At 69.0% G+C, this 56,556-nt stretch carries 53 protein-coding genes and 5 pseudogenes; 34 read left to right on the forward strand and 24 right to left on the reverse strand.

Features of this window, described 5'->3' with window-relative positions; genetic code table 11:
* The first annotated feature begins 176 nt into the window (after positions 1-176).
* The 4 genes and pseudogenes from ACFU97_RS19950 to ACFU97_RS19965 form a co-directional block, all read left to right on the forward strand.
* Positions 177-1,010 (forward strand): NAD(P)H-binding protein, encoded by an 834-nt coding sequence (locus tag ACFU97_RS19950; protein ID WP_384258107.1) that lies wholly within the window; start codon positions 177-179, stop codon positions 1,008-1,010.
* Positions 1,011-2,065: 1,055 nt separating this feature from the next.
* Entirely contained in the window at positions 2,066-2,800 is a 735-nt protein-coding gene (locus ACFU97_RS19955; RefSeq protein WP_384258109.1) for a ScbR family autoregulator-binding transcription factor, read from the forward strand.
* Positions 2,801-2,908: 108 nt separating this feature from the next.
* On the forward strand, positions 2,909-3,172 hold the full coding sequence (locus tag ACFU97_RS19960; protein ID WP_384258111.1) for a hypothetical protein: 264 nt from the start codon (positions 2,909-2,911) through the stop codon (positions 3,170-3,172).
* A 106-nt stretch (positions 3,173-3,278) separates the two neighbouring features.
* Positions 3,279-4,569: pseudogene (locus ACFU97_RS19965) on the forward strand (IS256 family transposase); the annotation flags it as partial.
* A 305-nt stretch (positions 4,570-4,874) separates the two neighbouring features.
* On the opposite strand, the gene ACFU97_RS19970 reads toward ACFU97_RS19965, so the two are convergent.
* Positions 4,875-5,012 (reverse strand): hypothetical protein, encoded by a 138-nt coding sequence (locus ACFU97_RS19970; RefSeq protein WP_384258518.1) that lies wholly within the window; start codon positions 5,010-5,012, stop codon positions 4,875-4,877.
* A gap of 102 nt (positions 5,013-5,114) precedes the next feature.
* Between ACFU97_RS19970 and ACFU97_RS19975 the strand changes: the two genes are divergently transcribed.
* Together ACFU97_RS19975 and ACFU97_RS19980 are read left to right on the forward strand one after the other, a co-directional pair.
* Positions 5,115-6,002: a DUF3732 domain-containing protein gene (locus tag ACFU97_RS19975; RefSeq protein WP_384258490.1), complete on the forward strand. Its 888-nt coding sequence runs from the start codon at positions 5,115-5,117 to the stop codon at positions 6,000-6,002.
* Positions 6,003-6,193: 191 nt separating this feature from the next.
* Positions 6,194-6,922: a hypothetical protein gene (locus ACFU97_RS19980; RefSeq protein WP_384258114.1), complete on the forward strand. Its 729-nt coding sequence runs from the start codon at positions 6,194-6,196 to the stop codon at positions 6,920-6,922.
* Positions 6,923-7,995: 1,073 nt separating this feature from the next.
* Here the strand turns inward: ACFU97_RS19980 and ACFU97_RS19985 are convergent.
* The 4 genes from ACFU97_RS19985 to ACFU97_RS20000 all read right to left on the reverse strand — a co-directional run bounded on the left by ACFU97_RS19985 (position 7,996) and on the right by ACFU97_RS20000 (position 12,474).
* On the reverse strand, positions 7,996-9,612 hold the full coding sequence (locus ACFU97_RS19985; protein WP_384258116.1) for a flavin monoamine oxidase family protein: 1,617 nt from the start codon (positions 9,610-9,612) through the stop codon (positions 7,996-7,998).
* 386 nt (positions 9,613-9,998) lie between these two features.
* On the reverse strand, positions 9,999-10,448 hold the full coding sequence (locus ACFU97_RS19990; RefSeq protein WP_384258118.1) for a hypothetical protein: 450 nt from the start codon (positions 10,446-10,448) through the stop codon (positions 9,999-10,001).
* Between the two features lie 634 nt (positions 10,449-11,082).
* Entirely contained in the window at positions 11,083-11,706 is a 624-nt protein-coding gene (locus ACFU97_RS19995) for an NADPH-dependent F420 reductase (protein WP_384258120.1), read from the reverse strand.
* 33 nt (positions 11,707-11,739) lie between these two features.
* Positions 11,740-12,474 (reverse strand): SDR family NAD(P)-dependent oxidoreductase, encoded by a 735-nt coding sequence (locus ACFU97_RS20000; protein ID WP_037738440.1) that lies wholly within the window; start codon positions 12,472-12,474, stop codon positions 11,740-11,742.
* Positions 12,475-12,618: 144 nt separating this feature from the next.
* On the opposite strand from ACFU97_RS20000, the gene ACFU97_RS20005 reads away from it, so the two are divergent.
* Both ACFU97_RS20005 and ACFU97_RS20010 read left to right on the forward strand, forming a co-directional pair.
* Positions 12,619-13,212 carry a TetR/AcrR family transcriptional regulator gene (locus ACFU97_RS20005; protein ID WP_384258123.1) on the forward strand — a complete coding sequence of 198 codons (594 nt, stop codon included), beginning with the start codon at positions 12,619-12,621 and terminating at the stop codon, positions 13,210-13,212.
* Positions 13,213-13,396: 184 nt separating this feature from the next.
* Complete coding sequence (locus tag ACFU97_RS20010) at positions 13,397-13,807, forward strand: TOPRIM nucleotidyl transferase/hydrolase domain-containing protein (RefSeq protein ID WP_384258125.1); 411 nt, start codon at positions 13,397-13,399, stop codon at positions 13,805-13,807.
* Here the strand turns inward: ACFU97_RS20010 and ACFU97_RS20015 are convergent.
* Positions 13,794-14,183: a hypothetical protein gene (locus tag ACFU97_RS20015; protein ID WP_384258127.1), complete on the reverse strand. Its 390-nt coding sequence runs from the start codon at positions 14,181-14,183 to the stop codon at positions 13,794-13,796. The two genes, ACFU97_RS20010 and ACFU97_RS20015, sit on opposite strands and share 14 nt — an antisense overlap.
* A 193-nt stretch (positions 14,184-14,376) precedes the next feature.
* Positions 14,377-15,237 carry an NAD(P)H-binding protein gene (locus ACFU97_RS20020; RefSeq protein WP_384258129.1) on the reverse strand — a complete coding sequence of 287 codons (861 nt, stop codon included), beginning with the start codon at positions 15,235-15,237 and terminating at the stop codon, positions 14,377-14,379.
* A gap of 90 nt (positions 15,238-15,327) precedes the next feature.
* Here ACFU97_RS20020 and ACFU97_RS20025 point away from each other — a divergent pair, with 90 nt between their 5' ends.
* Both ACFU97_RS20025 and ACFU97_RS20030 read left to right on the forward strand, forming a co-directional pair.
* Positions 15,328-16,056: a TetR/AcrR family transcriptional regulator gene (locus ACFU97_RS20025; protein WP_384258131.1), complete on the forward strand. Its 729-nt coding sequence runs from the start codon at positions 15,328-15,330 to the stop codon at positions 16,054-16,056.
* 906 nt (positions 16,057-16,962) lie between these two features.
* A complete protein-coding gene (locus ACFU97_RS20030) occupies positions 16,963-17,469 on the forward strand; it encodes a ricin-type beta-trefoil lectin domain protein (protein ID WP_384258134.1) in 507 nt (168 codons plus the stop codon).
* 432 nt (positions 17,470-17,901) lie between these two features.
* On the opposite strand, the gene ACFU97_RS20035 is transcribed toward ACFU97_RS20030, so the two are convergent.
* Both ACFU97_RS20035 and ACFU97_RS20040 read right to left on the reverse strand, forming a co-directional pair.
* Positions 17,902-18,450: a hypothetical protein gene (locus tag ACFU97_RS20035; protein WP_384258136.1), complete on the reverse strand. Its 549-nt coding sequence runs from the start codon at positions 18,448-18,450 to the stop codon at positions 17,902-17,904.
* Between the two features lie 128 nt (positions 18,451-18,578).
* Positions 18,579-18,950, reverse strand: coding sequence for an STAS domain-containing protein (locus ACFU97_RS20040; RefSeq protein ID WP_384258138.1), 372 nt, complete (start codon positions 18,948-18,950; stop codon positions 18,579-18,581).
* Between the two features lie 1,104 nt (positions 18,951-20,054).
* On the opposite strand from ACFU97_RS20040, the gene ACFU97_RS20045 reads away from it, so the two are divergent.
* Together ACFU97_RS20045 and ACFU97_RS20050 are read left to right on the forward strand one after the other, a co-directional pair.
* On the forward strand, positions 20,055-20,399 hold the full coding sequence (locus ACFU97_RS20045; protein WP_384258141.1) for a MerR family transcriptional regulator: 345 nt from the start codon (positions 20,055-20,057) through the stop codon (positions 20,397-20,399).
* Positions 20,400-20,412: 13 nt separating this feature from the next.
* Positions 20,413-20,730, forward strand: coding sequence for a helix-turn-helix transcriptional regulator (locus tag ACFU97_RS20050; protein WP_384258143.1), 318 nt, complete (start codon positions 20,413-20,415; stop codon positions 20,728-20,730).
* A gap of 500 nt (positions 20,731-21,230) precedes the next feature.
* Here ACFU97_RS20050 and ACFU97_RS20055 read toward each other — a convergent pair whose 3' ends face one another.
* Together ACFU97_RS20055 and ACFU97_RS20060 are read right to left on the reverse strand one after the other, a co-directional pair.
* A complete protein-coding gene (locus ACFU97_RS20055; RefSeq protein WP_384258145.1) occupies positions 21,231-21,479 on the reverse strand; it encodes a DUF5133 domain-containing protein in 249 nt (82 codons plus the stop codon).
* A 176-nt stretch (positions 21,480-21,655) separates the two neighbouring features.
* A complete protein-coding gene (locus tag ACFU97_RS20060) occupies positions 21,656-21,997 on the reverse strand; it encodes a helix-turn-helix transcriptional regulator (protein WP_384258147.1) in 342 nt (113 codons plus the stop codon).
* 210 nt (positions 21,998-22,207) lie between these two features.
* On the opposite strand from ACFU97_RS20060, the gene ACFU97_RS20065 reads away from it, so the two are divergent.
* From ACFU97_RS20065 to ACFU97_RS20075, 3 genes and pseudogenes are all read left to right on the forward strand, one after another.
* Positions 22,208-22,921 carry an anti-sigma factor antagonist gene (locus tag ACFU97_RS20065; RefSeq protein ID WP_384258150.1) on the forward strand — a complete coding sequence of 238 codons (714 nt, stop codon included), beginning with the start codon at positions 22,208-22,210 and terminating at the stop codon, positions 22,919-22,921.
* A 113-nt stretch (positions 22,922-23,034) separates the two neighbouring features.
* Positions 23,035-23,142, forward strand: a pseudogene (locus ACFU97_RS20070) (AAA family ATPase); the annotation flags it as partial.
* A 341-nt stretch (positions 23,143-23,483) separates the two neighbouring features.
* A complete protein-coding gene (locus ACFU97_RS20075; protein ID WP_384258152.1) occupies positions 23,484-24,656 on the forward strand; it encodes a N(5)-(carboxyethyl)ornithine synthase in 1,173 nt (390 codons plus the stop codon).
* Positions 24,657-25,083: 427 nt separating this feature from the next.
* Here ACFU97_RS20075 and ACFU97_RS20080 read toward each other — a convergent pair whose 3' ends face one another.
* The 4 genes from ACFU97_RS20080 to ACFU97_RS20095 form a co-directional block, all read right to left on the reverse strand.
* Positions 25,084-25,401: a hypothetical protein gene (locus tag ACFU97_RS20080; RefSeq protein ID WP_384258155.1), complete on the reverse strand. Its 318-nt coding sequence runs from the start codon at positions 25,399-25,401 to the stop codon at positions 25,084-25,086.
* A 193-nt stretch (positions 25,402-25,594) separates the two neighbouring features.
* Entirely contained in the window at positions 25,595-27,181 is a 1,587-nt protein-coding gene (locus ACFU97_RS20085) for a bifunctional 3-(3-hydroxy-phenyl)propionate/3-hydroxycinnamic acid hydroxylase (RefSeq protein ID WP_384258157.1), read from the reverse strand.
* 7 nt (positions 27,182-27,188) lie between these two features.
* On the reverse strand, positions 27,189-28,139 hold the full coding sequence (locus ACFU97_RS20090) for a fumarylacetoacetate hydrolase family protein (protein WP_384258159.1): 951 nt from the start codon (positions 28,137-28,139) through the stop codon (positions 27,189-27,191).
* Between the two features lie 31 nt (positions 28,140-28,170).
* Positions 28,171-29,316, reverse strand: coding sequence for a VOC family protein (locus tag ACFU97_RS20095; protein ID WP_384258162.1), 1,146 nt, complete (start codon positions 29,314-29,316; stop codon positions 28,171-28,173).
* Positions 29,317-29,450: 134 nt separating this feature from the next.
* Between ACFU97_RS20095 and ACFU97_RS20100 the strand changes: the two genes are divergently transcribed.
* The 5 genes and pseudogenes from ACFU97_RS20100 (at position 29,451) to tal (ending at position 33,544) form a co-directional block, all read left to right on the forward strand.
* On the forward strand, positions 29,451-30,086 hold the full coding sequence (locus ACFU97_RS20100; RefSeq protein ID WP_384258164.1) for a TetR/AcrR family transcriptional regulator: 636 nt from the start codon (positions 29,451-29,453) through the stop codon (positions 30,084-30,086).
* Positions 30,087-30,151: 65 nt separating this feature from the next.
* Positions 30,152-30,250, forward strand: a pseudogene (locus ACFU97_RS20105) (hypothetical protein); the annotation flags it as partial.
* A gap of 310 nt (positions 30,251-30,560) precedes the next feature.
* Positions 30,561-30,794 (forward strand): hypothetical protein, encoded by a 234-nt coding sequence (locus tag ACFU97_RS20110; protein ID WP_384258520.1) that lies wholly within the window; start codon positions 30,561-30,563, stop codon positions 30,792-30,794.
* 204 nt (positions 30,795-30,998) lie between these two features.
* The gene (locus ACFU97_RS20115; RefSeq protein WP_384258167.1) at positions 30,999-31,817 is read left to right on the forward strand and encodes a fatty acid desaturase family protein; all 819 of its coding nucleotides are present in this window, start codon (positions 30,999-31,001) and stop codon (positions 31,815-31,817) included.
* A 35-nt stretch (positions 31,818-31,852) separates the two neighbouring features.
* Positions 31,853-33,544 (forward strand): transaldolase, encoded by a 1,692-nt coding sequence (gene tal / locus ACFU97_RS20120; protein ID WP_384258169.1) that lies wholly within the window; start codon positions 31,853-31,855, stop codon positions 33,542-33,544.
* Positions 33,545-33,729: 185 nt separating this feature from the next.
* Here tal and ACFU97_RS20125 read toward each other — a convergent pair whose 3' ends face one another.
* Positions 33,730-34,221, reverse strand: a complete 492-nt coding sequence (locus ACFU97_RS20125) for an ATP-binding protein (RefSeq protein WP_384258172.1) — start codon at positions 34,219-34,221, stop codon at positions 33,730-33,732.
* 192 nt (positions 34,222-34,413) lie between these two features.
* Between ACFU97_RS20125 and ACFU97_RS20130 the strand changes: the two genes are divergently transcribed.
* The 6 genes from ACFU97_RS20130 (at position 34,414) to ACFU97_RS20155 (ending at position 40,156) form a co-directional block, all read left to right on the forward strand.
* Complete coding sequence (locus tag ACFU97_RS20130; RefSeq protein ID WP_384258175.1) at positions 34,414-35,265, forward strand: STAS domain-containing protein; 852 nt, start codon at positions 34,414-34,416, stop codon at positions 35,263-35,265.
* The gene (locus ACFU97_RS20135) at positions 35,262-35,630 is read left to right on the forward strand and encodes an STAS domain-containing protein (protein WP_384258177.1); all 369 of its coding nucleotides are present in this window, start codon (positions 35,262-35,264) and stop codon (positions 35,628-35,630) included. The genes ACFU97_RS20130 and ACFU97_RS20135 overlap by 4 nt, the downstream gene beginning before the upstream one ends.
* A 62-nt stretch (positions 35,631-35,692) precedes the next feature.
* Positions 35,693-36,049: an ATP-binding protein gene (locus ACFU97_RS20140; protein WP_384258493.1), complete on the forward strand. Its 357-nt coding sequence runs from the start codon at positions 35,693-35,695 to the stop codon at positions 36,047-36,049.
* Positions 36,037-37,098: an ATP-binding protein gene (locus ACFU97_RS20145; RefSeq protein ID WP_384258179.1), complete on the forward strand. Its 1,062-nt coding sequence runs from the start codon at positions 36,037-36,039 to the stop codon at positions 37,096-37,098. The genes ACFU97_RS20140 and ACFU97_RS20145 overlap by 13 nt, the downstream gene beginning before the upstream one ends.
* A gap of 98 nt (positions 37,099-37,196) precedes the next feature.
* Positions 37,197-38,558, forward strand: coding sequence for a sensor histidine kinase (locus tag ACFU97_RS20150; protein WP_384258495.1), 1,362 nt, complete (start codon positions 37,197-37,199; stop codon positions 38,556-38,558).
* Positions 38,555-40,156: a SpoIIE family protein phosphatase gene (locus ACFU97_RS20155; protein WP_384258181.1), complete on the forward strand. Its 1,602-nt coding sequence runs from the start codon at positions 38,555-38,557 to the stop codon at positions 40,154-40,156. Before ACFU97_RS20150 ends, ACFU97_RS20155 begins: the two co-directional genes overlap by 4 nt.
* An 88-nt stretch (positions 40,157-40,244) precedes the next feature.
* Here ACFU97_RS20155 and ACFU97_RS20160 read toward each other — a convergent pair.
* From ACFU97_RS20160 to ACFU97_RS20185, 6 genes and pseudogenes are all read right to left on the reverse strand, one after another.
* Positions 40,245-40,495: pseudogene (locus tag ACFU97_RS20160) on the reverse strand (SDR family NAD(P)-dependent oxidoreductase); the annotation flags it as partial.
* 56 nt (positions 40,496-40,551) lie between these two features.
* A pseudogene (locus ACFU97_RS20165) lies at positions 40,552-40,677 on the reverse strand (NAD(P)-binding protein); the annotation flags it as partial.
* Complete coding sequence (locus ACFU97_RS20170) at positions 40,670-41,173, reverse strand: SRPBCC family protein (protein ID WP_384258183.1); 504 nt, start codon at positions 41,171-41,173, stop codon at positions 40,670-40,672. The gene ACFU97_RS20170 and the pseudogene ACFU97_RS20165, both read right to left, overlap by 8 nt.
* A gap of 329 nt (positions 41,174-41,502) precedes the next feature.
* Complete coding sequence (locus ACFU97_RS20175; protein WP_384258185.1) at positions 41,503-42,594, reverse strand: SRPBCC family protein; 1,092 nt, start codon at positions 42,592-42,594, stop codon at positions 41,503-41,505.
* Between the two features lie 401 nt (positions 42,595-42,995).
* Positions 42,996-43,340: a gas vesicle protein GvpJ gene (gvpJ, locus tag ACFU97_RS20180; protein ID WP_384258188.1), complete on the reverse strand. Its 345-nt coding sequence runs from the start codon at positions 43,338-43,340 to the stop codon at positions 42,996-42,998.
* A gap of 667 nt (positions 43,341-44,007) precedes the next feature.
* Positions 44,008-44,583: an RNA polymerase sigma factor gene (locus ACFU97_RS20185; RefSeq protein ID WP_384258190.1), complete on the reverse strand. Its 576-nt coding sequence runs from the start codon at positions 44,581-44,583 to the stop codon at positions 44,008-44,010.
* Between the two features lie 153 nt (positions 44,584-44,736).
* Here ACFU97_RS20185 and ACFU97_RS20190 point away from each other — a divergent pair, with 153 nt between their 5' ends.
* The 7 genes from ACFU97_RS20190 to ACFU97_RS20220 all read left to right on the forward strand — a co-directional run bounded on the left by ACFU97_RS20190 (position 44,737) and on the right by ACFU97_RS20220 (position 50,493).
* Positions 44,737-45,216 (forward strand): Asp23/Gls24 family envelope stress response protein, encoded by a 480-nt coding sequence (locus ACFU97_RS20190; RefSeq protein WP_384258497.1) that lies wholly within the window; start codon positions 44,737-44,739, stop codon positions 45,214-45,216.
* A 313-nt stretch (positions 45,217-45,529) separates the two neighbouring features.
* On the forward strand, positions 45,530-46,342 hold the full coding sequence (locus ACFU97_RS20195) for a SigB/SigF/SigG family RNA polymerase sigma factor (protein ID WP_384258193.1): 813 nt from the start codon (positions 45,530-45,532) through the stop codon (positions 46,340-46,342).
* Positions 46,343-46,659: 317 nt separating this feature from the next.
* Complete coding sequence (locus ACFU97_RS20200; protein ID WP_384258195.1) at positions 46,660-47,469, forward strand: alpha/beta fold hydrolase; 810 nt, start codon at positions 46,660-46,662, stop codon at positions 47,467-47,469.
* A complete protein-coding gene (locus ACFU97_RS20205; RefSeq protein WP_384258197.1) occupies positions 47,466-48,734 on the forward strand; it encodes a PP2C family protein-serine/threonine phosphatase in 1,269 nt (422 codons plus the stop codon). Before ACFU97_RS20200 ends, ACFU97_RS20205 begins: the two co-directional genes overlap by 4 nt.
* Complete coding sequence (locus ACFU97_RS20210; protein WP_384258200.1) at positions 48,731-49,093, forward strand: STAS domain-containing protein; 363 nt, start codon at positions 48,731-48,733, stop codon at positions 49,091-49,093. The genes ACFU97_RS20205 and ACFU97_RS20210 overlap by 4 nt, the downstream gene beginning before the upstream one ends.
* 210 nt (positions 49,094-49,303) lie before the next feature.
* Positions 49,304-49,639, forward strand: coding sequence for an STAS domain-containing protein (locus tag ACFU97_RS20215; RefSeq protein WP_384258202.1), 336 nt, complete (start codon positions 49,304-49,306; stop codon positions 49,637-49,639).
* Between the two features lie 155 nt (positions 49,640-49,794).
* Positions 49,795-50,493 (forward strand): GAF and ANTAR domain-containing protein, encoded by a 699-nt coding sequence (locus ACFU97_RS20220; protein ID WP_384258204.1) that lies wholly within the window; start codon positions 49,795-49,797, stop codon positions 50,491-50,493.
* 703 nt (positions 50,494-51,196) lie between these two features.
* On the opposite strand, the gene ACFU97_RS20225 is transcribed toward ACFU97_RS20220, so the two are convergent.
* Both ACFU97_RS20225 and ACFU97_RS20230 read right to left on the reverse strand, forming a co-directional pair.
* On the reverse strand, positions 51,197-51,748 hold the full coding sequence (locus ACFU97_RS20225; RefSeq protein ID WP_384258206.1) for a DUF5994 family protein: 552 nt from the start codon (positions 51,746-51,748) through the stop codon (positions 51,197-51,199).
* Between the two features lie 569 nt (positions 51,749-52,317).
* Positions 52,318-56,070 (reverse strand): family 78 glycoside hydrolase catalytic domain, encoded by a 3,753-nt coding sequence (locus ACFU97_RS20230; RefSeq protein ID WP_384258208.1) that lies wholly within the window; start codon positions 56,068-56,070, stop codon positions 52,318-52,320.
* 278 nt (positions 56,071-56,348) lie between these two features.
* Between ACFU97_RS20230 and ACFU97_RS20235 the strand changes: the two genes are divergently transcribed.
* Positions 56,349-56,516 (forward strand): hypothetical protein, encoded by a 168-nt coding sequence (locus ACFU97_RS20235; RefSeq protein WP_384258211.1) that lies wholly within the window; start codon positions 56,349-56,351, stop codon positions 56,514-56,516.
* The last annotated feature ends 40 nt before the right edge of the window (positions 56,517-56,556 follow it).

The raw sequence follows: 56,556 nt of genomic DNA on the forward strand, positions 1-56,556 counted from the left end.
ATGCCCCAGGGAAGCCCCGCCGCCCCCCCACCACCCCTCAGACTTCGTGTGGGTTCGCGCGTCCCCCCCCCGTCCCCCCCCCCCCCCCCGCCGGCGGGCCGGGGCGGCGGACGGGCAGGTCACCGACGAAAGCGCACGAGTCGAGCGGACGAGGGGGACGGGACAGAGTGATCCTGGTGACCGGGGCATCGGGGACGGTGGGACGCGAGGTGGTACGCCGCCTCCCGCCCGAACACGCGCTGCGGGTGATGACCCGACGGCCCGCCGCCTACGGCGAAACCCGCCCCGGCATGCAGGTGGTGGGCGGCGACTTCACCGACGAGGACTCACTGGCCCGGGCCGTGCGGGGAGTGACGACCGCCTTCCTGGTCACCAGCCCCCTCGCCGCCGGATGGGACGAACGCTTCCTGCGCGCCGCCCACCACGCCCACGTCGAACGGGTCGTGAAACTCTCCGCCGCGGCCGTCCTGGACCCCGGCGCCGACGACGCCATCACCCGCCGCCAACGCGCCTGCGAGGACATCGTGCGCACCGCCGGGCCGGCCTGGACCCTGCTACGCCCCCGCGCCTTCATGTCCAACACCCTGACCTGGGCCCACACCATACGAACCGAACGCACCGTCCGCGCCCTGCACCGCTCCTCCCCCGTCGCCTGCGTCGACCCCCGCGACGTCGCCGAGATCGCCGTCCACGCCCTCACCGAACCCGAACACGCCGGACACGCCTACGAAATCACCGGACCCGCCGCCCTGACCGCCATCCAGCAGACCGCCCACCTCGCCCACCTCCTCGGCCACCGGCTGCACTGCCAGGAATGGGGCGAAAACGCCGCCCGCACCGCCTGGCGCCGACACCACCCCGAACCCGTCGTCGACGCCCTCCTGCACAGCGCCCGCCGCCAACAAGCCGGAGCCAAAGCACACGTCCGCACCACCATCCCCGACACCACCGGCCACCCCGCCCGCCCCTACACCACCTGGGCCACCGACCACCTCACCGCCTTCACCTAACCCCCACAGGGGCACCCACCCGCCCCGCCCCCACCACACAGGCACCGGCCGACACCCCCGCCCCCCACCAGGCCCGCCAGACCGGACCGGCGTACAGACCGGACCGGCGTACAGGCCCGGAACCACACCGGCCCGCGGAACACGCCGAACCACACCGGCGCACGAAACGGGACGCGCCCCAACGCACCGATACACGAGACAGACCCGAACATGCCGACGCGCGGACCACCCCCGTCCGCGCCACAGGCCGGACCGCACCCACACGCCACACACCCGCCCCCGGCCCAAGAAAACAACGACCGCACGCCCCACCCCGACCGGCCGCCACCACACCACACCGGACGGACCAAAGACCCAACCGACACCCGGACCACACCAGACCACACCGGCACGCGACACACCCCCCACCCGCCGCACAGCACAACCACGGCAAACCCCCACCCGGCCACCACCCGACCACCCGGCCCAGCCGCCACCCGAGAACACCCCGGCCCAGTCCCGCCCGACACAGCACCCCACCCCCACACGACCGACCCACCCGCACCACCCCACACCCCCAACCCCGGACCCAGCCCCGACCCGGCCGCCACCACGGCATACCCGACCCACACGACAGACCACCCCGGCACCCGGACACCCATCACCCCGCACCGGCCCGCCGACAACACCCCGCACCCGGACCCCCGGACCACACCCGACCCGGGCCACCGACACCCTGACCCACCGAACCCACACCCGGACACCGCACCGCCCGCACCCGCACCCGCACGGCACCACCCGCACCCGCACGGCACCACCTGCACCCGCACGGCACCACCTGCACCCGCACCACGACCACCCCGCCCCCGGCCCCCGGCCCCCGGCCCCCGGCCCCCGGACACGGCAACCCGCCCCCCACCCCCACAAGGCCCGCACCCGCCGCCCGCTTCCCCTCCCCACCACCCCATGTAATATACAAACTGGACGGTTTTTTCTTACCCCGCCAGAACCGACCGCCCCCACCGGCCCGCACCGGCCGGCCCCGACACCCGCGGCGCACCGGACGGAGTCACCCCATGCCCATGCAGGACCGTGCGATCCGCACCCGCCGCAAAATCCTCACCGCCGCCGCCGAAGTCTTCGAAACCCGCGGCTACCAGTCCGCCACCATCAGCGAGGTCCTCAAGGCCGCCGGCGTCACCAAAGGCGCCCTCTACTTCCACTTCCAGTCCAAGGAAGACCTCGCCCAGGGCGTCCTGCACGCCCAGGACCAAGGCATCACCCTCCCCCCACGCACCAGCAAAACCCAAGAACTCGTCGACGTCGTCATGCTCCACGCCCACCGCCTGACCACCGACCCCATGGTCCGCGCCGGCGTCCGCCTCACCATGGACCAAACCTCCCACGGCCTCGACCGCACCGGCCCCTTCCACACCTGGTCCCACCTCGCCCAACAACTCCTCGACGCCGCCCGCACCCAAGGCGAACTCCTCCCCCACGTCGACACCCACGCCACCGCCGACGTCCTCACCGGCGCCTTCGCCGGCATCCAATCCATGTCCCACGCCCTCACCGACTACAACGACCTCATGCAACGCACCAGCACCCTCCTCCAACACATCCTCCCCAGCATCATCAACCCCTCCCTCATCACCCACCTCGACCTCACCCCCACCCGCGGCACCACCGTCTACACCGAAGTCCACACCCAATACACCCACACCCACCACGACGCCGACCACAACAACGGCGACAACGACAACGACAACGACAACGACAACGACGACACCAGCAACAACAACGCCGCCTAACGACACCGCCACGAATCCCCCGCCGCCCCGGCCCGGAAGCGGACCGGCAAGAAGACCGCCGCCACGACGCCGACCGCCTCGTCCGCGGCGCCAAAACTCGTCGGCCTCGTGCGCGAACACCTGGCGGGCCAGAGCGAATCCCGCTCGGCAGCGGAGAACACCACCGCCCTGGGACAGCAGCATCCCGAACGCACAATCAAGACCACCGTCGCACGCACCACACTCGAAGCACTCGTCGCCAAGAACCAGGCCCAGCGCACCAAGCAGGGCTCGTCCGTCTTCAACACCGCGGAAAACCGAACCCGCCATCCAGGACGAGCCAACCGCGCAAGACCCGGCCTGAGCCAACCCCTGGCAGACCAGGTCCCGTAGGGCCGCACCACCCACAGCGCCGCCAGGCAATGACGTCGGACCCGCCCGCGCCCCCTGGGGGACTGAAGAAAGAACGGTGCAACTCCCGATCATGGAAGATGCACCGATGACCAGTAACGACCATTCTGCGGAAGCGAGTTCAGAGCCAGCTCCGCAGTCGGCGAAAGCCGTGGATGACCAGCTGATCGAGGAGTTGGTGGGCCGTGCCCAGGCCGAAGGACTGCAGCTGACCGGCGAGGCAGGTCTGCTGCAGCAGCTCACCAAACGGCTCCTGGAGTCGGCACTGGAGAGCGAGGTCACCGATCACCATGGCCATGACCGGCATGATCCGGCAGGCAAGAACGACAGCAACTCCCGTAACGGAACACACTCCAAAACGATGCTGCCCGAGGTCAGCCCCGTCAAGAATGCCGTGCCTCGCGACCGCGACGGAACCTTCGAACCGAAGATCGTGAAGAAGCGACAGCGACGTCTGACCGACGTCGACGAGACGGTCATCTCACTCGCCGCGAAGGGCCTGACGACCGGCGAGGTGCAGGCCCACCTCGCCGAGGTCTATGGCACCGACGTCTCCCGCCAGACGATCTCGACCATCACCGACAAGGTCCTCGAGGGCATGGCCGAATGGCAAAACCGCCCCCTCGACCCGATCTACCCAGTCATCTTCATCAATGCCATCCACGTGAAGATCCGCGACGGTGCGGTCGCCAACCGACCGATCTATGTGGCCCCGGCCGTCACACCGGAGGGCCGCCGAGAGATCCTCGGCCTGTGAGCCGGTGACGGCAGCAAGGGCGCCAAGCACCGGCTGCACATCCTGACCGAGATCAAGAACCGCGGCGTCAGCGACGTGCTGATGCTCGTCAGCGACGGCCGCACGGCCCGCCCGACGCCGTCGAGACCCTCTGACCGGCCACGATCGTGAAGACCTGCGTGGTTCACCTCCTACGCAACTCCTTCCGCTATGCGGCCCGTCAGGACTGGGACAAGATCGCCAAAGCCCTCAAGCCCATCTATACGGCAGCCACCGAAGACGCCGCGCTGGAGCGGTTCGCCGCGTTCGCAGACACCTGGGGCAAGAAGTACCCGGCGATCGTCAGGCTCTGGGAGAACGCCTGGGAGGAGTTCACCCCGTTCCTTCGGTTCGACAGCGAGATCCGCAGGATCGTCTGCACGACCAACGCCATCGAGTCCGTCAACGCCCGCATCCGCCGGGCCATCAAAGCTCGCGGCCACTTCCCCAACGAGCAGGCCGCGCTGAAATGCGTCTACATGGCGATCATGTCGCTCGACCCCACGGGCAAGGGACAAGACAAGCCCGCGGGACCAGCCGCTGGAAAACCGCTCTCAACGCCTTCGCCATCACCTTCGACGGCCGACTCAGGGCAGCACGCAGCCGACCCTCAACAACCCCAGTTACACCGTTGATTGGACAGTCCCGGACCAGGCGCAACAGCAGCACGACCTGACGGCCGCTCGGCGGCTGCTGCGACGCCGACAGCTGGACCTGAAGCTGGCCGAGACCGCCGACGGCGACATAGATGCCCACCTGCACCTGCTGCTGGCCCAAGCACGCACCGCAGGACTGATACCAGCCGGCGACGAGTTCGACAGCCGCGAGGCGCTCCTCGACGCCCTGCGCGAAGCGGTCCGCTTCCCACGGCCTGCCGCCGGCGAGAAGCCCTCCCACAATGAGCGCACCTCAGCACTGCAGGAGCGCCGCACCCAACTGCGGGCCCAACTGAGCGAGATCATCGAACAGCGGCAGTTCCTCGTACGACAGGAAGCCGTGGAAGACAGTTACACTCAGGTGGTACAGCGCGGCATCTCCCGCCTGCACGCCGTTGACCTGATCCCCGACGGCACCAGCCCGCGGGCAGAAGACACAGCATGCCCGTTGTGCGGATCGGAACTGGCACAGCCCGATCACACGGTCGAAGACATGCAGCAGACCCTCAACGCTCTTCGCGGACAGCTGACCTCCGTGCGCACCGTTCGGCCTCGGCGCGAGCAGACCCTGCGGGATCTCGCCGACCAGGCCGACACCGCCCGCGAAGAACTCCGCGGCGTAGAAGGAGCTCTCAACTCACTGGCCGAACTGGAAACCGGCCGGAACCGCTTCCGCTCCCAGGCCGAGGAACAGGCCTTCCTGCGCGGCCGGATCGATGCCCACCTCAGCCAACTCCCAGACACCGGGGATAGCTACGAAGGCAGCCTCCTGCAGCTGCGAGCAGCCGCGGCGTTCGCGCAGGCTCAGGTCGACGACCTCGAGGTCGAACTCGACACGGAGGCGGTGCAGGACAGGTTCGATCACGCCCTGAGCTACATCAGCGCCGACATGACCGCCTACGCACAGGCACTCAAGCTCGAGCACAGCCAGCGCAGCATCCGCCTCGACGTACGGAAACTGACCGTCCTCGCCGACTCCGACGACGGCATTGTCCCCCTGCTGCGTATCGGCAGCGGCGAGAACTGGGTCGGCTACCACCTCGTCGCCCACCTGGCCCTGCACCGCTACTTCACCCTCCACCAGCGACCCGTGCCCCGCCTGCTCCTCCTGAACCAGGTCACCCAGCCCTTCTACCCCTCCGAAGTCGCCAAAGACAGCGGCAACCCCGACCTCATCCGCTCCGACGCCGACCGCAACACCGTCCGCGGCATGTTCGAGCTGATGTACCGCTTCACCAACGACCTCGCCCCCAACTTCCAGCTCATCGTCAGCGACCACGCCAACCTGCCCGACCAGTGGTACCAAGACTGCGTCCGACACAACTGGCGCAACGGCGAGGCCCTCGTCCCCCAAGCCTGGATCGACGAGCACGCCGGCTAGGCGTACTGGGCCGTTGATTCGAGGGCTGCGGACCCATCTCATCTTCGTCCAGTGCAACTCCGTTCGCTGGTTGGGGATTTACCGGCCCTATCTGCACGAGGCTGACGTCCAGGCGGCGCGAGCTCCTACGCTCGGCAGCAGACAACTGATCCTGGGTGCGGATCCCGGTGATCCGGGCAGAAGGGGCTGCCGTGGCCGACGAACAGATGTCGAAGACCCTCGCTTTCCACGTCGAGCACTACCTGATCGCGGTGGCTGAGCATCTGATGGCGAGGAACGTGGCCATCAGACGCGTGTACAGCTGCGGCCCGTACACCGAGGAGGGCCACGTCTTCCCGGACGTCGAAGGCACGTTGTACTACTCCAAGCATTTCGGGCAGCAACTGGACGACCAGGGCGGCGTCGATCTGCATTGGTCGGGAACGTCCGGCTGGCGGCTGGGCTCGGATGACCCGGAGACCCCTGATGAGGACGCTCACTGGATGGGCACCGGCCTGCTGCCGGAGCCGGAGCGGGTGGCGGCCTTCCTCGACACCTACCGCCTCAACCCAGAGAAGGCCGGCAGCAGGGAACGTCCGTACTACCGCGCCGAGGGCAGAGACTTCCCCGCCCTTCTACAAAGGCTTTCCGCCTACCTGCCTGCCCGCACATCGTTCGAGTACGCGACGGGAGTACGGTTCTCCACCGCTCGCGACAAAGCGTACGCGCGGCGTGTCCTCAATGTTCTGACGCCGCCGGGCAAGGACCCGGTCGTCGACGTGCCGCTGCGCGCCGGCGAGTTGGAGGCGCTGCTGCAGCTGCTGGAGTACGTCCAGGTGTCCTCCGCCCCCATGGGACCAGGGGACTTCGCCAGTGAGCCGACGGTAGCGAAGGCCTGGCGGCTTGTGACAAGCCGCCAGGAACCGGACTTCAGGTCATGATTCGCGAGTCGTCTCAGCCGGGAAGGACTTATCGACCGCTCGGCTCCGGACGGGTTGCGGAGTTCGACTGGGGATGCGACGCCGGACGACACAGCCCCTGGGAGTCAGTTGCGGCGGCGTCGGACGGTGCGCAGCCACCGCCCCAGAGCCGAGCGACGGCCGTCCTCTCCTGGCCCCGAAGGTGGGAACGGAGGAAGCGGTGGCAGCGGGGGCTGTGACGTGCGCGGAGGCTCCACAGGCGGCCCGGATTCTTTTGTCGGGCCAGCAGGCTACGCCGTGCAGACCGTGAGGGCTCAAGGCGGCGACAGGACCGTCGAGGTCGCGGCCGGAGCGGACGGCACGGCACGGCACGGACGAAGCTCACGCTGGACGTATCTACGGCGAGCATCTCCGGGTGACCAGCAAGAGCGCGAACGGCGGGGTCAGCGACGCGGCATCGTGGGGCATCAGCTACGACACCACACCGACCGTCACTTCGGACGTCTGCCCGGAGAACGGTTCCGGCGGCGGTCCGGGTGTCCCGGGCACCCAGGCTCTTAACCTGGCCCGGATACAGCTGTCGGATAGTCAGCGCCCTGACGCGCCAGCTCTTCTGGGAGCTCAGCTCCATCATCGAGCTGAGTCCCCTGCGAGCATGCAGGACAGAGGGCTTCTCTCCGGTGGAGGCTGCGCAGACTCGCTCGAGTGGAGCTCTCAAGCAGGTCTTCAGCTCCTTCGCCGAAGGCGTTGACCGGACCGACGAGGGACAGGTTCAGCGGGCCCAGCGCGCGTTCGAGGGCATGCTGGATGAGTACACCGGCTCCTATGGCTGGCACGGGACGCTGGCGAAGGTCACAGCCGCGCTGGCCCGGGACGGCTACCGGGTCAGCCCGACCCCTTGTCGCACCGGGCCCTCATCGACAGACGCCGGCCGATCCGTCGGCCCCAGGGAACGACCGCTGTGGTGCACGGACCCGCGGATTCGTGATCGATGGCCTATCCGTCGCCGCCGTGACGTTCAATCACCACCGGATGTGAGCCAGCGCCGCACGTCTTACATTCCCTCCGCGCACAAAACGGGCCGCGACGGTGTATCACGAGGCGAGCACGCGCTGATGCAGCTCGGTGACGACCTTGCGGGCAGAGGAGATCGCGCCGTGCTGCCAGGCGTCCAGATAGCTGAGGTAGTCACCGGCGAAGTACACGTGCCCCTGGGCCGTGTTGAGCGGTGCGTACGCCGGTGCGTCGGGGCCGCCGGGCATGGAGTGCCAGGCGCCTTCGAGGTGGGGGACGAGTTTCCACTGGTGGGAGTAGGACGCGGCGAGTTCGCTGCGGTACTTGCCGCCGTGGATCTTGACGCCCTGGTCCAGGGCGCGTTCCAGGCGCTGGGCCGGGGTGAGGGCCGAGTACACGTCGGAGTGGGCGCCGGTGTTGTAGTAGCCGATGATCAGGCCGCGTTCGCCCAGGTGGCCGTAGGACGGATACCAGATGTGATCGAGGTCCAGGTCGGTCTCGGTGATGCCGCCGAAGATTCTGAAATCCCTTTCCCACCAGCGGCTCTTGTACTCGAGGCCGATCTTGGAGGCGTAGGACGGCTTCACCGCCTGCAGAGCGGTCTGCACGGCGGTGCCGAGGTTGTGCGGGGTCTTGGCCAGGATGTGGGGGGCGAGGGTGGCGATGCAGTAGTCGGCCGTGATGGTGCGGGTACGGCCGTTGTGGGTGTAGGTGACCTGCACGCCGTCGGAGGTGTTCTTGATGTCGGTGACGGGTGCGCCGGTGCGGATCTTCTCCTCGCCTATGGCGCGGGCGAACGCCATCGGTATCCGGTCCATGCCGCCGACGGGCTGGAACATCAGCATCGCCTGGTCGTAGCCGAACTCGAAGGAGAAGTAGCGGCCCACGTTCGAGGCGAACACGTCGGAGAGGGAGGGTACGTTGCCGAGTTCCTCGCCGGGGGTGCCGGCGGCGCCCGGGTCGACGCTGAAGCCGCGGTGTTCGGTCCCCGTGTACGTGTAGTCGGAGCCGAGCGAGCCGTAGCTCTTGAGGAAGGTGAGCAGCCGTTCCTTGTCGTCCGCCGTCAACTCGGCATCCAGGGCACCGGAGTTGGTGGCCTTGGACAGCAACTCGGAGACGTAGCCGTAGACGTCGGCCTTGGCGGTGCGGTACTGGACCGGCGCCTTCATACCGGTGCTCTCGTTGTAGATGAGCGCGCCGGCATTGGTGTTGGTGAAGACCTCGATGGGCACGCCGAGCTCACGGCAGTAGTCGAGGGTGACCATCCACTGGGCGAGGCGTGCGGGGCCGGCGTTCATGTACTGGCCCTTGCTGAACCCCGCGGTCTGGCTGACACCGTTGATGTCGGTCAGCCGGTCGCCGCCGCGGACGGTGAGGTTGCGGCCTCCGACGCGATCGCGTGCTTCGAGGACCGTACAGTCGTAGCCGGCCTTGCCGAGTTCGTAGGCGGAGGTGAGACCGGCGATGCCGCCGCCTATGACGACGATCTTGGCAGGCCTGCCCTTGCGGCCCTGGAGGGTGAAATCGCTGCGTCTGGGGGCGCGGAACGGTGCTTCCTTCTCCGCTGCGTAGGCGGCGGTGGGGGCGAGGCCGAGCGCTCCCATCGTGGCGAACATGGCGCCGGCACCGCCGGTCACACCCACACTGCGCAGGAACGCGCGTCGGCTTGTTCCCGTCCCGATCTGAGGCTCTGTCATGGAGGGGCTCCCCTTCCGATCTTGAACGACGGGGGGAAGCGTGCCAATGGACCGTTACGGCGTACGACGCGTTCGTGTATCCCGCACGTTTCTGCAGGTGCAGAGCCGATCAGACATCGACGCTCGGGGACGGACACACCCGACGTTGCCGTGGGAGGTGGTTCCTGGTGTCGATCAGGCCGGAGGTGCGCTCCTGCGACCAGCTGGACTTCTACGACGAGGAACTCGCCCTGGTCGAGCGGGCTTCGCCCGGCCGGACGCCGGGCGGTGGGTGACGACCTTCCGGTACGACAGGGAGCCGTCCGGAGCAGCACTGACCAACAGCGCGCCGTTGTGGGACGCCCTGGTTCTTCCCGGCACGTCGACGACACCAAAGCGGGAGCGGCCTACCTACGGTGCTCCTCCCAGGAGCGTGTCGCCCGCTGCATGGGTGTCGCCCATCCGTCGGTGCTCTCGGCCGCGATGGAGTGCCAGAGGCGGCGCTGGACGCGGGCCAAGGCATTGAGGCCTGCGGCTGGGGCGAGTTCCCATGCTGGGTGGGCGGCGGCCGCACGCTCCGCATGATCGCAGGTGTGGCCGTGCGCGACCAGCCAAAGCAGCCAGAGCGCGGGATCGATCCAGGCGGCGCCGGTGGAGGCCCATTCCCGGTCCACAAGGAGGGCTCCCTCCCCGGACACGAGTACGTTGTGCGGGTTCCACTCCGTGCGGAGGAGGCTGTCACCAGCGAACCAGGACAGGTCTGCCGGGTCGTCCACGAAGGAGCGGAACCGGTTCGGCATGCTCTTCAACTCGAGGGCCGGAGCGGGGACATCGGCCAACCGTGTCGTGGTGGCCATGACCGCTGGTAGGTCGGACGCGTTGGGTGTGAAGTCGGCGTGCGCGCCATCTGCGTACTCGAAGCCGAGCAGACTCCAGCCGTTGTCTTCGACGCGCCAGAGCAGTTCCGGGGTCGGTAAAACGTGATCATGAAACTAAGGCGGTCTTCTAATCACGTCGATGAGTGAAGTGAGCCCCGCGGCTGCGGGGCTCTCGCCGTTCGGCGAACCTTCGTACCGCGCTAGGAGGAACCGGGCCCGCCCACCCGCCGGCCAAGCACTGGGCGAGCCCGTAGGACCATGAACAACGCTCCGCTCATTAGCCTCACCGCCATTGTTCTCCTCACGGCGGGAGCAGTCACAACGTATGCCGCCTATGCCAACCCCGTGTTGGGCGCAGCAATCCTTGTCGGGGTGGGAGTGACCGGCCTGCTGCTCCTCCTGCTCAAGAACTAGAGCCCAAAGCGTCCCGTCCTTCACCGGGGCCGCCACGGTCCAGGCCTCGTTGTCCGAGGCCCGGACAGTGAGCGCCTCGCACGACAGCTGCCGCTTCCGCGCTGCCCCGACCGCTGCCGGGCAAGGCTCCCCTGCAGCACTCGTACGACGCGGGCCCCTGGTCGGCAGCCGCTCCGAAAAGGCTCAGTCAATCGTTTGCTCAGGCAGGAAGTTGGGTGATGCTGAGGGCGAAGTCCAAGTTCCCCACCCCGTGGTTGGCGAGGCCCACTGTGAGCACGCCCGCTCCTTCCAGCCAGTGCGCCATTTTCAGGCCGCCGACGTCCAGCGGGCGCAGCCCGAGGCTCTCGATGAACGCCTCCACGCCTGCCTTGGCCTGCGCGTTGTCGCCGGCGATGAAGACGTCGGGCCGACCCTTCTCCAGGACATGGCGGAAGATGGTGTTGAACGCCTTCACCACGCTGGCGCCGGCCGGGGCCGCCTTGGCGACTTCCTGCGCGATCGAGGTTTCCTCGCGGTGGGCCAGCCCGTCGAACGTGGAGTTGAAGGGGTTGCTGATGTCGACGATGACCTTGCCGGCGAGTGCGTCTCCGTACTGGGTGATGGCCGGCACGACACCGTTGTACAACAGGGCCACGATGACGATGTCCCCGGCCGGGGTAGTGCCCCATTCTCCGGTCGTGGCGCCGTCGCCGAGAGTCTTGGCCAGGTCAGCGGCCTTGGACTGGTCCCGGCCCATGATCTCGACGGTGTTGCCGCCCGCTAGTGCCCGCGCGCCGATGGTGCGGGCCATGTTTCCGGTGCCGATGATGCTGATGTTGCTCATGAGTTGTCCTGCCCTGGGTGTGGGGTGTTCGGTTCAGATGGCGGTGGTGCCGCCGTCGGCGACGAGTTCCATGCCGTTGACGTAGCTGGAGTCGTCGGAGGCGAGGAAGAGGGCGGCGGTGGCGATTTCGTCGGGGCGGCCCATCTGGCCGCGGGGGATGAGGGACTCGAACTGGCGCTTGGTGGCCTCGTCGAAGAGTTCTTCCTGCTTGGCGGTGGCGACCTGGCCGGGGGTCAGGACGTTGACGCGGATGCGGCGGTCCTTGAGCTCGTTGAGCCAGATGCGTGCCCAGGCCTGCTGGACGGCCTTGCTGCCGGCGTAGACGCTCCAGCCGGGGAAAGCGCCGAGGGAGGCGTTGGAGCCGGTCATGAGGATGGAGCCGCCGTCGTTGAAAAGCGGGAGGGCCTTCTGGACGGTGAACAAGGTGCCGCGGGCGTTGAGCCCGAACCAGGTGTCGAACTGGGCCTCGGTGATCTCGCCGAGCGGGGCCGGCTCGCCGCCGCCGGCGCTGGCCCACAGCACGTCGAGACTGCCCTTCTCCCGCTTGACGGTGTCGTAAAGACGATCCAGGTCGTCCAGGTCGGCGGCATCGCCCTGCACGCCGGTGACGTTGCGGCCGATCTGCTTCACGGCCTCGTCCAGAGCGTCCTGGCGACGGCCGGTGATGAAGACGTGCGCTCCCTCGTCGACGAAGAGCTTCGCGCCGGCCAGCGCCATGCCGGTGGTGCCGCCGGTGATGACCGCGACCTTGCCGTCGAGCTTTCCCATAGTCGTTCCCTTGGGTCGATGGTGCCGTGCGCACCTGAGATGGCGGTGGTATGTACACCGCTCTGTATACATACCGTACGGGGCGGCCTACTGGGACGCAAACTATGTACACCGGTCGTTACCCTGTCGGGGTAGCATGGGGGCATGACGGAGTTGGAGAAGGGCCCCACGGGCCGCCGCCGCGGCCGGGGCGCCCGGGAGCGCATCCTCAGTGCGTCCCAGAAGCTGTTCCGCGAGCAGGGCATCAACCGCACCGGCATGGACCAGCTCTGCGCGGCGGCCGAGGTGTCCAAGCGCACGGCCTACCAGCACTTCGGCGGCAAGGACGAACTCGTCGCCGAGTACCTGCGCCGGTTCGACCCCTCCGTTCTGTCCAGCGTGTTCGACCGCACTGATCTAACGCCCCGTGAACGACTCCTCGCCGCCTTCGATGTCCCTGCCACCACCCCCCTGTGCCCCTACATCGGTGCCGCCGTCGAACTCCACGATCCCGAACACCCCGCATCCCAGTACGCGCGCGACTACAAGAAAGCCGTCGCCGTGCGGCTCGCCGACACCGCCCGCGAAGCCGGCGCCGCCGACCCTGAACAGCTCGGCGAGCAGCTCGCGTTGCTCATCGACGGCGCCGCCGCCCGCACCCGGGTCCTCAACGCCGACGCCTTCCCCACCGCCGCCGCCATCGCCATCGCCCTCATCGACAACGCCATTCCCGGCACAACCGGCGCTGACCGGCGCTGACCGGCGCTGACCGTCGCTGACCGGCGCTGACCGGCGCTGACCGGCGACAGTAGGGCGCGGCAAGTTAACGCGGCACCCCGCGGCTAGGGACTTTCGTTTGGATCACCGTGCGGACCACAGAAGGATGCCTGCGATGTGGAGTCCGGCGATCTGACCGCGTCATCGTCCATGGCCAGACCGGTGAGTGACAGACAGCGGCCGACCATGTGGGGTCGGTACTGGAGTAGGGTCCACCGAGTTCAGCCCCTTGGGCGCATGGTGGGAAAGCAGTAGCAGTCCGCCCAGCAGCGCCAATATCGCCTTGATTGATGTTGGCGGAGACAAGGCGTTCGGTCGCCGCATCGAATTCTTGCAGGCGCTCGATTTTCCATGGGCGGTCATCACGGACGGACCTGCCCTGCATCCCACTTGCGGCCCTAACGAGCAACGGACGACACAAGGGCTTCTCTCTGCCGCGGAACCTGACAGTGCACAACCTGTCTTCGATGGCTGGAATGCCTTCCGGAAGGCGGACGGGGTGATCAACGTGGCTTACGTCCTCGGGAACTATGGGGCGGAGGCGGAAGAGTTCGAGGCCTACCTCAAGCGCTTGTGATCCAAAACTCCTGGGTCGGGTCGGCAGGGGACGGAGCAAGACCCGAGCAGGGGCCGCTTTTGCAGGCCAGCACCACATGCCGAAAGACGTCGCCGACCTCCGCACCCTGGTCCAGGACCGACTGACGTCTATCGCCTGACTGGAGCGCCAGTCGCCCTGCCGCCTCGGCGAGCACAGTCCCGAGTTGCACCAGTCCGTCACCGAAGACATTCACGTCGGCCGCCAGACCGGGGAAGTCGGAATCCAGTCCGAGCAGGACGAGTTGATCAGCAAGGGCGCCTGCGCTTTGTCGTGCGCGGTTCCAGCCGCGCACGTAGGGGACGCCGGGCGGCAGGTTCTCCGCTCGTTTGGCTACCACTCCGCGCCGGTCGGTCATGACGTCAGGACCTTCCCTTCTGTTCTTCGGCGATGGTCGATGCGTCACCGTCGTCGTTACGGTCTCGGTTGAATCCGCTCGCCAGTGCCAGGCACAGGAGCTCTGCGAGCGACGGTGCGAACACGCAGACCCTGGCGCCCGCAGGGCGGGTCCCGGACGCCAGCGCCATGTGCGGGTGCGCGCCCCATTGGTTCTATTCGGCCCAGGCGCGCCCCAACTGGGTGCGGAACGGGGCGGGCTCTCGGCCGATCAGCTCGGCCAGCGTCGAGTCGACGGCGCTGAACTCGCCATTCCGCGCCGCCGCGAAGACGCTCAGCATTAGATCGGCGGTCGAGGCCGGGGCACCGTGCGCCAGAGCCTGCTCGCGGAAGGCGTCGTCGGGGACGACCGTGCGGGTGAAGGACCGTCTGGCGGCCTGGGACGCGATCTGGGCGATGGCCTCGAAGTCGAGCGCCTCCGGGCCGGTGAGCGGCGGGGTGGGCCCCTCGAAGCGGCCTTCGTCGGCGAGGATCGCCGCGGCGGCCTCGGCGAGGTCATCGTGGCCGGTCCAGGCGACTGGGCCATCGGCGGGGAGAGTGATGTCGCCGGTGTGGCGGGCGGACTCCAGGAACTGCAGGGCGCTGGAGGCGTAGAAGCCGTTGCGCAGCGCGGTCCAAGGCAGGCCGGTGGCGTGCAGCAGGTCCTCGGTCTGGGCGTGATCGCGGCATGCCTGGAAGCGGGAGTCGCGGGCGGCGCCCATCTGGCTGGTGTAGAGGATGCGACTGACGCCGGCCTTCACGGCGGCGTCGATGGCGGTGCGGTGGCCGTTGACGCACTCCTCGCCCGTGCGATCGAGGGAGACGAGCAGTAGTTGCCCGGCGCCCTCGAAGGAATGCACGAGCGAGGCGGGGTTGTCGAAGCTCCCCTGCCGGACGCGGACGCCGCGTTCGGCGAGGTCCTGCGCCATGCGGGGGTCTCGGACGCTGACGCCGACGCCGTCGGCGGAGACGCGGTCCAAGAGGCGCTCGACGGTACGGCGGCCGAGCTTTCCGGTGGCCCCGGTCACGACGATCATGAAGGTTCTCCCGATTCTGTTTCCAGTGGAATCACTACAACGGTAACACTGGAACTAACGACGGAATCAAGATTCCGATAACATTGATTCATGCCTCTTCGCGACACCACCGCCAGCCCTCGCCGTCGCATCGTCGTGGCGGCCGTAGAGCTGCTGGAGAACGGCGGGCCGGACGCGGTGAGCACCCGCGCGGTCGCCACCGCGGCCGGGATGCAGCCGCCCGCGATCTACCGCCTCTTCGGCGACAAAGAGGGGCTGCTGGAGGCGGTCGCCGAGTACGGCTATGCGCAGTTCCTGGAGAACAAACGCGCGCAGCTCGACCCCGCCCCGGAGGACCCGGTGGAGGAGCTGCGCCGCGGTTGGGACTTGGTGGTGGAGTTCGGAGTCTCACACCCAGAGCTGTTCGCTGTGATGAACCGGGCCACCGGCCGGGCATCGGACGCAGCACACCGCGCCGGCCTGGAGATACTCCACGGGCGAGTGCGCCGGCTGGCTGCTGGGGGGTGGCTTCGGGTCGACGAGGAGCTGGCCGCCCAGATCATCCAGGCAACCGGCCAGGGCGCGGTCACCACCTGGCACTCCACCCCCGCAGAACGCCGCAATCCGGCGCTGCTGACCGTCCTGCGCGAGTCCATGGTCGCCGCCGTCACCCACGCCGAACCGATGGTCTCCGCCGCGGAGACCGGTCCCGCCCCGGCGGCCCGCGCGCTGCGCGCCGCCCTCCCTGACGACGCCGATGTCCTGAGCGATGCCGAGCAGCGCTTGCTGCGCGAGTGGCTCACCCGGCTGGCGGCGGACGGTGGCGCGCAGCACGGCTGATCTCGCGTCAGGCGCCCTCGAGCAGGTTGAACGTCCCGAGGAAAGATCGTGCATGAAAGGCGCGTCCACCGAGACGAGGCCGTCGGCGACCACACCACTCCGGCTGGCTTCCCCTTGCCCCACAATGCGCCGCCACCCTGGCCCGCGTCTCCACCGCCCACCGTCACCAACGCTCGTGGTCAATACGCCTGGTGCCTGGCACCGCCGGGCGGCCGCGCCTCGACCCAGGAGCCCATCCGGGCGCGTGGCACGGCGCTGCCTCACCACCACGGCGGCAGCAGGTGCTGGGTGTCATCGGAAATGAGCGCCCCGCCCCTGGAGGTAGGCCGATTCACGGAAGTGGTTTCGGCCTCGCGGACGACACGCCACATCGGCGCCTTCGCGCAGTGACCAGCACTACGACGTCATCAGTCTCACGCCGGCCCACCCCTTCAGCCTCCTCGTCAAGTCTCCAGGCGTTCCGCGCGCGTTCGAGGGCACGGTCGGCCCATTTGGGTCGAGAAGTGACCCTGGCCACCCGAACGGAGGCCTGTACGCGGGGCGTTGTCGTGCCCGGCCGCCCAGGGGCTGGGGATCATGCCAGCTCGGTGGGCGAAACCCCCAGCTCGACAGTTGCGTTGACCTCGCAGCCCGCCATGCCGGCCGAGCCACACGGCAGTTGCTCTCCCACCAGTTGACGACGCCCGGCACCCCCGAGCGTCGCCCGGATACTCCGGGACACCCGTCGACGGCCCACTCATCCGCGGCCACCTCAGAATCGGGCCCGAGTCAGTGTGGGCCCAGGCCGCAGGGAGCGGGCATTCCTGTACCTGATGGGACAGTCTCGATCCGATCACCGCGATCGCCTGCCACCATGTGCCGGGTGCCAAGTCAGGGAAGCCAGGCCACAATTGAGAGGAACCGATCATGCCCGCCGTCGGGAAAGCAATCAGACGCGCCATCTCGCTCGTCGGGTCGGCGCTGCTGCTCGCCCTGCCACTGACCGTGGCAATGCCGGGGAGCGCCACCGCCACCACCTCCGAGGCCGCGGCGACCAGCCTCGACCGGTTCGCGAACTACGAATACAAGCAATGCATGGAGGAGAACTACTACTACGACTTGTGGTCCCAGCCCTGCGGCATCGGCTATTCCGGCCAGTACTGGCGGTGGACCGGCACCACCAACACGTCCTCCACACTCCAGAACTACACATGGGGCCACTGCCTCGACAGCAACACGGCCGGGGACGTCTACGCCATCGGGTGCAACGGCGGCAACAACCAGCTGTGGCAGGTCATCCAGCCCGCGCCGGCAAGTGCCGTCATGCTGCGCAACACGGCGACCCGCCTCTGCCTCTACCAGACCCCTGGCGGCCTGTACCGGACCACGACGTGCGACCGCAACTCGCACACGCAGCGGTGGACCATCGGCTGAACCAGCGACACCCCACCGGGAGAATGACGTCATCACGCCGGCCGCGCCATTTCACGCCCGCCAAGGATTACGAAGGCCGGTAGTCGGTGACGCAAAGCGGGCGCCGGCCGATGTCCGAACAAGCAGCATCGCCGGCGTCCTACTCCACCTTCAGGTCTCGCCGATCCTCGAAAACACGCGCTCCGTTGCCGCTCTGCTCCTCGAGACCACCGGACGGTGACGAACGAGTCCCGCGTCACGGCGCCGCGGGAAGGTCGCCGTCGCCCCAGGGCGCGTCATCCAGCTTCGACGAGACGACGAACTTGATGCGGTTGTTGAGCTACTCGCCGCACTCGTCGTACTCGCCGTACCCGCGCTGCTCGTGGGGGGCGTGTCACCGGGCCCGAGAGGCGCCGTCGAAGACGCTGATGAGTGGGTTCCGCACACTGTCCGTCAGTCGGGCCGCTGGGTGCGGTTTTCGTGAGCGAGGCCGTCCGGGCGGGCGGCCGTGTATGGGCCGAGAGGAAGGACCAGAGCCCGCAACAGCACAGGGGCCGACGGCCGGAGGACCATGGCTTCCGGCACCCGATGGATCGCCCCGATGTCCTGCCACCCCCAGGACAGGAAAGCGTCGCACGCCGGAGTGTCGGCCCGGTCGACCAGCGTCGCCCCGAGCGAGGCGTGGTGATCGGCAAGGAGCCGTTCCTGGATCCTGCGGGCGAGGTCCTGGTCTTCCGTATGGGGATGCACCACGATCTCGGTGATCGCGAAGACGTGGCCGGACGCGGTGAGCTGTTCGACGCTCCGCGGAAGGAACCCGGCGAACCCCCTCCACCACGTCCCCTCGCGCGGTACGGGGAATCCGTAGACACACCCGGCCAAGGCGTTGTCCTCCGCTGTCAACAGGGCGAATCGCGCCCGCCGGATGTCACTGGTGAGCCGACGCAGAAACGCCTCCCGGCCTCGGTACGCGTGGCCTGCCTGCGGGCGGGAGGACTCCACGTACAGATCGGCCAGGTCCTCCCGCAGAGTCTCGGCCTGCCAGCGGTTCAGCCGGCGCAGACGAAACGCGTGGACGGGAGTTGGCGTGCCTCCCCGGCCGCCTGGCGGCTCACCCCGGGGCCGGGCTGTCACGGGGCACCGCCCGCGGCAGCGGGGACGCGCGGTGACGGTCGCCGAACGGTGTGCAACTCATGAAGCAGGAAGCCGGTGCCGGTAATGTCGATGATGGGGGTCAGGGTCGGCGGCGAGTAGTGCAGTTGGAGGGTCGTTCCGGCATCGGCGGCAAGTCCTGACGCCGCGAGGAAGGCGTTGAGTCCACTGGCGTCGCAGAAGGTGAACGCTGTGAGATCGACGTCGATGGTGCGGATGCCGTCGCGCAGGCATGCGCCCAGTGCGGCGTGCGCGAGCGGGACGGTGGTCAGGTCGAACTCCCCTGCGAGTGTGATCAGCGCGCGGGTGGCGCGATCATGCCGGTGTGCGTTCAGTTGTGGTAGAGCCATGGCTCCTCGGTTCGACTGACGAAGTGCCCCTCGAAGAGCGCCGCGTGGCCAGGCCGGGTTCGGCCCTCGCGGCATGTCTCCGATACGGGGGTGTGCGACGCGACGGGTGAACGGGCGTTCCGACAGCCCGGGTTGGCGAGCACAGTGGCGGATGACGGATCGCTCGTTCGGGATGCGCCTTGCGGCGGGGCTGAAGGGCCGCGCCCGGCGGGCATAGTGTCCTGGACCGGTGCCGGGGCCGCCCGCGACTCGGACGGCAGTGTCGGAAGCCCAGCAGGCAGACCGGTCCGGGTCGACGGGGCCGGCGTGGGTCGGAGACCAGCCAATCGGCCGACGATCTGTTTCGGGCGGACTGTTCATCGCCCTCCCTGGCAACTTCGTGCCGTTGCCGGGCCCGCGGGCACGGGACACGGGACGACCCCGGCCTGTCATGTTCGATGCCGCGGCCGGGTCTTGGGCTGCGGGTGGCGTTGTCAGTTCGGTCGGTGCCTCTGGTTCGGCCGGCTCGGTGGGTCGGTCCCGGCGTCGCGACGATCACGGCGACCTGCGGTACTGCTCGCTGTCTCCCGGCCGTTGGACTTTCCGGGGCCCGACGGGTCCGGGACACAACCCGGGACAGCACGCTTTCGGATGCATCCACGGAATAACTCCATACGTCAGCTCGGGAGAAAATCTGTTGCGGCCGCAGTAGACATTGCTTCGTCGCGGAGTTATTGTCGTGCCGTAGCCAGGATCCGAGAGGGCACGGCAGACACGAACTGCCGTGCAGGCAGACCAGCAGGACACGGCCCTGACGTGACCCCACGGGGCCGTGAGCAGTACCCGCAATATCCAGCAGTACAACCGAGCAACCCAAGGAAAAGGAGCAGAGCGCCATCAGGATCGCCCGGGCGAGGAAGCAGTCCGCCCGGGTACCGCAAGACCCAGGATTGGAAGGTGGTCCCCGGTCACGCAGACACGATCCCCGCAGCCCCGCCCTCCCAGGCGCACGCTGCGGACACAGAAGGCCGGCGCAGTAGGCCGGTAGATGGTGTTGAAAGCTCGGGGCCCGGGTGCCACACACGGCACTCGGGCCCCCCGACGCGTCCCCGGAAGAAGAGGTCTATGCCCCCTGCCGATCCCCGCCCCGTCGACAACCTCGACGACGACGACTACCCCGCCTACACCATGGGCCGGGCCGCCGACATGCTCGCCATCACCCCCGCCTTCCTCCGCGCCCTGGGCGAACACCGCCTGATCACACCCCTGCGCTCCGAAGGCGGCCACCGCCGCTACTCCCGCTACCAGCTGCGCCTCGCCTCCCGCGCCCGCGAACTCGTCGACCAGGGCACCCCCATTGAGGCCGCCTGCCGCATCATCATCCTCGAAGACCAACTCCAAGAAGCGCAACGCATCAACGAGCAACTGCGCGCCCGAGACCGCCAGTCGCAGCCGCAAACCCCAGAGTGACCAGGACCTCGGCATGACCCACCAGAGTCGCCGGTGGACCTTCCTAACCAACCACGCCCGAGTGCTGACGAAGATCGCCCGGGACCCCGGTGCGCGATCGCACCAACTCGCTGACACCTGCCACATCAGTGAGCGCACGGCCCAGCGAGTCGTGGCGGAACTCGAAACGGCCAGCTATCTGCGCAAGCAACGGATCGGCCGGCGCAACCGGTACGTCCTCAACAGCGAAGGCCCCCTCCGGCACCCGGCCAAGGCCAACCTGTCCGTCTCCGCCCTGCTGGAGTTCGCTCTCCGCCGAGATCACCACCCGGACGCCTCCACGGCGCAGTGAGTCGTCGCCCGTAACGCGCTGGCACAACCCGTATCCGGGGCCCGAGCCGGTCTACCGGCCTGTCCGAAGCCCTAACAGAGGCGTCTCAGGAAGCGAGTCGTGGCCGCCGGGCAGGTGGTCGACCTGGCGGCGAACCAACCTTCCACGATGACGGGGAGTTCGCCGGCATGGTCGATCCAGGCGGAACGGGTGTCAGCCGCGGGTGGAGGCCGCCACGTGCCGCCCCACCGTTTCGCCGGAACCCGGGACTCCGTCCATGTCCGTCCTCCTCTCCCCTCCCGCGCGGCGGGACGTGCCGGTCGGCCCCTCAGCGAGGGGTCAAGAGGAACACGTACGGTCATCACACCTTTACCATCGCAGCGGCGGGATCCCACAGCTGAGTCCGTGACAACAGCCCTGCGCACGACGCCGAACAAGCCTTCCAGGGGCGGCCGGTTCAGGGACGTGTGGACCGCCTGAAGTCAGCTGTTGGAGATCCCGGAAGTCATGACTTCACGCTGTCATGGAGCCCCGATCTCGGTCGGCTCCGGAGGAACCTCGGCCGCCCTCGCGGTCTCCGGGCCGGCCACCCCCGCGGCGGCGAGCATGCGGCGCGGCGCCTGCAGGGCGTCTCTCACGTCCCGCGTGCCGGTGGACACGCAGAGCGTGTAGGTCAGGTCCTGTTCCCGTGTGCCCGACTCGACCCTGCCCGTCCCGGCGTCCTCGGCCAGCACGGTCTCGTACGCCTCGACGAACCCTCGAAACGACACCGCACGCACCCCCACCACCAGCCGCCAGACGTGATCCTCCTACGGACGTCGCGTTGGAGCTCCGGCTCACCTCACTCGCAGCAGGTGTCCCCGGCCCGGTCAAGCCGCCGATTGCCACCCAGGTGCCCGCTTCGGCTGCACCTTTCCTCTGGTGGGATCCGAGGACCAGGTCCGTGTCAAGCGCCGTGGTCCGGGTTCACGGCGGCAGCGGGACGTCCGGCCTCGTGACGCATCAGCACCGACAGCAGCTCCGCGACCGTGGCCGGGGCATCGGCGGGATGCCGCAGGACCCGGTCGGAGGCGATCCGGTAGACGTTCGAGCGGCCCTCGCGGACATGGGTGAGGTAGCCGCCCTCCTCGAGGTCCGCGATGATCTTCTGCACGGCCCGCTCGGTCAGCCGGCAGCGGGCCGCGATGTCGCGGACACGGGTGGTGTGGTCCTCGGCGATGGCCGCCAGCACCCGGGAGTGATTGGTCAGAAAGGTCCAGCCTGTGTGCGGTTCCGGCGCTCGATCCATCCCCACAGGATACGGTTCCTGATTCACGCATTCAAAAGGACGAACAGTTTTTCATGTTTTCATTGACGTGAACGGCCGGTTGGGTGATCCTGGGAGTGGTCGATCAGCCGATCTGCGCCGGGAGCAACAATGTGCGCTCACCCGCCCGTCCCCGAAGGGGAGGGGCCCTGCCCCGACTGCTCCACCGCACCCCAGCGGTCATCCCCACCGGTGACAGTGCGCGTCGACGCGGCCGGCGACCGGCTCGCGGTGACCGTCAGCGGCGAACTCGACCTGGACAGCGATCCGTTCCTGCAGCAGACACTGAACAAGGCCCTCGACCGCACCACCGGCGGCCTGGAACTGGACCTCGCCGGCGTCGACTTCTGCGACTGCTCCGCCCTCAACGTCCTCCTCGACGTCCGCGACCGCGCCCGCCTCTCCGGCAAACAGATCACCCTCAGCGCCACCAGCCGCGCCGTCCAACGCCTGCTCACCCTCACCAACACCCTCCCCCTCTTCACCGAGGACCCGGCCGACCCGAACAGGAGTGCGGGCCCCGCACCGAATGCGACGACGACACCGCCGGCGCACCCTGCCGATGAGCGAGCAACACCTGACGCGATCACCACGCACGGGGCGCGTCATCACCCCTCAACCGCACATGCCGGACCCTCCCGCGACCGCCTCGTAACGGAGAACGCGCAACTGCACCGGGCCATGGAGACCCGCACCTCGATCGACCTGGCCCGCGGGATGCTCATGGCCTCCTTCCACCTGACCCCCGAGCAGGCCTGGCAAGTACTGGTGACCGCCTCCCAGCACACCAACACCAAACTGCACCAGGTCGCCGACGCCCTGCTGCACACCGCCGACGGACACACCCCCCTGCCCGAACCCCTGGCCGACCACCTCGCCACCGCCGTACAAATCCACCGCAAATAGGGAGAGTAGAAAACCCACGCCGCACTCCTGTGCTCGCCGTGGACATCCCCCATTGGCCCCGTCCGGACGCGCCGACCGGTGCAGGCCGTTTGTTCTGCCACGTCTACGGCCGCCTCGACCGTCCTCTCCACCACTGCGAAGTCATCTCCATCAACGGTCCGAGCCACCGCCTCAAGAACCGGCTCGCCGCAATCGAGCGCGAACGAGATGACGCAGCCTGAGCCCTAGTCAGGCCCTCCATTTAGAGTCCGGCGAGATGGTTGTCCGGTTCCAAGGCCGCCAGCACTGGAGAACGGCAGCCTCCCTGGTCTGCGGGGGGTACGGCCCAACCGACGTCGAGGCATATTGAGGGCCACGAGTGCGGCCTGCCAGCCTGGACCCATCTCAACCGATTGCCTGTGGATCCTTCGAGCTCAAACGAGCGGCGGGCGCTGAGCGGCCTGTACCGGAGTACGGTGGCGGTACCGAGCGCACCTCGCACGCCGTCATCCGTTTCGGCGTCGCCCTCGGGGAACGGCAAGGCCGGAGCACATCGCGTCCGGTCGGAAATGAGCCTCCCCACATGAGCCTGAAGAATCTCGCCGTACTCGCCTCCTCCCACAAGGAGAACGAGTTCCGGCTGCCCCTGCACCCCCGCCACCTCGAACGGATCGCCCCGGAGCTGCGCGAGAGGATCTTCCTCGAACAGGGCTACGGCCGACGGTTCGGCGTCTCCGACGACGCGCTGCGACCGCTCGTGGCCGGCCTGCGCTCACGCGAGCGACTCCTCGCGGAGGGCGATGTCGTGCTGCTGCCCAAACCGATGCACGACGACATCGCCGCGCTGCACGAGGGCCAGGTGCTGTGGGGATGGCCGCACTGCGTGCAGGACGAGAAGATGACCCAGATCGCCATCGACCGACGGCTGACCCTGATCGCCTGGGAAGCCATGAACCACTGGACTTCCACGGGCGCCTTCAGCGTCCATGTGTTCCACAAGAACAACGAACTCGCCGGCTACTGCTCGGTGCTGCACGCCCTGCAGCTCGGCGGGCTGACCGGTAGCTACGGGCGCCGCCTGCGGGCGGTGGTCATCAGCTTCGGTGCCACGGCGCGCGGCGCCGTCACGGGCCTGGGCGCCATGGGGGTCACCGACGTCACCGTGCTCACCCGACGCGCCGCGGCAGCGGTGGCGTCACCGATGCCCTCGGTCGTGATGGGCCACTTCGAGGAGCAGGAGGACGATTCCTCGCGCCTGCGGGCCATTACCGCGGCCGGTTCCGAGCCGCTGGCGGAGTACCTGGCCGGGTTCGACATCATCGTCAACTGCATCCTGCAGGACACCGACGCGCCGCTCATGTTCGTCACCGACGAGGAACTCGCCCTCTTCCGGCCGGGCACCTTCTTCATCGACGTCGCCTGCGACGAGGGCATGGGCTTCGCATGGGCCCACCCGACCACGTTCGGCGAGCCCATGCCCTCGGTGGGATCGGGCTGCCACTACTACGCGGTGGATCACAGCCCGTCCCACCTGTGGAACTCCGCCACCTGGGAAATCAGCGAGGCGCTCCTTCCCTACCTGCGCAAGGTCATGGACGGCCCCACGGCATGGGACACCGATGTCACGATCAGAAAGGCCATCGAGATCCGCGACGGCGTCGTCCAGAACCCGAAGATCCTCTCCTTCCAGCACCGGTCGGCCGCCTACCCCCACACTCCCGAAGTCCCGGCGACCTCGCTGAGCTCAGAGGTCTAGTACGCCGGCGCGTTGAGGACAGTGACCGGGAGATGGCCCGGCGGGTCAGGTTGTCTCGGATGTCGGCGAACCGCTGGCGCCGGGCTTGGCTTCGAGCGTTTGGCAGGCTCTGGTCTCCAGGGGGCCCAGCGGCGCACGCTGCAAGCTTGGCGCCGGTCAACTGCATGCTCTGGAGGGGCTGTTGGTAGCCGGTCCGGCCGCGTACGGCTGGAGCGAGCAGTGCCGGACGTCGGCGAGGATCGCCGAGGCCGTGCGTCGCCGGTTCGGTGTCGATTGCCCCCTGGCCGGGCTCGACCTGGTGCTGCATCACGTCGGGTTTGGTGCCGATGCTCGGTGCGGGTGGAGGCGTCCACCCACGGCACGGCCGGTGACGGGTGGGCGCCCGACGGCCACGGCAGACCCGCGTGGTCCACGAGCCGGGTGGCATTCAACATAGGCAGCGCGCGGGCGAGTTCGAGTGCGGCGTCACGACGGTCGTGGGTGGTGCGGTTGAAGAGGTGGCCGTCGGCGGCGACAAGGACGGTGGGCCCGAGCTGGGCGAACCGGTCGGCGGCGGCCATGGGGCGTATTCGTGCCTGCACTCCGACCCCACGGCACCCAGGCTCGCGGCCGCGAGGAACGCGATGACCGCGTGCCGGGTGTGTTGGGCAGGTACGCCCAAGACTCGGTCGCTCTGGCCGAAGCCCAGGTCGCGCAGGGTGGCGGCGACGGAGGCGACCCGTGCGCGCAGCCGCTGTCCCGTCACCTGGCAACCGCAACCGGTCGCGTCCAGCGCGACGATCGCGGGTTGGTCGTCGGTGAGGTTGCGCAGGGCGTGGTGGGGAGTAGCGCCGGAACGCCGTGGTCCGCGCCGTCCGTCCCCGCGCCGCGGGCGAAGTCCATGATGCCGCTGCCGGCTACGGCCTGCGGATCGGGCACCGTGAGGGGGTCCGGACTGGTCATCGCTCGGCGCTCCTCGGCAGGCCTTCCTCGACGGCCCATGGGGAAGGGTGGGTGCTTCGGGTGGTGTGCAGGAGCGACGACCAGGCGGCGGTGTCCGTGAAGTCGTGGCCTCCGGCCGGGACAACGTCCATCACGATGCGGTCGGGCCGCAGCACGACCGCATCCGCCCGTCCGGCCCGCAGCCAGGCGGCGAGCGTGCCGTCGTCGCCGAGGTCGGTCACGGCGACCACGCGGGCACCGAGGCCGCGGGCGAGCGCGTCCAGCGAGGGCGAGGGCTCGCCGGCGGTGAGGATCGTGAAGGAGTCGCCGAGCAACTCGTCGAGACGGGTACGCGGCCCGTCCGCGCTCACCCATGGCTGCGGGCAGTGCGTGCCCGCCAGCCCCCGGCGGGCGTGGCGCCGCACGAGGGGGCCGTTCGTCAGGGGCCGGCTGAGGTCGCGGCCGGCTGCGGCGGTCAGGCCGGGGATGCGGCAGGCCACGGCCAGGAGTCTGCGGCGCAGTGCGGCGGCACCGTCCTGACCGCCGGTCATGGCCCATCCCATGGCGACCGCGAGCCGGATCACGTGCCGGGCGTGCGGCTTGCGCTCGCTCTCGTACGTCTTCAACAGCCGCTCTGGTCCGCCCTGTTGGAGGACCCGCGCAAGTTTCCAGGTGAGGTTGCAGGCGTCGCGCAGTCCCGCACACAGCCCCTGTCCGATGAAGGGTGGGGTGAGGTGGGCGGCATCGCCGAGGAGGAAGACGCGTCCACGGCTCCAACGGTCGGCGATACGGGCCCGGAAGGTGTACGCCGTCTCGCGGACGACCTCGAAGTCGCCGTCGTAGGAGCGTGGCAGCCACGGGGCGACCAGCTCGCGGACGGGCTGCTCCTGCCCGTCCGCGAGCCGGAACTCCCAGCGGTAGCTGTCCTCGCCGACGCGCATGAAGGTCGCCGGGCGGTTCGGGTCACAGACCTGGTCGACACCCTCCCAGCAGCGCACGTCGGCCGGCGTGCGTACGTCGACGACGGTCCAGCGTTCCTCGAAGCGCAGGTCCTCCCATGAGCCTCCGACGGCCTCCCGGGTGATGCTGTTGGCGCCGTCGCAGCCGAGGACCGCATCGGCCCAGAGGTGATGCTCACCGGCATCGTCGCGGTAGGTCACGCGCACCGGGCCTTCGGTGTCCGTCCCGATGGCGGTGACCTCCGCCCCGCTGCGCAGTTCGCTCTCCGGGCGCCGGGCCAGCTCGTCGCGCAGCAGTCGCTCCAGTGCGGGCTGCTCGAACATGCTGGTCTGCGGGTAGCCGTGCAGGCCGTGCCCGGAGCGCCGGAACTCGGCCATCACCCGGTGCCGGGCGTCCAGCAGCCGCAGCCCGTTTCCCGGGCGGGCCATTGCGGCGAACCCCTCGCCGACACCGGCGGCCTGGATGATCCTGCGCACCTCGTCGTCGACGACGAGAGCGCGTGGGAGGGGGTAGATGTCCTGGTGTCGTTCCAGGACGACGCTGCGTACTCCACGCCGGGCGAGGAGGAGGGCGGCGGTCACGCCAACGGGCCCGGCACCGATGACCACGACGGGGATGTCCGACGGCTGCTGTTCGACGGTCATGTGCGGCCTACCTCGGCTCCTGGCTCGCGTCCGCGACCGGCGTGCGCTGCTCGCCGAGGTCGATCCGTCCGTCCGGAGTCGCGATCGCCGCCGTGATCACGTCTCCTGCGCGCAGGTAGTGCGGGTTCTTGGACTGGCTCTTGAAGAACGCTTTCCACTTCATCGCGGGCGGCAACAGCGCACCGATCTTCTCGATCGCCTTCGGCGGGGCCTTCAGCGCCGTGCCGCCGGGGGTGCCGGTCAGCAGCAGGTCGCCGGCGTCCAGGGTCTGGAAACGGGCCAGCAGGGTCAGCGCCCGGGCCGGGCGGACGATCATGTCGGAGAGGGTGCGGTCCTGGCGCAGATCGCCGTTGACGCTCAACTTCAGCCGCAGGTCCAGGAGATGAGCGAAGTCTTCCACCTCCAGCAGCGCAAGGTACGGGCCGGTGGGCGTGAACGTGGGGTACGACTTGCTCTCGTAGAACTGCGTCCTGGTCAGCTGTACGTCGCGTGCGCTGACGTCGTTCGTGACGACGAGCCCGGCGACGTACGACGGCAGATCCCGCTCCTCGACGACCGTACCGATGGGCAGCGGTGCGCCCACGACCAGGCCGAGTTCGACCTCGTAGTCGAGGAACCTCACATGCCGCGGACGCACGACGCTGTCGCCGGGGCCGCAGACCGAGCCGGACGCCTTGCGGAAGAACGCGGGCGGGATGTCACCGGTGAAGCCCGAATCGCGGGCGTGACTACGGTAGTTGACCATCTGGGCGACCACCCGGCAGGGGGTGGTGACCGGCGAGATCGCCACCAGGTCGGTGACAGGTGTGCCCGGCTCGGCGGAGGCGGCGGCCTCTCGTACGGCACCCCGGTCGGCCAGTAGCTCGGCGGTGGTGGCGGCCTTGGTGTCGATGCGGACGGCGCGCGCGTCGCGCACCACCCACCAGCCGTCGGCGGTGCGCAGGACGTTGGTGCTCATATCGGTGCCTTTGTGTGGTGGGTCGGCGGCGTCAGGAGGTGGCGGCCTTGAGCAGGCCGAGCAGGCGGGACCGGTCCATCTCGTTGTCGCCGCGCAGGGCCTCGATGACATCGCGGACCCGCTGGGGAGAGGGGCCGGCGCCGAGGAAGTCACGGGTGGCCGGCGGACCCCACTGGGCGAGGCCGCTCGTCGACATCGGCGCCCAGCCGGGCTCCACGTCGCAGGAGAACAGGTCGCCGTCGGCGAAGTGCTCCAGCATGAAACGGTCGGGATCACGCCAGTAGTCGAAGAGCTGGCTGCCCTGAATGTGCCGGCCGATGCCCCAACTGCGCTTGTAGCCCCGCTCGTTCAGGTACTCGCCGCCGACGGCGATCGAGTCGAGGTCGGTGACCTGGTAGGCGGAGTGGACATAGCCGTTGCCCGGGCCCAGGTGCATGGCCAGCGTGTGGTGGTCGGCCGGCACGCCGCCCAGGTCGCAGCGGATGAAGGCCATGGTCGGGCCGCGGTCGCGCTGTCCGTCCAGGAACAGGAAGTCGGACACGATCATCCCGAGAGTGTCCAGGTACCAGTCCAGAGCCCGGGCGAACACCCGGGTCTCCAGCACCACATGTCCCAGGCGCTGGATCCGGGACGGCTCTCGGGGCGGGCGCTGGGTGGCGTTCGTGCGGCGGCGCTCCGTGCCGAAGTTGACAAGCAGCGGCTGCTGTTCGGGCAGCGCCGGCAGCGGTTCGCCGTAATGGACCACGCGGGCCGGGAAGCCCGACGGGTCGAGCAGGTCGACCACCTTGCCGCCCCCCGGGACGTCGGCGTCCCGTACGTCCGAGCCCGTGTTCCGGGCCAGCCGGTCCAGGTCGGCCCGCTCGGCGGCCCGGAAGGCCGGACCGATGAACCGGGAGGTCCGCCCGCGCCGGATCACCATGCAGGGTGAGCCGGCGAAGGTACCGCGCAGCCAGAGCTCGCGCTCGGTGCGGGCCGCGATCCCGAACCCGAAGTCGCGGGCGAAGACCTCGGCGCGGTCCAGGTCCGGCTTCTCGAACTCCAGCCAGGCGAGGTCCGCGACCTTGATCACAGGGTTCCGGGAGCGACCTGGGTGTTCGCCGCGCAGGGCGCCCTGCTCGCTGTGGAGGTCCTGGTGGGCCGTTGTGACGTCGGCCCCGTTGGCGCGGGTTTCAGACATGGTGCCCTCCGAGCGGCATTGATTAGTGATGAAATCATCAACTGTGATGGCCGCATCGTCAAGGCGTGCACGGCGGGAAATGATGAATTCATCAGAATTGCGAGTGCCATCGGCCCCGCCGCTAGACTCGGCGCATGTCTACGTCAGCCCTGCCCAGCAACCGGTTCGAGCGGCGTCGCGCAGAGACCCGCAGGGCACTCATCCGAGCGGCCCGGCAGATACTCGCCGAGACCGGCGACACCAGCGCCAGCATCCAGGCGATCGCCGAGCGCGCGGACGTGGGCTTCGGCTCGTTCTACAACCACTTCGACTCCAAGACGGAGCTGTTCGTGGCGGCGGTGGTGGACGCCCTGGAGGAGTTCGGCCAGAACTTCGACGAGCGCCTCGCCGGCATCGACGACCCGGCGGAACTGGTCGCGGCCGGCTTCCGGCTCAGCGCCCGCATGGCCGACTCCCACCCCGAGCTGATGCAGGTGCTGCGCCGCCGCGGCCTCGGGCACGTCCACTCGGACAACGGCCTGACCCGCCGGGCGCTGCGCGATCTCCAGGTCGGCATCGCCTCAGGCCGTTTCACCGCCCTCGACCCCACGGTCGCCTTGTGCGCACTGGGCGGAACCCTGCTGTCGCTGGTCGAGTTGAGGTTCGCCCGCCCCGACCTGGACGGCGACGAGGCAGCGGCGAACCTCGCCGAGATGGTCCTTCGCATGCTCGGCGTCCCGGCGGACGACGCCCATGAGGTCTCCCGGCGCCCGCTCCCCGATCCCGTCTGACCCCCACCCTTGCAAAGTCTGACCCGCCCCTACAGCGGCACGTCCCTGACCTTCTCGGACTCCATGTGCCCGGGCGTACGCCTGGCGTCGCTGATGAGCACTGCCCGCCGTCTACGTGCGGGACCCACGACTCCATCGGCCTGGGCGAGGACGGCCCCACCCAGCAGCCCGTGGAGCACCTCGCCGCGCCGCGCGCCGTCCCGGGCCTGGACGGGACGGGGTGCCTTCCGCCAACGCGAACGAGACCACCGCCCGCTGACCCGCCGTCTGCCCGCCGCCCTCGAACAAGGGGACCGCCCCGCCGCGCCGGCCTTGTCCCGGCAGAGGGCGCTCGTGCTGGACCGGGGCAGCGACGCGTGTGCCCCCGCACGACACGCCACCGCCCGGCGGGACACGTCCTGGCGGACACCGCCCAGGGCACCACGCACCCGGACGCCGTCCTCGTGGCGACCGGCTCCGAGGTAGCACATCACCTTGGAGTGCCCGGGCCAGGGCCGGCGCCACGTGGTCGACGGCGCCGGACGGATCGTCAGCCCGGAGTACCACGGCGCCTGCACCGACCACCAGCGCCTGCACTCCGAGTTCGGCACCACGCCCGACGCGGTCGCCACAGCCGCCCGCGACAGCTTCCGCGACACCGACGACCGCGCCCCGGCGCCACCGGCCGGTCTCCGCCCCCATCGGTGGCGGCACCGGGACCGCCCCTGACAACCCGGCACCGGTCCGTCGGCGCAGATGTACGAAAGACGTGCGGAAGGCCGTCTCCCGGGTACCCGCAGGCAAAGGTCAAGTCTCTCGCAGGTTTTCAGAGTCGCCTCCCCGCGGAGGCGACTCGGCCGTGACCCCGCCGACGGCTGCGTGGAGTGAACTCCGGAGCTCAATTCCCGGTCGTCCACCGAAAGGGTCACGTCTGTGATCGCTGAATTCCCTGTCCCACCGGCGCGGAGCACCGGCAGTGACTTCGCCCGGCTGTCCAAGAAGATCACCGACAGCGGCCTGATGAACCGCCGCCCCGGCTACTACACGGCTCGCGTCACCGGGGTGGCCACCCTCTACGCGGGCGGCTTGGCCGCCTTCGTCCTGATCGGCGCCAGCTGGTGGACCCTGGCCGTCGCGGCGGTGCTCGCCATCGCCTTCGGCCAGGTCGCCCTCGTGGCCCACGACATCGCCCACCGGCAGGTGTTCCGGCGGCGCCGGGCGAGTGAGGCGTCCGGGCGCATCCACGTCGCCGGCGTACGGGCGCTGGCCAACCCCTCTCTCAGGAACCGGCCCGCCGAGGGCATCCTGCTCTTCGGGCACTTCGCCTGCTACCTCACCGCTCTGTTCCTGATGCTGCCGCCCGGTATGGCGGTCGCCTTCCTCGCCGTCCACCAGTGCCTCTTCGGCCTCTACCTGGGCTCGGTCTTCGCCCCCAACCACAAGGGCATGCCGGTCCTCACCGGCAAGGACCGCCCGGACTTCCTGCGCCGCCAGATCCTCACCTCCCGCAACGTGCGCGGCGGCCGGCTCACCGACGTCGTACTGGGCGGCCTGAACCACCAGATCGAGCACCACCTCTTCCCGAGCATGCCGAGCCCCAACCTGCGCAAGGCACAGATCATCGTCCGTCGCCACTGCGAGGAACTGGGCATCGCGTATCTGGAAACCGGTCTGGCCGTCTCCTACCGGCAGGCGCTGCGCAGTCTCCACCACGCCGGGGCCCCACTGCGCCGCACCAAGGCCGCCGCGTAGAAGCCGCCCCCACTCCCCCTTGCTGGAGGTCCAGCATGACTCCGTCCACAGTGTCCGACCCGCTCGCCGACCTGTCCGCCGCCGGCGTCTCGATCTGGCTCGACGATCTCTCCCGCGAGCTGCTGGCCGATGGCGAACTGGGGAAGTTGATCGCCGGCCGGCATGTCGTGGGTGTCACGACGAACCCCACGATCTTCGCCTCCGCGCTGTCCCGTGGAGACCGCTACACCGAGCAGCTGCGCAGCCTGAGGGCCCAGGGCGCGAGCGCCGACGACGCCCTCCTCGCCCTTACCACCGACGACGTACGGGCTGCCTGCCGCGTCTTCGCGCCGATCCACGAGAGGACGAACGGCCTGGACGGACGGGTGTCCATCGAGGTCGATCCCCGGCTGGCGAAGGACGCCGACGCCACCGTCGAGCAGGCGGTGAAGCTGTGGGAGGAGGTCGGAGAGCCGAACCTGTTCGTCAAGATCCCGGCAACCCGCGAGGGGCTCACGGCCATCACCGAGGTCGTGGCGCGCGGCATCAGCGTCAACGTCACCCTGATCTTCTCCCTGGATCGCTATCGCGCGGTGATGGACGCCCATGCGGCCGGCCTGGAACGGGCCCTGCGTGCCGGACACGACCTGGCGGCCATCCACTCGGTCGCCTCGTTCTTCGTCTCGCGCGTGGACGCCGAGGTGGACCGCCGCCTCGACGTCATCGCCACGCCCGAAGCCCTGGCGCTCAAGGGCCGGGCCGCGGTCGCCAACGCCCGCCTCGCGTACCAGGCGTACGAGATGGCGGCCATGGAACCGCTCCGGCAGCGGCTGGCGGAGGCCGGAGCCCGGCCGCAGCGCCCGCTGTGGGCTTCCACCGGAGTCAAGAACCCCGACTACCCGGACACGATGTACGTCAGTGAGCTGGCCATGGCGGGCACGGTGAACACCATGCCCGGCAGCACCCTCGCCGCGTTCGCCGACCACGGCACGTCGTCCCTTCACCCGCCGACGGCCGAGGACCACGCGGCGACACTGGAACACTTCGCGGCACTGGAGCGTGTCGGGGTGGACTTCGCGGACGTCACGGACGGCCTCGAACGGGAGGGGCTGGCCAAGTTCGAGAAGAGCTGGGCCGAGCTGAGCGCCACCGTGAGCCGCGAGATGAGCCCCGAGAGCGGAGCCGAGGGGGACGCGGATCGCGCCTCCGCCGAAGCGGCCGGACGGGCCCCGAGCGGTGCCGAGCTGCTGGCGATCTACCTCAACGACCATCTGGCCGGCGCGACCGGCGGAGTCCAACTGGCGCGCCGGGCCGCCCGGGCGCAGCGGGGAGAACCGGAACTGGCCGAGCTGGCCCGGCAGCTCGAACAGGACCGCCAGTCCCCGCTCCGGATCATGGAAGATCTGGCGATATCCACCGATCGTCCGAAGGTCGCGCTCGGCCGGCTCGCCGAGAAGGCCGGCCGGCTGAAGCCGAACGGCCGCCTCTTCTCCCGGTCCCCGGTGAGCGACGTACTGGAACTGGAGTCGCTGCTCATCGGTGTGACGGCCAAGGCGGCGTGCTGGCGCACCCTGCGCGCACTGGCCGAGACCGACGAGCGCCTCCACGCCGATCACCTCGACTTCCTGTCGGAACGCGCGGACAGCCAGACCGCACTCCTGGAGCAACTGCGCGTCGCGGCCGCCGCCCGCGCGGTCGGGCACCCCGTGCAGTCCGCCACGGACGGAAGCGTCGTACGACGAAGGTGACCGGCAGACGAAGGTGACCGGCAGGTGTCAGCCGCCCGTTGCGGGCCTGTGGGAGGGGAGACGCGGATGGCGTCGGTGAGCCGCTGGGGCGACCTGAACGTGTCCCGGATGGGCGTCTCCCGCCTCCTCCCCCGCACCTTCACCAGGCTCCGCACCGGCCTCCTGCCCAGGCGAGCCCGCACATCTCACCGAGGGCCGGGCGGCGGGGAGCCGGCGCGACGGGTGCCGTCGGCCGACCCGTGGCCCAACGCGACCGTGGCGGTCACCCTCTTGCCGGACGGTTCGAGGCGGACCCTGAACGCCTGGGCGACGGCCACGACGATCTCCAGACCGTGCCGGCCGACCCTTCCGGGATCGGTCAGGTGGGCGACGGGCTGCACACGACTGCCGTCCTGCACGGTCACCTCCACCACGTCGTCCGCGATGCGCAGTTCCATCCACAGGGGTCCGGGAGCGTATCTACGGGCGTTGGTGACCAGCTCGCTGACCACCAGTTGCGTGACGTCCACGGCCCGGGCGGACACGGCCACGCCGCCTTCGGCCCGGGCGCGACCGAGGAAGGCCGCCGCGACGTGGCGTGCCTCGGCGATGCACGCGTCGTCGCCATCCGACGGGACGGCGACGACCGTCGTACGAAGGCGCCGCTCTCCGCCACCGTCACTGCCGGCAGGCTTCACTTTTCGTCACCTTCGTTCCCGTTGTCCGCTGCCGGTTACCCTGCACGGCGCGGTCCATGTGCCGCCCACGCGGATAGTCCAGGTGCTCGACCGCAGCGTGCGCGAAGCGTGCAAGAAACGACTGCAGCGCGGTGCAGTAGGCTGCACGCGCCAGCAATGGCACACATATACGAATACTGAAGGAGCATCTGCATGGTGAAGCGAGACAACGCTGTTGACCTGGCGGGGCTCCTGGCGAACGACGACCGGGATCTGGCCTCGGCCTGGGTCGCGGAGGTGGCGGGCACACTGGGCGGTCGCGTGAGCACCGCCGAGCTCGACCGCGAACTGCGGGAGCTGTACGAGGCGTTGGCGGCGGCGCTGCGGCAGGGCGCGATCGATGTGCACTCCGAGCAGATGTCCGAAGTCCGCGCTCTTCTGACGGAGTTGTCACGGAACAGGGCCCGTCAGGGATTCTCACCGAGTGAGACCGCCATCAGTGTCTTCGCGCTGAAACGGGTCCTCGAACCGGTGCTGGAGAGCGGCACCGCCGCGGACGTGCCCGCCTATCTGCGGCTGGCCGGGATCCTGGACGGTCTGGGCCTCTTCACGATCGAGACCTACACGCAGACGCGCGACGAACTCATCACCGCGCAGGCGGAGCAGCTTCTGGAACTGTCCACACCGGTCGTCCGGCTGTGGGACGGGGTCATCGCCGTACCGCTGGTCGGCACCCTGGACTCGGCGCGGACCCAGGTGGTGATGGAGAAACTGCTGCAGGCCCTCGTGGACACCGGCTCGGAGCAGGCGATCATCGACATCACGGGCGTTCCTGCGGTGGACACGCAGGTCGCACAGCACCTGCTCAAGACCATAGTCGCCGCCCGGCTGATGGGCGCCGAATGCACCGTGTCCGGGATCAGCCCGCAGATCGCGCAGACCATCGTGGCACTGGGCATCGAGTTCGAAGGGATCGTGACGAAGGCCAGCCTGGCCGACGCCCTCAAACTGGCACTGCGCCGGTCCGGCGTGGACATGATCGCGCACCAGGGTGTGCAGCGATGAGTGAGCGCATTCCGATCCTGCGGATCGGCGACACCCTGCTGGTGTCCGTCCAGTCCGACCTGGAGGACCAGACGGTGCTCAACCTCCAGGAGGACCTGGCGCAGATCGTGGCGAAGTCGGCCGGGGGCGTCGTCATCGACATCAGCGCCCTGGAGATCGTCGACTCCTTCGTGGGACGCATGCTGGCGACGATGGCCGCCATCTCCCGCATGCTCGACGCCAGGACCGTGGTCGTCGGCATGCGCCCGGCCGTGGCCATCACCCTGGTCGAGTTGGGCCTTTCACTCGGTGGCGTCAGCACCGCCCTGGACCTGGAGAAGGGGCTGGCGAAACTGCGCCGGTCCGACAGTTCGGCCTCGCAGTGACGGCGCCCTGGAGCGTCGGAGACGAGCCCCAGGTCCATCGCGTCGCGCGCAGCGGCGACCTCGTGCAGATCCGCCAGTCCATCCGGGCGCTGGCCCAGCGGTGCGGTCTGTCGTTGGTCGACCAGACGAAAATGATCACCGCGGCGAGCGAACTCGCACGGAACACGCTGACCTACGGCGGAGGAGGCACCGTCAAGGCCGGCACGGTCAGCACACACGGCAGACGCGGTGTGGCCGCCGTCTTCGAGGACAGCGGCCCCGGCATCCCCGACGTCGAACAGGCGATGACGGACGGCTGGACGTCGGGAAGCGGACTGGGGCTCGGCCTGAGTGGCGCCCGCCGCCTCGTCGACGACTTCGAACTGAGTACTGTGCCGGGCGAAGGGACCGTTGTGACCATCATCAAATGGGTGCGGTGAGCTCCGCGACCACCATCGACGCCGAGGACGTGGCGTGGTTCCGGGACGATGCGTCGCTGGCGGCCGCCGCCCGCGGCGCGGCGGCAACGCTGGCCCGGCGCCTCGGCCTCAGCAGCCACCGCTCCGCCGAGGTCGCCCTCGCCGTCACCGAGGCCGCGACGAACCTGCAACGGCACGCCGTGGACGGGGCCTTGCTGCTGCGCGTGGTGCGTTTCGGTGGCGGGGCCGGGGTGGAGTTCCTCACCGTCGACTCGGGCCCCGGGATGACGGATGTCGCCGCCGCCCTGGCCGACGGCACGTCGAGCGCCGGCACTCTGGGCATCGGGCTGGGAGCGGTCTCCCGGCTCGCGGACCACTTCGATCTGCACTCCGTTCCGGGCCGCGGAACGGTCATGACCGCACGGTTCTGGCCGCGCACCGCCGACGGCAGAGCCGCGCTGGCCGTCCCGGACACCTCGCCCGCGGCAGGGGTGACCAGGCCCATCAGCGGTGAGAGCGTGTGCCGGGACGCCTGGGCCGTCCGCACCGTCACCGTCGGAAGTGGCCCTCCCGTGGTCCTGCTCATGCTGTGCGACGGTCTGGGCCACGGGCCGCTCGCGGCACGCGCCAGCCAGGCGGCGGTCAGGGCGTTCCACGGCACACACGACCTCAGCCCGGCGGGCGTCCTCGACGCCGTTCACCCGGCCCTGCGGGGGACTCGGGGCGGGGCGGTCGCCGTGGCACGGATCGAACCCGCCGCCGGCCGGGTGCTGTACTGCGGCATCGGCAACGTCAGCGGCTTCCTCATCGGCGACGGACCACGCCGCGCTCTGCTGTCGTCCCCGGGAATCGTCGGCGCGCACATGCGACGATTGCGGACGTTCGAGGAACCCCTGCCCGACCACGGCGCACTGGTGATGCACTCCGACGGACTGACCGAACGCTGGGACCACGACACCCTGCCAGGTCTGCTGCGCCACTCACCGCTCGTCATGGCGGGCCACCTGCTCCGCGAAGCAGGTGTGCGACGGGACGACGCGAGCGTGGTCGTCGTCAAGGGGGCCTGGTGACCGAGGACGAGGGGGTGAGCGGGGCGGCCGATGCCATTGAGCCGAACCTTCACGGCGACGCACCGCGCCGGAAGCGCCCGCCCGCCTCGGCCGGCCGGCTGACGTTCTTCAGCCTGTCCTCCACCCAGGACGTGTTCGGCCTGCGGCGCCGCGCGCAACAGGCAGCCGCCGCAATGGCGTTGGAGCGCCAGGACCAGGTGCGGCTGGCGACCGCACTGAGCGAAGTCGGAAGGGACCGGCTCGAATGCCTCGATCTCGAGGTCTCCTTCGGCCTGGTCCCGGAGACACAACCGACGTCCCTCGTCGTCACGTTCACCTGGAGCGGGGGCCCGCCGCCGGCTCAGGACACACTCGATCTGGCGGCGAAACTCGTGCAGGTCGACGCCGAGGCCGGCCGTGTCGTCATCACCCAACCGCTCCCTACGGACGGTGACAGGCCGACCGAGCAGCACATCCTGCTCGCAGAGGTGCTCCGTGACGGGGTCCGAAGCACCGAAGCGGATGATCTCCGGGCACAGACAAGAGACTTGATCGCCACCCTGGAGGAGACCCGCGCCCAGCGCGAAGAGCTCCGACGGCTCAACGAAGAGCTGGAGGAGACCAACCGCGGAGTACTCGCCCTGTACTCGGAACTCACTGAGGAGCTCGAGACCACCAACAGCGGTGTCCTCGCACTGCACTCCGAACTGGACGACAAGCGCCACCAGTTGCAGGAGGCGGGCGAGGCGAAGACGCGGTTCTGGACGAACATCAGCCACGAACTGCGCACCCCGGTCAACTCCGTTGTCGCGCTCTCCCGGCTGCTCCTGGCCCCCAGCTCACCGCCCCTCACAGGAGAGCAGCGAGAACAGGTCGAACTCATCGCGTCCTCCGGCCACTCGCTGCTGTCGCTCGTGAATGACCTCCTCGACGTCGCGAAGGCCGAGGCCGGCCACCTGGAGATCCATCCGGAAGCCGTGGACCTGCGCCTGCTCGTCGCCCACCTGAGCAGGCTCCTCCTGAGCAGCCACGGCCGGGACGCCGTCACGCTGGTCGTCCCTGGCCTTCAGCGGCAACCGGCCCTGGTGACCGACGAGACCCTCCTGGTCCACATCCTGCGCAACGTCCTGTCCAACGCCCTGAAGTTCACCGAGCAGGGCGAGGTGCGCCTCGCCGTCACCGCCGACCCCGAACCAGCGGTCCCCGCGGTCCTGTTCACCGTCACCGACACGGGAGTCGGCATACCTCCCGCCGAACTCGACCGTGTCTTCGAGGCGTTCTACCAGGTACGCGGCCCCCACCAGAAGGAACGGCCCGGCACCGGCCTCGGTCTGCCCTACGCCCGTACGCTCGCCGAACTGCTCGGCGGCTCCCTGACCCTGACCAGCACCGTGGGAGTGGGCACCCAGGTGCAGATACGACTGCCGGATCTCGGTCACGTCCACATGAACGAACCCGACGCCGGGAGGAAAAGGCCGTGACCGATGGCGTCCAGGACCTCCTGCCGGCCACCGTGCTGGTCATCGACGACAACGAGACCAATCGCTACATCCTCACCAGCTGGCTCCGGCGGGCGGGGCACACCGTCATCGGCGCCGTCACGGGCGAGGAGGGCCTCACGCGTCTCGACACCGCGCCGGGCCCGCTTCCGGATCTCGCGATCATCGACGTCCGGCTGCCCGACATGAGCGGCTTCGAAGTCAGCGAGCGACTCAAGAGCGACCCGCGGACGGCCCACCTTCCGATCATCCAGATCTCCGCCGCCGCCACCAGTCCGGACGACCATGCGGAGGGACTGAGCCGCGGCGCCGACGCCTACCTCGACCAGCCCATCGACCCCGGCGAACTCCTCGCCACCGTCACGGCCACGCTGCGCTACGCCCGGGCGCGCCAACGCGCCGAACGGCTCACACGTCGCCTGATCGCCCTGAACAGGGCGACGCTGGACGTCTACAGCGCGGTCGGCTTCCACTCCTTCGCGTCGGCGGCGACCGGTGGCGCGGCGGCCGTCCTGGCCAGTCCGGCCAGCGCGGTGTTCCTCTCGCCCCAGGCGCAAGCGGTCCACAGCATGATCGACGGCCCGGAGACCGCCGTACGCATCCACCCGTCCCCGCCCGGCCTCCCGGACCAGCTGGCGGCCCGCTGCCTGAACCAGGAGACAGGCGTCACGGTCATCCGTATGCCCGCCGACCAGTGGCGGGCCCTGCTGCCCGCCGACCACCTCCGCGGAGACATCGCTCTCGCGGTCTCCCGCACCAAGCGCAACCGTCCCCCGGTCTGCCTGGCCGTTCCCGCGACCGCCCTGCACGGTGCCGACGACGAGCAGCTCTTCCAGCAACTGGCCAACGCCGGCGCACTCGCCCTCGAAGCCCTGCGCACCTACAACGAGGAGCACGCCCTGGGCCTCGCCCTGCAACGCTCCTTCCTCCCCAAGGAGATGCCGACCGTCCCGGGCGTCGAACTGGCCTTCCGCTACCTCCCCGCCTCTGAACACGCCGAGATAGGCGGCGACTTCTACGAAGCGGTGCAGACGGTCAACGGCCTGCTGCTCGCCATCGGAGACGTCGTCGGCCACTCGCTGACGGCCGCGACCGTGATGGGCGAGGTACGCCACGCACTGCGCGCCTACGCCATCGAAGGCCACCCTCCCCACCACGTCCTGCAACGCCTGGAAACGCTGTTGGGCCAGTCCCAGCCCGGCGTCACGGTCACCCTCTGCCTCGTCCTCGTCACCCCAGACCGTCGCCTGCACATCGCCAACGCCGGCCATATCCCCCCACTGCTGATCGACCCGCGGGAAGGACCGCGCTTCCACCACCCGCACGGTCCGCTGCTGGGCCTGGGACTCCCCCATCCCCCGCCCACCGTCCTCCCGGCCCCGCCGGGCACCCGCCTGCTCATGGTCACGGACGGACTCGTCGAGGTACGCACCACCCATCTCGACACCAGCCTCGCCGAGTTCAGCGACGCCGTGACCCACGGGCCGACGGATCTCGAAGAGATCTGCGATCTGCTGCTCACCCGGTTCGGCCAGCACAAGGACGACGACATCGCCCTGCTCACGGCCCTGTTCACGTGAGAAGCCGTAGGCCGGCAACAGCGAAGGCCCCGTACGACAGGAGCCGGCGACTGCCGACTACGTCAGGACGAAGGGCTCTTACGGCACGGAGAGCGGTGCGTGTCCCGCGCTGTGCCAACTCGACGCGCAGGGGCGGGCGAAGGCTTCCACGCCGGCTTTCGAGGCACAGTAGGCGCTCATCATCGGGGCGGCTCCGAACGCCGCGAGGGAGGCGACCGGGAGGTGGTAATCGGCTGTCCGCCTCAGGTCGGGCAGGAACGCGTGCGCGGTCAGTGCGCTGCCGGTGAGGTTGACGTCGATGTCCCTCTGCCAGCCGTCCGTACTCGTCGGGTGTGGACCCCGATTTCGTCACCGACTTCTTCAGCTCCTTCTCCCCACCGGCCGCCGCGTCCCCGGTGCCGGACGGCGCCGCCCGGGTCGCGCTGTTCCTCGACGACGTCCACGCTCCAGCCTGCGTCGGCGAGAAGGTTCGCCGCCACCGGTCCGTTGGGTCCAGGCCCCGATGACACCGCGTCAGGCATCACCGGCTCTCCGAGCGCCCGGCCCGGCCGCGGACACCGCGCTCCTATCCTCGTCGGTGCTCTGCTCCTCCTTCTCGCAGATACCGGCGAGGCGAGCCAGCATGGCACGGTGCCGCAGCTGGATGACGACCTCCGCTGCCACGTTGTGCATCAGGCCGCCGACCCCGCCCAGCGGGTGTTCGTCCACGATGACCAGACACTGCCGGCCCCAAGGGCGCAACTCGAAGGCGATCCGTGCCGTCCCGAGCGCGCCCGCGTTCGCCTCCAGCTCCAGAACCGTGGGTTCCTCGGACCGCCGTACGATCGTCTCGTTGGTCAGACGGGCCGGGCCGAGCCTGACCACGTAGGAGAGCGCGGCGCCCACCTCCGGCCAGCGCCCACGCGTCTGCCATGACGCCGAGGTTCCCACCACCCACTCCGTGTAGCGGTCGCCGTCGGACAGAACGGCCCACACCCTCTGTGGACTGGCTTTGACCAGCCGATGCCTAACTGCCACGGGCACCTCCCGGGTCTTCAGGTTCATCGCCAAGTGCCCACATCGATGGCGGTCAATCAGAGAAGCGCTCCGCGCGGGCCGCCATGGTGAACGTGCCCTTTGAAGCGGACAGCCATGGTCGGCGGCCTCAGGCTTGTCTGTCGTCCAGCCGCACCGGCCCACGTACGCGCCTCACTGCAGCTCCTGCACGCACAGCGCACGCCGGATGTTCCGAGCGCTGCTTCGGCGGCGACGATCACGCCTTGTCCGCCGCGTAGTTGAAGTCGAGCGACGGGTCACGGAAGTCGTCACATTCCCGTACACCGCCGCCCAGATGGCCGGTGCCTACGTCATCGCCGCCGCGCGCCCGCGCGGGGCCGCTCGGCCTCGCGCTCGTCAGGCTCTTCTTCGTCCTCCTCCTCTTCTTCCTCGTCGCCGTAGTCCTCGTCCTCCTCGTACTCGTCCTCCGGCTCCTCCTCGGTGTCCTCGGTGTCCTCGTCCTCGTACTCGTCCTCCGGCTCCTCCTCGGTGTCCTCGCCCTCAGGTCCCTCTTCTTCTTCCTCCTCGGCGTCTTCTTCCTCCTCGGCAATCGCGTCCTCATGGGTGCGCACGACCTCGCCGTCGTCGATCTCGCCGCGCCAGCCTTCCTCCGCCTCGCCCTTGAGGGTGATGAAGCGGTCGAAGTTCTTGAGGTCCAGGCGAGCCCGACGGCCCTGTGCGCGCCAGATGTTGCCGGTCTTCTCGAAGAAGCCACTGGGGTAGTACTCCATCACCAGCAGCAGGCGCGTGAGGTTGTCACCGAGAGCGTGGAAGGTGATGACGCCCTTGGTGCTGCCCTTGTCGCCCTCCGAGGTCCACTGGATCTTGTAGTCGGGTACCTGCTCGAGGACGTGTCCCTTCCAGCTGCGACTCGACCAGAGCACCTTCAGGTTCCAGCTGGTGGTGGTTTCGTCGTCAAGGCTCACACTCTTGACGCCTTTGGCGAAGGTGCTGAACTCCTGGTACTGGGTCCACTGATCGTAGGCAGTCCGCACCGGTACCCCGACGTCTACGGACTCGATGATGACGGTGGGCTTGTTCCCCCCTTGGCGCTTACGCTTGCTCTTGCCTCCGGTGAGCCCCTTGAAGGCATTGCCGACTTTCTCCTTGGCCTGGCCGGCGCCCGACTTCAGGCTGGAGCGCAGCGGGCCGTCGCCCTCTGCGAGTTTGCGTCCGCCCTCCAGTGCCATCTTGCCGATACCGGGACTGTTGCCCTCAGCGATGTCGTTGAGCCTGCCGGTGGTCTCGCCGAGCTTCCGCCCCGCGCCGGCGAGCATCCGCTCGGCCTGAGCTGCCAGATAGCCCTGCAACTCCTCCTTGAGGTGGTTGGCCGCTTCGCTTCGGGCGAGTTGGGACACCCCGCCCTTGGACTTGCCGTTCGCGGAACCGACGTCGTCTGCCATCGTCACCGCCTCCTTTCACCGGCCGGACGCTGGCCGCGCGCCGTTCCTTCGCGGCGGCCTTCCCCGCGGGAGCCTTCAGCGCCGGAGCGCTCCTCCTGGCGGGCGTCGCCGTCTTTCTGTTTGAGATCTTCCTGTTTGAGGTCTTTCTGCCTGAGGTCCTGTCTGAGGTTGTCTTGCCGGAGGCCTTCGTGTCCGCGAGCCGCTTGGCGGTCCCTTTCCTGGACGAAGCCCTCTTCATCGCCTCGCGCGGCGGGGGCGCCTCGTTCTCGTCGGCCTCGCCACTGCCCGAGTCCTCCGCCGACTCGGCGGCCTAGTCTTCCTCCTCCTCCGATTCCTCCTCGTCGTCGTCGAGGAGCTTTGCCGGTGCGGGCACGCAGCATCTCGGTGAGGCCCTCACTCGCCTACCTCGAACGATCCGACCTGGTTGTAGCGGCTCCCGTGCGGGCCCCCTTCGGTGTGTCCCGCCCGCCGGAGTCGGTGATCTCGCCGAACAGGTCGGGAAGTCCGGGGCTCTTGTGCGGACCGGCTTCCAGGTCGAGCCGGTTACACGCCTCCGCGAAGCGCAGATAGGTGTCGATGCTTGCGACGACGACCCGTATGTCGATCTTCAGAATCTCGAGGCCGAGGAGGGAGACGCGCACCTCCGCATCGATGACAAGCCCCCGGTCGAGGACGAGTTCCAGGACGTCGTACAAGCCACTGGAGCCGCCACGGCCTCCGGTCTGCGGTGCAGGGACCACGGTCATACCGACCGCTCCTCCCTTGTCTGTGGGAATGTGTGCGGAAGAACGGCATTCCCTCCACCGCCCGACCGGTCTGGGTCAACACTCACGATGTCCAGGGAGTCGATCTCCGCTCCCGGCCCTCCGCGCGTTCGAAGGACGACACGGATGCGGCCGGACAGGCCGGTGAGGTCGGCGAGGTCGGCGACCGGTGGCGCCCGTGCGGGGCGTTGCCATCGGGCTCCGGTCGGCCCTGCATCCCGTCGCTCTGTGATTGCTTGGGCGAATTCTGTGAACGCGTTGCACGTGACGGGTTTGGACCGACCACTACAGGCGAGTTCCCTGTTCCAGCCGCACAAACGCGTGAGACCTGTTTTTGAGGCCGCGCATCGATTCGCACAGGCGAAAACCGTGCCCCCGGACCCCACATCACGGAGAGGGCCCCGCCCGCACTCGGCGACCCACCAGGACGTGGCGGAATCCCGTTCCCTGCGGCACGATTCGACACGTGACCTGGCCGGACACCGACGCCCGCGTACCCGGGTAGCGATCACACAACTGTTCACTCAACGGCGGGTACGCAGCCGCGCCGCCCATGACCGTGTCACTGTCTGTGTTCGGACCCCACCACCGCGGTGCGCGTGGCAGCCCGTCATCCCGTGCGATGTGGAAGGCCGCGTGTGCGGGTCGCCTAGCGCCATGGCCCCATCGCCTCCTGTAGGGACCTGCGCGCTCTGAACAGCCTGCCGCGCACGGTCGGCTCACTGCTCCGCGTCGCGTGGGCGATCTCCTTGTAGGGCAGGCCCTGCACTTCCCGCAGAATCCAGCAAGTACGCTGCCCGGCGTCAAGTTCGGCGAGCGCGCGCACCAGCGCGGAAGTGGCAGCCGCCTGCTCGGCGGACCGTGCGGGCTCGCTCCACGCGTCGCCCGTCGCGGGTTCGGCGACGGCGTCCAGGCGCAGGGACGGCGATCGGCGCCGGCGCATGGTCAGGCAGCGGTTGACAGTGATGCGGTACATCCAGGTGCGGAACTCCGCGCTGCGGCGGAATTCCGGAAGCCGCCGCCAGGCGCTGAAGAAGGCGTCCTGAACCGCCTCTTCGGCATCCTGAGGGTTGCCCAGCAGGCGACGGGCCAGCAGCAGCAGCGACCGCCCGTGCCGCTGAACGAGAACGGCGAAGGATTCCTCGTCGCCCTCGGCTGCGCGCAGAGCCAGCAGTCCGTCCGGCAGACCGCGGTCCGGTGGTGGGCAAACAGTGCGTTCGGTCATAGCGCTCCCGCAGGGCTCGGACCATCCGTGTCCCCACAATTTCGCATGTGACGCACATCACGTTCGATGCGTGTGCGAAGTACGTCGTCCCCCATGTCCAACCTTGCGACGGGCACCACGCAGGTGTCCCACCGACCGATCGAGGCGACCGCCATGACGGACAACATCACCACGGCCGGCAGCAGGCCCGACGCGGGTGTCAGTGCGCTGAAAGGCCGTACCGGTGCCGCAGCTCAGGCCGAGACACGAGGGAAAACCACCATCGCGGACGGCGTGGTGGCCAAGATCGCGGGCATGGCCGCCCGCGAGATACCGGGCATATACAGCCTCGGAGCAGGGATGGCCCGCGCCTTGGGCGCCATGCGGGAACGCGTACCCGGCGCGGGAGGCGGAGGCGTCGCCCGAGGAGTGAAGGTCGAGGTCGGCGAGCGCCAGGCCGCGGTGGACCTGGACGTCGTGGTCGATTACGGCGTCTCCATCGTCGACGTCACCGGCGACGTACGCGCCAATGTCATCAGCGCCCTGGAACGAATGACGGGCCTGGAGGTCGTCGAGGTCAACATCACCGTCAACGACGTCCACCTCCCCGACGAGGAGGACGACACCGAACCGGACGAAGGCCGTGTGAGGTGACCGGCTCCCGCGTTCTCGACGTGGCAGGCGTCCGCACCGGCGGCGGCGAACGTTCCCGAGCCGGGTGAGCACACAAGGATCTCTTCGTCATGGACGACGACGAGGACCTTACGGCGGCAGCCCTAGGGAGCACAGAGCCGCGCTGCCCGAGCCGGGTATTTCGACTGGGCCGGATTGGTGAGGTTCGCGCTGACATATACCCGGTGGGAGCGGGCAGGAGACGCTCACCCTGCTTTCCATCTAAGGCGGCACCGTGACGTCCTGCGTGAACGCCCCCGAAGCATCCGCCTGCAGCACGGAAACGCCAGAGGTCATGGATGACCTGCCGTGGATCGAGGACGGCGCAAAGGTCGCTCCCCGGGACGCCCGCGTGCTGTCCAAGCTGTTCCTGGACAGGCTCCACGAGCTGGAGGAGGGCACCCACGAGTACCAGTACGCCCGCAACACGCTCATCGAGATGAACCTGTCCCTGGTCTCCTTCGCGGCCCGCCGCTTCCTCAACCGGGGCAGCGGCGACACGGAGGACGTCATCCAGGTCGGCACAATCGGCCTGATCAAGGCCATCGACCGGTTCGACCTGTCCCGCGAGGTCGAGTTCACCTCGTTCGCGATCCCCTACATCGTCGGCGAGATCAAACGCTTCTTCCGCGACACCACCTGGGCCGTCCATGTCCCCAGGCGCCTGCAGGAACTCCGCGTCGACCTCGCCAGGAGCAAGGAAAGCCTCGCCACGGCCCTGAACCGCACCGCCACGGTGAAGGAACTCGCCGCCGACCTGGACCTGACCGAAGACGAGGTCATCGAGGGCCTGGTGGCCGCCAACGGCTACACCGCCGGCTCCATCGACACCCCGGGCGGAGACGACGAATCCGGCGACGACGGACCCAAGTACGCGGACACCATGGGCGATGTCGACCCGGCCCTGGACCTTTTCGAGGACCTGCACACGCTCGGTCCTCTGCTGCAGCATCTCGACGAGCGGGAACGGACCATCATCGAGATGCGCTTCGGCCGGGAGATGACCCAGACGGAGATCGGCCGCGAACTGAATCTGTCGCAGATGCACATATCGCGCCTGCTCACCCGGACCCTCGCCAAGCTCCGCACGGGTCTGCTTCCCACATGAGTTTTCTGTGGCCTGTCCCGCTCACCCGCGCCGCAAAGGGCGACTGGCGTGAATGCTGAGCGCGCTCCACTGCACCAGCCTTCGCCACCGGTCGTCACCGAGCCGGCACCGGACGCCCAACTGCCCACGCTGGTACGGGTAACAGGTCAGAATGCCCAGGCTGCCCAGCCGATCCCGCCTGTCGCCGGGGGCGGATTTGGAGTGAGGGCGCGGGTGCCAGGCACGGAGACGCAAGCTGGGGGCCCGGGACTGTCCGAGCTGCACGGCGCATTCGGCGTTGCGCTGGTGAACCAAGCGTTCTGCGAGGATTTGCCCCAATGACTGTGCGGAGCAGGAATCATGTGACGGTGTCCGGCAGGGCCGGGGGCCCGGTGGTGATGCTGGCGCACGGGTTCGGGTGCGACCAGAACATGTGGCGGCTGGTGGTACCGCTCCTGGAACGGGACTTCACCGTGGTGCTCTTCGACCACGTGGGGGCCGGGCGTTCCGATCTCTCTGCGTGGAGCGTGGAGCACTATTCCACGCTGGAGGGCTATGCCGAAGACGTGCTGGAGATATGCCGTGAGCTGGCACTCGGCCCGGTGACGTTCGTGGGGCACTCGGTGAGCGCGATGATGGGCGTGCTGGCCGCGGCGCAGGAGCCGGAGGCGTTCGCCGGTCTGGTGCTGCTCGCCCCCTCGCCGTGCTTCGTCGACGATCCGGCGACCGGCTATCGCGGCGGGTTCAGCGCCGAGGACATCGATGAGCTCCTGGAATCGCTGGACGCGAACTATCTGGGTTGGTCGGGCGCCATGGCCCCGGTGATCATGGGCAATCCCGAGCGGCCGGAGCTGGGCGAGGAGCTGACCAACAGCTTCTGCCGCACCGATCCCGACATCGCCCGTGTCTTCGCCCGGGTGACATTCCTGTCCGACAACCGCGACGACCTCACCAAGGTCACCGTGCCCACGCTCGTCGCGCAGTGTTCGAATGATGCGATAGCTCCCCCTGAGGTGGGAGCCTTCGTGCAGTCCCGGATTCCCGGAAGCAGGCTCATCACCCTGAACGCCACCGGTCACTGTCCCCAGCTCGCCGCACCGGAAGAAACGGCTGCCGCGATCAACGAATTCACCCAAGCCGCGAGATGACGTGCAAGAGCGGTGACAACAGCGAGCGTCCGCCGGCCGAGGAACGATCCGGTGACGACCACACGGCCTTCTCCGCGCTGCTGGAGGACAGCGCCGAGGACCTGTACGAGCACGCGCCGTGCGGCTACCTGTCCACGTTGCTGGACGGCACCATCGTGAAGGTCAACACCACGCTGCTGAACTGGCTCGGCTACGACCACGGCGACCTGGTGGGCCGCAGGACGTTCTCCGACCTGCTGACCGTGGGAGGCCGGCTCTACCACGAGACACACTTCGCCCCGCTCCTGCGCATGCAGGGCGAGATCGGCGGGATCGCCCTGGAACTCAAGGCAGCCGACGGCAGCCGCCTGCCCGTCCTGGTCACGTCCGCGGTCAAGACGGGTGGCGACGGGCAGCCCTTGCTGATCCGCACCACCGTATTCGACGCCCGCGAACGGCGCGCCTACGAGACCGAACTGCTGCGCGCCCGACAGCAGGCAGAACACGAACGCGAGGAACTCAAACGCCTCAACGCCACCCTCCAGCAGACACTGCTACCCCCAACACTGGTGAACGTGCCCGGACTTGACGTCGCCGCGCACTACCACATCGCCTCCACCGACCAGGTCGGCGGCGACTTCTACGACCTCTTCCCGCTCGCCGCAGGCACGTGGGGGCTGTTCCTGGGCGACGTGTGCGGCAAGGGAACCGCCGCCGCGGCCGTCACCTCCCTGGCCCGATACACCCTGCGTGCCGCAGCCGTCTACGACGCTGACCCGGCCACCGTCCTGAGCAACCTCAACACCGTCCTCAACCACGAGTACAACGGCCACGACCCCCGCTTCTGCACCGCCATCTTCGGACTGCTCACCCCCGAGACCGACCAGGGCGCCTTCCAGGTCACCCTGGCCAGCGGCGGGCACCCCCCGGCCCTGCTCCTGCGCGCCGACGGCAGCGCCGACTACCTCCCCACCCCCGGCGGACAGCTCATCGGCGTCCTGCCCGAGGCTCATATCGCCACCACCGCCCTCCGCATCAAGGCCGGCGACACCCTCCTGCTGCACACCGACGGCCTCACCGAAGCGCACACCACATCGCATGCCGCCGACGACCGCTACGGCGACGAGGCCCTCCTCGACTTCGCCCGCACTCTGGCACCCACCTCCGCCTCCGGCGCCATCGCCGCCATCCGCGATCTGCTCGACACCTTCGGCACCGGCATCGACGACGACACCGCCGTCCTCGCCATCAGCGTGCCCCAACCCACCAGTGATGAGCAGCAGTGAGCCACCTCGCCATCCACACCCGGATCACCACCGCCGGCCCCGTCATGGAACTGGCCGGCGAACTCGACTACGACAACTACACCCAGGTACGCGACCTGCTGCCCGACCTGGCCCTTCGGGCGGGCCAGCAACTCGTCATCGACCTGACCGGTATCACCTTCTGCGACTCCAGCGGCATCACCGCCCTGATCGCCGCCCGCAATCACGCCCTCGCCGCCCAGGCGAGCATCGTCCTGACGGCCGTCCCCCACCGCATCGGCCGCATCTTCAGCATGGTCGGCCTGGACCAGGTCTTCGCCACCCATCCCACCGCACAATCAGCCGAAGCAGCCTGGACACCACCAGCATCCAGCGCCTGAAACGACCCGGCGGAATCCCGTCCCCGACACCCCTGTACGCTCACGCGGCGACGGTCGTCGGCCCCGGCATCGCCCCTTTCGCCGTGTACGGTCGCACTCGTACATCGCAGTCCGTCTTTCATTCATCGCGGGCCTGCCCCAGCGGGAAGCCCCAGATACACCCGAGCAGGCAAGGAGACTGTGACCGCCGACCGAGACACAGACCATCCCATGCGATTGGCCGTCGAGTACGCCGAGATCGACGGCGTACGCGTCGTGACCGCCCAGGGCGAGATCGACCACGACGTCAGTGCCATCCTCGACGAAGCACTGTTGCCGCACGGCCACCCGACGCCACCGCAGGTAGTAGTGGACCTGAGTGGCGTGACCTTCATGGACTCCAGCGGCATCAACAGCCTCGTCACCGCCTATCGAGCCGTCAGCAAAGTGGACGGCTGGCTGCGCATCGCGGGCCCTAAGGACTCCGTCCAGCGCGTCCTCAGCCTGGTCGGAGTGGACCGCCTGGTCTCCTGCCACGCCACCCTCGAGCAGGCCCTGCACGCCTGAGTGGCCCTCCCGCCCCAGGCCATCGGCGGACCGCGTTCGGTACGAATGCGGACGGCCGCGCATCCATTCGCATCCCGCGGCAAGAAGAATTCCGGGAGCGCAGTCGAACGCGCCAGGGGTCAGATGGGATATGAGGGTGGCGGGTGAGACGGGAAATGGAGGGCACAGGCGACTGGGCTCAGTTCGCGCAGCAGATGGCGTCGATGGCGCGTCATCTGCTGGCCCAGGAGTCGGTCGATGCCACGCTGGCACGGATCACGGCATCGGCCACCGAGCTTGTCGAGGGGTGCGACGCGGCCGGCATCCTCGTGCTGCACGACTCCCAGGTGGAGAGCCTCGCCCCCACCGAGCGGCTCGTCGTCGACAGCGACCAACTGCAGCATCAGCTGGGTGAGGGGCCGTGTTTCGATGCCGCCCGCGTCGGCGTGAAGGAACGGGTCTACCGCATCGGCGACCTCACCGGAGGGCAGCAACGCTGGCCCGCCTACGCCCCGCAGGCTCATGCGCTCGGTGTGGGCAGCATGATGGGTTTCCTGCTGTTCACCGAGGACGAAGAGCTCGGCGCGCTGAATCTGTACTCCCGCACGCCCGGCGCGTTCAGTGAGATCAGCGAGACGGCCGGCTGGCTGCTGGCCTCGCACGCAGCGATCGCGTTCTCCACCGCCTGCACCCACGCGCAGATGGAACAGGCGGTTGCCACCCGCCACATGATCGGTGAGGCCATGGGCATCCTCATGGGGGTACGCCATCTCACCGAGGAGCAGGCCTTCGACGTGCTGCGCCGCTACTCCCAGGAGAACAACGTCAAACTCCGCGAGGTCGCCCGTCTGGTCTGTGAACAGGGCACCCTCTGATCACCCGCGGCCTTGGGCGGCTTCTCCGGCTCGTGGGCTGAACCAGAGAAGCCTGGGACCGAGCCGACTCCCCCGGGGGAAACGCTGCCGAACCCTGCCCTGCCTGCCGTGTCCCCCACCGGCTCCTCCCCACACGCTCTCGCCCGGGACATCGTCATCCGGGCATCGGGGATGGCACAGGCCTGCCCCCGGCGCACCGCCATCAGACCTTGCCGCTCTGCTCCCTGTAGGCGCAGGCCGGGAGCCGTTCAGGGAGAGCGCGGCCGAGCCGCCCAGGCAAGTCCATCTCACCGACCAGGGTGTTCACCGTACCCGTGTGCCCCGGTCGTACTGCCGGACGTTCAGCTGCGGCAGAGCCACGACGCATCGGTTCATCGGGTTCGGCCCTTTCACGCGCCATCGGGAGATCGGGGACGGAGGGCAGGCTGGTCACCGCAGGTGAGTGGTAAGGCTGCTGTGGAGCAGCGGGAAACGGCTGTGGCCTCCCCCAGGGACGTCGTTCGTATGCGGTTGTCGGCTCGAACGGACCTGGTTCCGGCGGGGACGGTGTCGTGACACTGCCGCCGCGGCCGGGCTCGGCAGCGCCGTCCCGGCTCACGGCCACTTTCACGGCGCGCTGGATTGTGAGCCGGTGGATCACGTATGCCACCACTGCGACGGCGGCGATGACGGCGGGCATCAGGGAGGCGTTCATCGCAACCGCTCACATACCGATGATCAGGCGGCTGGCCCTCCTGGGCGGAACGGACTCCCATGCCTCGTCCGCATCCAGTGCCGTGCCGGTCGCGGGGATTCCGTGACGGGGCTCGTCCGCGGCGATGAGCGCACTCGCGGTCAGGGGCGGGCCGGCGTATTCGGACGCGGCAGCCATCAGCCGGGCCGCCGCCTCCGCCCCGGTCTCCGGCGGGATGACCAGCAGGTCCCATCGGCCGGTTCCGTAGGAGAGCAGGAGCAACTTGTGGGGGTCGATCTCCGGGGTGAACCAGCCGACCTTGACGATGTGGCCGTCCACGGGAACCTGTCGGGGGATGATCGGCCAGTACTTCGGGTTGACCGCGATGCGGGTGATGCGGCCCCACAGGGGGTCCAACACATCGGTCAGCGCGGGCAGTTCACTCAGCAGGTCCCGGGAGCGTGGCCACCAGGCGCCGTCCAGGAGTCCGCGGGAGGGGCCGTCGATTTTCAGCGCGAGACGCGCGGCCGGGGGTGTGTCCGGCTCGGGGTGCTGCGACGTTGGGTACAAGGTCACCGACATGATGCGGGGCCCGTCTCCGGGCCGCCTCTGCGGCGGCCCGGGTTTCATCTCTCGCCGAGAACGACCCGGCGTGGAAGCCGGTATGCGAAATGCCCTCGGTACCGTCCACACTACTCCGTGCTCGTCCGCGACGCGGAGTAGTGGCCGCCTAGATGTGGAACAGGCAGGCCCGGTTACCCGTGCGCCGGCCACCCATACGCGAGAGGCTTCCGGCTACCGTCGCCGGACACAAAGGCCGTCCTGGCCGAACCTGCCGAACTTGTCGAGACCGGCGTGCCGATGAGCCGCCGGGCCAAGCCTCGGGAGATGGCCGAGGGTGGCCCGTCGGCTGACGTCACGGCGGCTTCCTGCGTACTGCTGCGACGGTGCATCCGGCCCAAGCGTGTGGACTGGCCCCTTGTCCGTCGCCTCTTATGTGCAGAGCCTTGGACTCTTATGTGCGGGGCGGCCCCGGGATCGGGCGCCGCGTCCTGCGACAGGACGCCTCCCTTCGTGTCGTGGCGCGGCCGAATCGCCCGGGCAGCCGCCGTAGCGGGCGCGTCACCTTTCTCGGTGTGAAGGGGCCGGGGTCAGCGCGCGGCAGTGAAGATGTACTGACCGGCCGGAAGGTAGTACGTCGCCGCACCGGCCGGGACCGCCTGGGCGGGTGCGGCGATCGACTGCGGTTGCGATGTGGGTACGGTGACGACCGCATGGGCGCCGGTGGGCACGGTGACGTGCAATGTCAGTTGCCCCGCGGAGACCGACCACTCGCTCCGCGCCACACCGAAGGGGGTTTCGTACGTGCTGGCGGCCGAGGTCAGGCCGCCGCCGGGTTGCGGTGCGATGCGCAAGGAGGCGTAGCCGGGGCTGCCTGGGCCGAGCCCGCCGACGTGGCGGTAGAGGAAGTCGCCGACCGAGCCGAGACCGTAGTGGTTGAAGGAGTTCATCCCCGGGTCGTTGAAGGAGCCGTCGGTGCGGATACCGTCCCAGCGCTCCCAGATCGTGGTGGCGCCTTGGTCGATCATGTAGCCCCAGCCGGGGAATCCGCGCTGCAACAGGATCTGGTACGCGGTCTGCACATGGCCGTGGGCGGCGAGCACGGGCAGGAGGTTCTCCACGCCGAGGAATCCGACACTGAGGTGCCCGTTTGTCGCGGCGACCTTGGCCGCCAGTTTGTCCGCGGCCGGCTGGACCAGGGCGGCGGGCAGCAACTCGAAGGCCAGAGCCAGCACATAGCCGGTCTGGGTGTTGCCGCTGACTGTGCCGTCGGCCGTGACGAAACGACCGGTGAAGGCCTTGGCCACCTGGTCGGCGAGTTGACCGTACGACGTGGCCTGTGCCGCGCGGCCGGTGGCGGCCGCCATGCGGGAGACCAGGCGTGCCGACCATGCGAAGAAGGCCGTGCAGATGAGGTTCTGGGCCGTGTTGTCGTTGACGTTGAGCCAGTCGCCGAAGGTCTGCTGATCGCGGATCAGGTCGGTGCCCGCGGTGCCGCGGAGATGGTCGACCCATTTCGCCATCGCGGGGAAGTGCTGGTCGACCAGGTGGAGATCGCCGTAACGCTGCCACAGGGTGTACGGGATGATCGTGCCCGCGTCTCCCCAGCCGGCGGTGCCGGAACCGCTGATCACTGCGGGCGCGACGTCGGTGAAGGCGCCGTTGGGCTGCTGGGCGTCCATGAGGTCGTCGACGAACTTGGCGAGGAAGGCGTGGGTGTCGAGGTTGAAGGTGGAGGTGGCGCAGAAGGCGGCGATGTCTCCGGTCCAGCCCAGGCGCTCGTCCCGCTGGGGGCAGTCGGTCGGTATCGAGAGCATGTTGCTGCGTTCGCCCCACACGATGTTGTGCTGCAGTTGGTTGATCAGTGGATCCGACGTGCTGAAGGTGCCTGGCTGCGCGGCATCGGTCCACACCGCACGACCGGTGAGAGTGTCCTTGTCCGGGGTGAAGTCGGTGGGCAGGCCGGTGACTTCGACGTAGCGGTATCCGTGGACGGTGAACCGGGGCTCGTAGATCTCGGTTCGGCCGGTGCCGGCGAGAGTGAATCGGTCGGTGGCCTGAGCGGAGCGCAGGTTGGTCGTGTAGAGCGTGCCATCGGGGTTGAGGACCTCGCCGTGGCGGAGGGTGACGGTGGTGCCGGCGGCACCGGTCAGGGCGATGCGGTTCCAGCCGGTGAAGTTCTGCCCCATGTCGAAGATCCACACCCCGGTCTGCGGCTGGGTGATCGCCGCAGGCCGGAACTCGCGCTGGACGGTGACACCGTTGTCGACCTGGGCGACGAGGTGGGGAGTTGCCTCGCCGAAGACGGCCGCGGCGGCCCATCCGCTGTCGTCGAAGCCGGCGCCGTCCCAGCCGCTGATGTCCAGGCGCGCGTCGAAGGTCTCGCCGTGGTAGAGGTCGTCCGCCCTGATCGCACCCGTATTGACCTTCCACGTGCCGTCCGTCGTCACCAGCTGGGTGCTGCCGTCGGTGAAGGTGATGAGCAGCTGCGCGGAGTACCACGGCTGCGAGCCGTACTTCTGGCTCCCTGCGAAGCCGAGGCTGCCGGAGTACCAGCCGTTGCCCAGCCAGGCGGCGAGGGCGTTGCCGCCCTGCCGTATCTGCGCGGTGACGTCGAAGACCTTGTACTGCAGGCGCTTGCCGTAGTCGGTCCAGCCGGGGGCCAGGACGTCGCTGCCGACTCTTCTGCCGTTGAGCCGGGTCTCGTGGAGGCCCAGTGCGGTGGTCAGCAGCCGTGCGGAGGCTACCTTCTGACGGACGGTGAAGGCTTTGCGCAAGAGCGGGGCGGGCTTGACGACGTGCACGTTGGCCCCCCACGGTCCGCTGCCGTAGGGCGCGACCACGCGCGCCGCGAGCCAGTCGCTGTCGTCGAAACCATGCGTGTTCCAGCCGGCCGGCGCGTCCTTGTATGACTTCCACGACGTGTCGGTGACGACGGTCGGGCCGTCGGCAACGGTCAGCTTGGCGATCATTGCGGCCGGGGAATCAGTCGTGTTCCACGTGGCAATCGCGATGGTGTTGCTGCCGCTGGTGAGATGGGCGGTGACGTCGACGAGGGCGGCGCTCTTCCACGAGTCGGTCACCCGCGGTGACGTGCTCACCTGGGTGCCGTTGACCCACACGTCCGCGGTGTCGTCCCCCGTGACGACCAGGGTCGCGCCGGCGGGGGCTCCCGTCAGCGTGAAGGTGCGGCGGAAGTAGCGGGTCTCGACAGGGAGTCCCGCCGCGGGGTCGCCCTCCGGGTACCAGATCCAGGCGGCCCCTGTCAGGTCCGGAGTCGCGGGTTGGCCGATGAACGCGGCACGCCACTCCGTGGCCGGTGCCGGCAGACCGGTCTCGAACCACTGCGGCGCGCTCCATGCGCCCGCCCGGCCCTGGGTGTCCCAGACACGGACGCGCCAGTAGTAACGCGTCAGGCCGGCGAGGCCGGGACCGCCGTAGGGGATGGCGAGCTGCTGCCCGGAGGTGACACGGCCGCTGTCCCAGACGTCTCCGGTTCCCGCGCGTGTGGAGGAGACCTGGATGCGGTAGGCGGCCTGGCGCTGCTGCCGCGCCGTCGAGTCGAGCTTCCAGGCGAACCGCGGCCGTGCGGCGTCGACACCCATGGGTCTGGTGCGGTGCTCGACAGTGCACTCGGCCACCCTCAAGGGCGACGCGGCCGCGAGTTCCGGAAGGCCGACCCTGCGATACCAGGGAGCGATTCCGTAGGCGCCCCGATCGAGGGCGGCGGACCAGCCGCCCTCGGCGAAGGATGCCTGCTCCCAGCCTTCCGGCACATCCTTTCCCGCCGACCAACTACCGTCCGTGAACACGTCGGTCGTACCTCCGGTGGTACGGACGCGCAGATGGCCGATGACCCCGGCGTGGCCGCCCGCGCTCCTGCTCGCCAGCGCAATGACGTTGGTGCCCGGCACCACGGCCGGCCCCAGATCGACATGGAGCGCGCTGCGCCAGGAGTCGGCGACTCTGGGGGATCCGGCCAGAGGCTGTCCGTTGAGCCACACATCCACCGTGTCGTCACCTGTGACAACGAACTGCGCGTCCGTGACCTCGCCTTGGGAGACGTCGAACTCTTTGCGGAAGTAGCGGTACCCGGCGGGTGCGCCGGTTCGCCGATCCCCGTCCGGGTGCCAGATCCAGCGAGCCCGGGACAGATCGACGGGCTCGGCACGCGCCGTATCCACGGCCGCCGCTGCCTCGCCACCGAACGCGCCGACACTTCCCGCCACTGCGGCACCGGCGACCAGCGCCGAGCCCACGCCCAGCAGACGGCGCCGGCTGAATGGCGGCTGATCATGCAGGGGGGACGAGTTGCGGTCGGAGGGCGTTGTCTGACTTGCCAATGGAGTACTCCCTCACACGAGGCGGGCGGAGCGGGGCGACTTGGCTGTGCGACGAACACGAAGGTCGTAGTGAAACGTTTCAAAACGTCAATGCGGGTGCACCGTATGAGAGTTGCGCGACGACCGTCAATAGGTGCGGCGTCAGTCCTCCAGGACGGAGCCGATGAGGCGACGCCAAAAGGCAGCGCGTGTCCTTCACGCGCCCGACGACTCCGATCCCGGGGCGATTCTGTTCAGGCCGCCACGCCTGGTCTGCGGCGACTGGGGACTGTCACGGTGTGGAGCGACCGTCCTTCCTCTCCCCCGGCACAGCTCAACCAGCGACCGATCCGCACTTCGGGACGCCGCCGCGCCTCCAGTCCGCGGCCCGGCACGGGTGGTTGTGGGCGTACAACCTCGAACACCTCGACCTGATCCGTCGTTTCGTCGAAACATCGCTGCGGTAACGAGCACCTTGGTACGGCACCGGACAGGCGATGACGTTGG

The organism is Streptomyces sp. NPDC057616 (assembly GCF_042800575.1).
Classification (GTDB): domain Bacteria; phylum Actinomycetota; class Actinomycetes; order Streptomycetales; family Streptomycetaceae; genus Streptomyces.

Bases quoted from the DNA above. Each gene is read 5' to 3' on its own strand.
- ACFU97_RS20175 (WP_384258185.1), bottom strand. From the start codon at position 42,594: ATGGCAGACGACGTCGGTTCCGCGAACGGCAAGTCCAAGGGCGGGGTG.
- ACFU97_RS20015 (WP_384258127.1), bottom strand. From the start codon at position 14,183: ATGACCGACCGGCGCGGAGTGGTAGCCAAACGAGCGGAGAACCTGCCG.
- ACFU97_RS20190 (WP_384258497.1), top strand. From the start codon at position 44,737: ATGACGGACAACATCACCACGGCCGGCAGCAGGCCCGACGCGGGTGTC.
- ACFU97_RS20130 (WP_384258175.1), top strand. From the start codon at position 34,414: ATGGTGAAGCGAGACAACGCTGTTGACCTGGCGGGGCTCCTGGCGAAC.
- ACFU97_RS20000 (WP_037738440.1), bottom strand. From the start codon at position 12,474: ATGGGAAAGCTCGACGGCAAGGTCGCGGTCATCACCGGCGGCACCACC.
- ACFU97_RS20145 (WP_384258179.1), top strand. From the start codon at position 36,037: ATGGGTGCGGTGAGCTCCGCGACCACCATCGACGCCGAGGACGTGGCG.
- ACFU97_RS19985 (WP_384258116.1), bottom strand. From the start codon at position 9,612: ATGACAGAGCCTCAGATCGGGACGGGAACAAGCCGACGCGCGTTCCTG.
- ACFU97_RS20020 (WP_384258129.1), bottom strand. From the start codon at position 15,237: ATGATCGTCGTGACCGGGGCCACCGGAAAGCTCGGCCGCCGTACCGTC.
- ACFU97_RS20005 (WP_384258123.1), top strand. From the start codon at position 12,619: ATGACGGAGTTGGAGAAGGGCCCCACGGGCCGCCGCCGCGGCCGGGGC.
- ACFU97_RS20095 (WP_384258162.1), bottom strand. From the start codon at position 29,316: ATGTCTGAAACCCGCGCCAACGGGGCCGACGTCACAACGGCCCACCAG.
- ACFU97_RS20090 (WP_384258159.1), bottom strand. From the start codon at position 28,139: ATGAGCACCAACGTCCTGCGCACCGCCGACGGCTGGTGGGTGGTGCGC.
- ACFU97_RS20185 (WP_384258190.1), bottom strand. From the start codon at position 44,583: ATGACCGAACGCACTGTTTGCCCACCACCGGACCGCGGTCTGCCGGAC.
- ACFU97_RS20135 (WP_384258177.1), top strand. From the start codon at position 35,262: ATGAGTGAGCGCATTCCGATCCTGCGGATCGGCGACACCCTGCTGGTG.
- ACFU97_RS19975 (WP_384258490.1), top strand. From the start codon at position 5,115: ATGCAGCAGACCCTCAACGCTCTTCGCGGACAGCTGACCTCCGTGCGC.
- tal (WP_384258169.1), top strand. From the start codon at position 31,853: ATGACTCCGTCCACAGTGTCCGACCCGCTCGCCGACCTGTCCGCCGCC.
- ACFU97_RS20205 (WP_384258197.1), top strand. From the start codon at position 47,466: ATGACGTGCAAGAGCGGTGACAACAGCGAGCGTCCGCCGGCCGAGGAA.
- ACFU97_RS20025 (WP_384258131.1), top strand. From the start codon at position 15,328: ATGCCTCTTCGCGACACCACCGCCAGCCCTCGCCGTCGCATCGTCGTG.
- ACFU97_RS20060 (WP_384258147.1), bottom strand. From the start codon at position 21,997: ATGGATCGAGCGCCGGAACCGCACACAGGCTGGACCTTTCTGACCAAT.
- ACFU97_RS20030 (WP_384258134.1), top strand. From the start codon at position 16,963: ATGCCCGCCGTCGGGAAAGCAATCAGACGCGCCATCTCGCTCGTCGGG.
- ACFU97_RS20195 (WP_384258193.1), top strand. From the start codon at position 45,530: ATGGATGACCTGCCGTGGATCGAGGACGGCGCAAAGGTCGCTCCCCGG.
- ACFU97_RS19995 (WP_384258120.1), bottom strand. From the start codon at position 11,706: ATGAGCAACATCAGCATCATCGGCACCGGAAACATGGCCCGCACCATC.
- ACFU97_RS20220 (WP_384258204.1), top strand. From the start codon at position 49,795: ATGGAGGGCACAGGCGACTGGGCTCAGTTCGCGCAGCAGATGGCGTCG.
- ACFU97_RS20050 (WP_384258143.1), top strand. From the start codon at position 20,413: ATGACCCACCAGAGTCGCCGGTGGACCTTCCTAACCAACCACGCCCGA.
- ACFU97_RS20100 (WP_384258164.1), top strand. From the start codon at position 29,451: ATGTCTACGTCAGCCCTGCCCAGCAACCGGTTCGAGCGGCGTCGCGCA.
- ACFU97_RS20075 (WP_384258152.1), top strand. From the start codon at position 23,484: ATGAGCCTGAAGAATCTCGCCGTACTCGCCTCCTCCCACAAGGAGAAC.
- ACFU97_RS20215 (WP_384258202.1), top strand. From the start codon at position 49,304: ATGCGATTGGCCGTCGAGTACGCCGAGATCGACGGCGTACGCGTCGTG.
- ACFU97_RS20200 (WP_384258195.1), top strand. From the start codon at position 46,660: ATGACTGTGCGGAGCAGGAATCATGTGACGGTGTCCGGCAGGGCCGGG.
- ACFU97_RS20225 (WP_384258206.1), bottom strand. From the start codon at position 51,748: ATGTCGGTGACCTTGTACCCAACGTCGCAGCACCCCGAGCCGGACACA.
- ACFU97_RS19990 (WP_384258118.1), bottom strand. From the start codon at position 10,448: ATGGCCACCACGACACGGTTGGCCGATGTCCCCGCTCCGGCCCTCGAG.
- ACFU97_RS20045 (WP_384258141.1), top strand. From the start codon at position 20,055: ATGCCCCCTGCCGATCCCCGCCCCGTCGACAACCTCGACGACGACGAC.
- gvpJ (WP_384258188.1), bottom strand. From the start codon at position 43,340: ATGACCGTGGTCCCTGCACCGCAGACCGGAGGCCGTGGCGGCTCCAGT.
- ACFU97_RS19955 (WP_384258109.1), top strand. From the start codon at position 2,066: ATGCCCATGCAGGACCGTGCGATCCGCACCCGCCGCAAAATCCTCACC.
- ACFU97_RS20040 (WP_384258138.1), bottom strand. From the start codon at position 18,950: ATGGCTCTACCACAACTGAACGCACACCGGCATGATCGCGCCACCCGC.
- ACFU97_RS20085 (WP_384258157.1), bottom strand. From the start codon at position 27,181: ATGACCGTCGAACAGCAGCCGTCGGACATCCCCGTCGTGGTCATCGGT.